Raw genomic sequence first — 57671 nt, forward strand, 5'->3', positions numbered from 1 at the left:
TAACGCAACCTTGCCCTCCAGCGAGAAGCTGCTTTGGATGCTCATCGTTTAGTTCCCCCCGTAAATGCCGGCCGGCATGGTCAGCTTCAAATGCGAGATATCCCCGGCCAACTGCCGGTAATATTGACTTAAGCCCACAACATCCGCACCTACGCTGATGAAGTTGTAGCCAAGATCGACCAGCTGGTCCCAATTGCCCACACCGCCTACCGTTCCCGCGAATTTGCCTTTGGCTGCCGTTACTTTTGCTATGCGCCGGCGCGTTTCCAGCAGCTTCGGATGATCGAATTGACCCGGCGCCCCGATGCCTTGACTGAAGTCGTCGGGACCGAAGAAGATCATATCGAGCCCGGGCAGCGCGACAATGTCCTCCAGCTCGTCAAGCGGCTCGGGATCTCGATCTGCAGGATGTTGAACCGCTGCTCGTTGGCTTGCGCTAAATACTCAAGGAAGTCGATGTTGCAGAACGCCCCGTCCGCATTGCCTCCATCCACCGGCCGGCGGCCGAGAGGGTGAAACTTCATGCTGCGCACGACCGCCCTTGCATCGTTCAAGCTCATAATGTGCGGCACCATAATGCCGGTTGCGTCCATCTCGAGCGGTCTTACCAGAACGCTAACATTTCCATACCACATTCAAACAAAAGCTCATGAACACCCGGGTGGAAGTGGCCAAAGACTTGCTCCGAACGGGCAGGCTATCCATTGAACGGATCGCCGCCGATGTCGGCTATTCGTCGACGCAGTACTTTTGTCATCTGTTTCAACAAAAGACCGGTATGACCCCTTCGGAATACCGCCTCGTCGAACAATCGGAAATACCGGGTCTTGCGACACCCCATGCAACAATGACCGCCGCTCCATCACCTCCTTAATTTGCAGAACGCACTGACCGAGTCATGCGTTGTTTCCACCTGCAATCCTTTAACACAAGTGTATCGAGGAACGCCAAGGGCAACAACAAGATGAACGGACATCTTTTTGTGCATATTGTCTTTAAAAAGGAATGAAGTTGGGCATTTTGCGTTATACTGGGAGCCCTCGTGGATTTGATTCTGGTCGTATCGGCGGTCGGTACTGCAACGAAGATGTTTCCAATTTTAAGAAAATTTGATTCTCCAGGTAGCTCAGGAATCCTTTCAAATAAGAACTAATGTTTGGTATAATCATATCAAACGTATGTTCGGGAGTGAGTATTCGTGGCTAAGCAGGAGTCTATCAGCCTGATTCAATTTCAAAAGAAGTTTAAAGCCGAAGCAGACTGCCATCGGCATTTGTTTAAGATGAAGTGGCCCGAAGGATATTGCTGTCCAAAGTGCAAGCACACAAAAGCTTACGAAATCAAAACTCGAAAACTGCCTCTGTATCTTTGAGTAATACACCTAATCCTCCGCCAGTCTTCGATCTCTTTTTGAAACATTAAAATACGATACTGCCGGTCGCACTCGTTTATAAAAGGACGATCATAATATTTTAAGTTCCGTTCCAATGCTTTATTTAACAAAATTATGTGTCGATCAATCTCATCGATTAAATCATTACCCATATACTGTCCACCTTTTTCACCCTAATTTCTCTCTTAGTTCATCCTTGATCTGCTGTATTATTGAGGCTAACTCAAATACATGATAATGATTGTCCGAAAGAAGACCTTCCTTGATTAACCTTACCGGCTCCAGTGCGCCATTTCGTGTATATTGGACAATCCGATCCACCGTCAAATGACAAACAGAGTATTTGATCAATGCCTTATGAAAACTTATGTATCCGTCACTTATTTCCTCAACATGTCTGCCGCGGCAGCTATTCATTAGGATTGTTACTTCATCGCGATCCAATTTATCTACTCCGGAAGAAGTTAATTTGTAGGTTTTCAAAAAGCCCGCATCGATAAGCCGCTGAATTGTGCCGCGCTGAATACCAAGAATGAGTGCCGCTTCCTTTCTGGAAATAAGTCTTTGTTTTTGAAGTAGTAAGTCGTTGAGTGTTTGCTTTTCAATCAGATATCCTTTTAACGATCCCCGTTCTTTAGAGATCAATTGGATTTTACAGTCATCACTCAACTTGTGTACGAAGTCATAACTCATTCCGATGGTATTTCTGATCTCATCCTTCCGCACGTATAATCTTTTCTCGATCAACTCTGGATGATCCTTGAATACAAATGCTCTCCGGGCTAGTATGTTTTACCAACTTCCTCTTTAATTCATTGATCACCGGATCCGCTGACGGAATATCAAAACCGTAATCCTCAAAACTTTGCTGATAAGCTACTGCAGACATGCTGGTCAACCTTGACGCATGACCTGAAGCCGGGAAAGCTCTAGTAGGCTGGTTGTTCGTTGGTTGTGGTGCAAAATTCTAAAATCCATGATAACATGATAAAAAATTAAGTCGTAGGATGGGGCAATTACGTTGGAAAAGGAAGTAGATTTGTTTAAATGGAAGCAATATGAATCAGAGGTAATCTTGTTAACTGTAAGATGGTATTTGAAATATAGTCTAAGTTATCGTGATTTAGTAGAGATGATGAAAGAACGGAGTCTTGATATAGCCCATACAACCATTATGCGATGGGTTCATCAGTTTGGACCGGAATTAGACAAGCGTATTCGTCGATATTTAAAACCGACTAACGATTCCTTTCGAACGGATGAGACCTACGTTAAAGTCAAGGACAATGGAAATATCTTTATAGGGCAGTGGATTCAAGAGGAAATACGATTGATTTCATGCTGTCTGAAAATCGAGATACACCCGCGGTTAAGCGATTTTTCTTGAAAGCAATAACCTCACCACACAATCAATCGCCGCGCGTGATTACCGTCGATAAAAACCCAGCTTATCCTACCGCAGTTCAACAATTGAAGGACGAGAAGGCTATAAAACAAGAAGCATTGCTACGACAACAGAAATATCTTAACAATGTTATTGAACAAGATCATCGATTTATAAAGAAAGTCATTAAACCAATGTTGGGCTTCAAGTCTTTTGAAACTGCAGAACACACCATCGTGGGAATCGAAGTCATGCATATGATAAGGAAGGGCAGGTCGAATGCAATCATTCGTCTGCCCTCTCTGCAGTTGAATTAATCAATAAATTGTTTGGATTGACAGCATAATCAAACCACAAAACTGCGAGTATCTTTAATCAGTTTTTAATTGTTGCACCAAAACCCTTCGTCGGTCAGACTGCTAGCTGATATACATCGCATACACCCGCGGCCGATCTTCCGCCGTACGGACAAGCTTCACTTGCACGCGCACCGTCTGCCCGGCGAGCTCGGACAGGTCGCGCCCGGACCATTCGACGCGGCAATCCAAACCGGTCACGTTGCCGAATACCTTGCCGTCTGAGAAGCCGGCAATCGGCCGGAACCGTTCGTCCAGCAAATCGACGGTCAGTCCCTCTACGCCGTCAGCGTTGAGGACGAGTGCGGGCGTATCCGCTGGCAGCGCAAGCGGCGCCGAACAGATCGTGCCTTCGCTCATGCCAGGCGTAAGCCCGAATGCCCCCCAGCGGTCGCGCGGCAATGTAGCCAGGGCAACTTCCCCCGAGTAGTATTTGAGCACTTCGTCCGCCGCAAACCCGCCGACGTTACGCCAGCGGCCATGGTAGATGCGGGTTTCGTCGCCCACATTCAAAATGCCGTTCGCCTGGCATAGAATCGTTTTGAAGTTGTAGCCGGGAACGGGCGTGACCAAGGAATCGTTGCGCCGCAGGAAGCGGTGCCCCTTGACCGGCTCGCGGAAATGGATGCCGTCATTGGAGACGACGAGGCCGAAGTCGCAGGAGATTTCGGCGAATCCTTCGCCGTAATTGGCGTTGTGCCACAGCCCGTAAAGCCCGACGCACACGTTGCCGAAGCTGGCCGCACCGACGCCGAGGTGCACCTGATCATAAATGCCGTTCCGACCCCGCAAGCTGCGATCTTCCGGTTCGGCAAGAGCGAACGATACGGCCATCATATCCGGCCAGTGATCGAAATCCTGCGTCGTGCGGACCACCCCGGTTCTGCCGCATGGCGTCCCCCCTTCGGCGGCGTGGCCGAGACGGCCGTGACCGGTTCCGACCACATGGGAATGAAGCACATAATGACCATTGTGTTTGATGAACGAAGAAGGCTCTACGAACTGGTTGCAGAACGGAATTCCGGTCATCGTCCAATGCAAACCGTCCGGCGATACCGCCAGCGCCACCGATGTCACCGTCCCGTATTCCTCGATCGGCGGAACGGTCTGGTCCGGGAAATATTGATACGTCATCTTATAACGGCGGTCCGGATCGGGGTCATCGTCATCCCTGATCACAATCGCTCCGCTGACAACCGTGTGCGGCAGCGCAATAGCGTTGTTGTCACGGCTGCCTTTAAAGAGCACTTGCCCAAGCGCCGGTTTGGTCCACGTGATCCCATCGTCACTTTCCGCATAACAGAGCGGTCCTTGATAGCTCGGCTTGTCGTCGCCGTGAAACCACTTCGGCACTCTTGCTATCTGCTGCATCTTCTGCAGCGGCCAGTCCGGATTTTTCCCCCAATGGCAGGCGTAATACCACATGCGGAATTTATTGTTTTCATACAGTACCGTCCCATAGAAGTGCGCCGCATGGTCGTCCGGCGCGCCGCTGCCGAGCGGACTTGGCCTTAACACAGGCTCGGGACGAACGGTTGGTTTGTTGAGGTAAAGTCCAACATTCTTCTTAAACGGCAATGAAACATCATCGATAGCCAGAAGCGTTTGTTTCTTATTGCGATTCGTTTTTCCTGTCATTGGGAAAACCTCCTCATTTTCGCGGTTATTTGTTTGCTGTTTCTGCTCCCTGTGTTTGTTCGGTCCGCCTCTTCATCTTGCGATTATTCCTCCGCCTGGGTCGCAGGACGCAGCTCGTCGGAAGCGGGAGCGGCCCCGAGCCTCTTCCGGTTTAAGGCGAGTTCCTTGTACTCCTTGGGCGTCACCCCCGTGTAGCTTTTGAATACTTTGGCAAAATAACTGGCGCTGTTGAACCCGACTTTGCTATGAATCGCGGAAATGACGCTTTGGGCGTCGTCAAGCAGCAATTTGGCTTGCTCGATCCGATGCTGATTTAAATACTCGACGAATGTCGTATTGCGATGCTGCTTGACGAGATGACAGGTGTACGGCTTTGTAAGCTGCAAGTGTTCCGATACGTCGACGAGCGATATGGGCTGATCGTAATGGGCCAGCACGTAATCTTCCATCTTTTTGATATGCTGTTTGTCGTCCTTTAGAAACTTATAATTGCTTTTGAAATCCCGAAACCGCTCATAGAAGAAATTTTTCGCCACCGTCGTGTTCATCATGCTGTTATCAACCAGCAATTCGTTGATCTCATTGAGGAATGCAACGCTTTCCCCGCCATAGAGTCGAATCGTTAAAGTGACAATCGAATACAGATTGAGGCGGTACTGCATGATGCTCAAATCGTCGCGGAACAGCTGGGACAATAAAGCCGAATAGTGTGTCTCGTTCTGTTGGCGAACCGCCAGCTCCAGTTCGATGAAGGCGTCTTCGCTTTCCAATTCCCCCTTTTCATCGATTTGCAAATTCGCATACGAATACAGGTTGGTCATCTTCGCATGGATGCGTCCCATATTGCAGGCGTACATCGCCTCCGCATACGATTTATTAATGTCGCGGATGTCGGCATACAAGGTGCCGACGCTGACGACGATTTCATCTTGGCCTATTCGATCATCCGATTTGAGTGCGCGGCCCAGTTCGGCGATAAACGCATCCAAATCGGCATGCGGCAGCTTGAAAAAGCAAATGTAATGGTTCGGCGACTCCTCATAAAGTGTAGTATCAAAGGCAGTGGCTACACGCTGTTCGTAAAAAGCGGGAAACGACGATTCCGAACCCGCTTTTGGGTACAGACGAATGATGCACACGACCAAGTTCCCCCGGTATTCCTGCAAATAATGGTCGATATCGGCAGGAGAGACGTAGTGGCCTTTAACCAAATTATAGGTCAAGGCGCGAATCAACAGCCGCTTGCTGCTCAGCAAAGACGTTTCCAGCATCGTGTTTTTATCGAACATCTGGTCAAGCGAGTGGATAATGTAGTCAAACTCGCTGCTCGTATTCTTTTTATCGAGATTGACCGTCCACCATAATTTATCAATGACAACGCGTATCGGCTTATACAACTGGCGCGAACTGACGGAAGCGAGCGTAATCGTGATGACAGCCAGCGCCGCAAATAGCAGCAGCATATTGTTTTTCAGCCGATTCGCATGCTTGAACAACTGCTCGACATTCACTTCGCCGATCAAATACCATTGAAGGCTATCGAGCGAATAAGCATTCACAACCTTCCCGTCGTCGTTTTGCCTGCTTCCGGCTTTAATCGTTTGCATCGTGTCGTCCGGAACCGGCTGGCCAATTTTCCCCGCATCTTTATGAAACAGGATGCGCCCTGCCGTGTCGACCATATAGTAATTGTATATATCGCGATTGACGTTCAATTGCTGCAAAAAGTTGTTGTACAATTTCTCGATATCGACATTGAAGATCAAATAGTTCTGGCTATCGTAAGGATAAGGCAAACGAATCAGGATCGAAACGATATATTGCTTCTTCACGGAACGATCGACAACCCGCGTGCCGATGTCGGATAGCTCGTAGTCATGAGGGTTTGCAGCAACCCCTTCTTGAATCCAGGCATACATCGGATCGTCCCATTCGCGTATCGTCCCGTAATCGGAGTTCAGCAAGTAATTTTCCGCGCTGGCGTAAAAATAAACCGATTCGAAATAATCGTTGCTCATCTTCAATGTCGTCAACCGTTTCAGCATTTTGACGCGATCCACCATGGAGGACATCAAGGCTGCGTTATCGCTGGACAATTGTTCATTCATCACGCTAGACATCATCTGATTCAACGTCTTGTCGAGCAAAATGCCGGTTCTCGTCAATTCGTTGCTGTTCTGATTCAAGATCATGGCCGTCGTTTGTTTCACATAGACCGATAAGGTAAACATGCTGGCAAACGAGAACGGAAGAAAGGAGACGAACAGTACAAGGATGATCAGTTTATAAAAGTAGGTCCTCGTCCCAAGCTTCATCTGCGGTAAAAACATGGCGTTCCCCCTCACCCATATTTCTAACCCAGTATAGCACCTCTCTCTCTCTGCTCTATCCCTTCAGCGAACCGACCATAATGCCTTTGACTAAATATTTCTGGATAAACGGATACACGCAAATAATCGGGATCGAAACGATCATCACCGCCGCCGCCTTCACGCTTTCCTGCGGCAAATTAATCATCAACGCGATGTCGGCCCCGTTTCCCGCGAGCGCTTTGATATCGAGAGAAACGATCATCTCCTTTAAAATAAGCTGGAGCGGCCATTTGTTCTGGTCCGTGATATAGATCGCCGCAGGAAACCAGCTGTTCCAAAACGAAACGGCGTAGAAGAGGCCGATCGTCGCCACGGCCGGACGCGACATCGGGAGCATGATCCGGAAGAAGATGCCGACATGCGACGCCCCGTCGATGAATGCCGATTCCTCCAGCTCCTTCGGGATTTCCATGAAAAAATTGCGCATCAAGAACATGTAAAACGGCGCGATCAGAGCGGGAAGAAACAATGCCGCCAGCGAATCCTTGAGCCCCAAAGCGGTAATGAGAATATAGGACGGCAGCAGCCCGCCATGAAAAAACATCGTAATCAGGACAAAAACCGTAAAATAATTGCGGTAAGGCAAATATTTCTTGGAAAGCCCGTAGGCAAACCCGCAAGTGAACAACAGGCAGAGAAAGGTGCCGGCAACCGTAACGAATACGCTGACGGCCAATCCTTTGTAAATATAAACATTGTCAACGAGCAAATATTTGTAGGCGTCTAAATTAATCTGCTGCGGAAACAACGTATATCCATGCAATAAGATGTCTTCGTTGGATCGCAACGAATGGCTGATCAGAATGAGAAACGGAAGGAGAAAGGAAATACTTATCAAGATCATGAAAGCGATGTTGATCATGCCAAACAGTTTCCCCTTCACCACAACCCCTCCTTCCCCAGTTTGCGTACCACATAATTGCAGATTAATAGGAGGATCAGGCCAAGCACGTTTTTGAACATGCCGATCGCAGCCGCGTACGAATAACGAAGCGTCAATAATCCTTCCCGGTAAACATACGTGTCGATAATATCCGATACTTCATATACCCGCGGGTTATAGAGCATCAACACCTGTTCGAACCCGGCGCTCATAATCGAGCCGACCTGGAGGATGAACAAGATGGCAATAATATTCATGATCGACGGCAGGCTAATATAAAGCATTTGTTGCCAGCGGTTGGCGCCATCCATTCGAGCCACTTCGTAAAGCTCGGGATTAATGCCGGCCAAAGCGGCCAAATAAACGATCGTGCCCCATCCTAAGCTGGCCCATATTTCGCTGATCACGAGAATGCTGCGGAAATAGGTGCGGCTTTCCAGAAACGAAATCGGCTCTCCCCCCCAAGCGACGATCAGGTGATTCAGCAAACCCGACGTAGGCGAGAGGATCGCCATCAGCATTCCCGCTATTATGACCCACGATAAAAAATGCGGCAAGTACGAAATCGTCTGCACAATCTTCTTGAACTTCCCGTTCGCGAGCTCATTCAATAATAAAGCGAAAATGATCGGCGCCGGGAAACCGAATATCAGCTTGTATATGCTGATCAGAATGGTGTTCATGAAGATGCGTGAAAAGTAATACGAATGGATGAAATCGTCAAAATGCTTCAAGCCGACCCAATCGGCATGAACGAAAATCGATTGCGCGCCTTTGATCGGGTTGAATTCCTGAAAGGCAATGATCATGCCATACATCGGAACGTAATGGAACAGAAAAAAATAAATGACGCCTGGAAACATCAGCACATACAAAAGTTTATGCTTTCGGAGGTTATTCCACCGTGTGAACGACAATGTTACGCACCCCGTACTCATTGAGAATTCACGCTCTTTGCCCTATGCGAGAACAAAGTGCGCACACCGTTATTTTCTCGCGACTTGGCTGTATTGGAGATTTTTATCCTCAATCAAATCTTTGCCGCCGATATCCAGCCACGTTTTCATCAGCTCATCCCATTTGTCGACCGGTGTTTCGCCCGTAATGATTCTCGTCTTCTGCTCGTTGAGATACGTATCCAGGTTCGTCAATTTGGTAAACGACTTGAATGTGCTGATGTCATATGTGACATTCATGTCGACTCCCTCAAAATGCGGGAATTCGTTCAGTTTGTTGATGTATTTCGTATACGTTTTGTGCGTCCAGGTGTTAAGTGGCAATGTATTCGTCTTGTACGCTTTATCGAACATGTAGTATTTGGCATAGTAGCTCGCCAATTTGTCATCGGTCTTGCTCGGGCCGATGAAATCGATCGTGCCATCGGGGTTGAGCGTGTAGCTCTCTCCTTGAATCCCGTAGTAAATGGTTCGCCGTCCTTCGGGCGTGGCGTGGTAAGCCAACACTTTGAGCGCGGCCTCCTGGCTTTTGCTCGCCTTGTTGATGCCCACTACTTTGGTCAGTACCGATCGGGTGAACAGTTGATTGCTGCCTGTGCCCTGCAGCAATATCGGCTCGTAGTTCGCCTCCGGCACCTGTTGCATCAATTTCTCATAGCCGCTCAAAATATTTGAGTACCACCCGGCGAAGGATCCCACTTTATTTTGCGCGACGATTTCTTGTCCCTGTTCGTTTTTGGCCGTCAGGAAGTCCCGCCATATATAGCCTTTCTTATACCACTCGGCGAGCTTCGCAAGCAATTGCTTATACGCCGGATCGAGCTCCGGAGGCGTCAGCTTTCGATCCGCATTCAAATACCACGCCATCCCCGACTTGAGGAAATAAGGCGCGAAGGTGTTATCCAGCCCGAGCAGATCTCTCGCGAATAGCCCGATCGTGTCTTTCTTCCCGTTTTGGTCCGGATCTTTGTTGATAAAGGCGTCCAACACGCTTTCGTAGTCGGCGATCGTTTTGGGCGGCTGCATGTTAAGCGTTTTCAACCAATCGGTGCGCAGCTGTATGACAAATCCGGAGCCGACGTTGTTTTCGTTGGGAATGCCGATGATTTTGCCATCCACCGTCACCTGCGGCCACAGCTCCGGATTGATGTTGTTCTTCAAATCGGGGGCAACTTTATCGATCAAATCATTTAACGGGATTATCGCCCCGCTTTTGTACAGCTCGATCGCTGCGTTGACGGACAGACCGGTAATGATGTCCACCTTTTCCTTTGAAGAAAGCATCAAATTGACTTTGTTGTTCAACTGATCGCCGGGTACGAACAACATCTCGACATCGGCACCCGTCGCCGCCTGGATCACGTCGTGCACCTTATGCTCCATCGGCGTATTTTTTTGAAAACCTAAGTTTTCGCGGATGACAATCACTTTCTCCGCTTTCTTCTCTGCTGTTTTATTGTCCGTGCTCGCCGCCGCTGTACCGGCAGGGGAACTTTTGGCAGCCTCTTTGCCGGTGGTGCTGCATCCGACAATAGCCATAACTAATACAAGCAAACTCACAGTAGCCATCAAACTTCTCATCTTTCTTACTCCTCCTCAATGATGAATCGTACGAAAGCTATAATGCGAACATACAACATGATCTCACATTTACAACACCCCCTCTCTTTGCTTAGCTCACGTGGTTAATTGTTTGCCGGGAACCGAATTGAATTCCCCGCTGTCGGGAATGAACGGGTATTTGCTTTTGATTCGATCGGTCAACGCGATGCCAAGTCCGGGCAGCTGCGGGGGCAAAATGTTGCCATTCGCCATCCGGAACGATTCCCCCATCAGATCGCTGTGCAAGCCTCCGAAGTCAGGAGGAATTTCCAGAATCAACGTATTGCTGCTGGCGAATCCGCAGTGAATGTTTTGCAGTAGGGAACCGCCCGCGCCCCATGCGTGGGTAGCGTTCTGCTTCCCTTGCGCAGCGAGCATGGCCGATACTTTCATAAATTCGCCAAGTCCCCCTGTAAAAGAAGCGTCCGGCTGACCGATGTCGAAGCATTGTCTGTCTGTAAACGCTTTCCACTCGCTGCAGCCTGTGAGGCATTCTCCCCCGGCGATCGCGATGGACGTACTGGCGCACAATTCGCTATAAGAGGCCATATCGGTCCCTCCTGCATACACCGGTCGATGACAGAAGCGGCCTCTTCGAGAAACAAATCAAACGGGTTCGTCCCTCTACTGACCGCCAGATAAAACCCGTCTATGCCATCGTCACCTTCCTGCGAGCGTGCTCCGTGACACGGCAAGTCGAAGCTGATCGCATAATGACCCTGTGCAACAAATTGCTCAGCCGGAATGCAAAATGGCCGTTTGGTTAGCGATGTTTCCCAATCCATGGCGAACGTTACAAGCAGCAGCGGATTTTCATTTGCCGCAGGCTTGGCGGGACTCAGCAAATGGTAAGGCAATGTTCGCCCCCCGATCCGTACCGAATGAGCGGAAATCTGCTCTGCATTCATCGGAGCATCCCCTCACTCATGTTCCTTCCTGTTTGCAATTGTGCCACCCCTTCGCGCTTTTCTCTTTTCATTATGGGTATCCCTTAGGGCCAATTCAATCACACAATATTCAGAAAACGTCGCAATATTTTCATAAACGCATCCGATAGTCGCCCCAATTCCGCCGCGGTAGTCGATTTTGCCTCAATGGAACAATGACAAAAAGACGGCTCTGTTCGAATCAAAAGCGAAAGAGCCGTTCTTGCCCGGACCGTCGGTCATTCAACTTTTTACCTTTTGACGTGGGCGTCAGGAGCCTTATCCGATACGAGATTCAAGACGATGTTGTGCTCAAGCAGCGCTCCACCAAATGGAGCAGGCCCCTCTTTTCCAAGAATCCCTTTACGGGAATATTCAGGTGACAACCAATAACGAAGGAGAAAGGGGATTATATGAATCAGGAGGTAACCGCATTTATCGAAAGCATCGCTCAGCCTTGGCAGGTCGAGGTTTGCAACCGACTCCGCCAGATGGTCCATCAATCCATACCGGACGGCGAAGAACGCATGCAATATCGTAAACCGCATTTCCTGAAAAACGGGAAGTACGCTGCGGTAATCACGCCTTCCAAGGACGCGGTAAGCTTTATGATCTTTACTAACGGTGCCGATCTTGAATTGCCGAAGGGTCTGTTCGAAGGCCCTCCCGAAAGAAAATGGATCAAAATTCGCGACGGGCAATCGACGGATTATGAAATGTTGGCCAAGCTTCTGTGGAACTTACGGAGCGCTTAAGTCGCTGCTAGCCTTACATCTTCGATCGCTTCCGGCTCCCAATGGAAACCGTCCGGCTTTACAATGCTGGGGAGCAGCACCATTTAGATGGCCGTGTATGCGTCCGGTAGCATCGTGTTCAGCAGTGCCTCCACAGGAATAGCGAAATTCGGGAGAGTCGTCATCCCACTCGCCATTGTGCGGTGTGCCTCGCTGATCTCTTCCCGGAGATTGCGATCGAATGCTTTACTCGACGCGTCGACGGAAAGCGTTTCGGAAATGAGGTTATAGGTTTCTTGAGGCATGATGCTGACAACAACATTTTGTTTTTGGACATTTGAATGAGCTCCTTTCGCCCCGCCGTCTCCGGTCGGGGCGCATAATGTAATGGCCCCTCCGGAGAGGAATATGGACGAAACCTATGCCCGCTCAGCGTTGATGGTCCCCGTTTGTGCAGCTTCCACGAAATGATCGGTGATCCAGTCAAACCATTCGGAATCGGACATACTCATGGCTATGATCGAAGCGCCGTTTGCGCGATACTCTTTGATCTCCCCCGAACTCTTGGCCCGAAGAAGATAGAACCTTTTGGGATCAAACATGATGGACAACTTATCCGCCCAACAGAGTTTGCTTGGCAACTCAGAAGGACTTGTCGCTTAACGATATGTTCCTCGCGCTGTGCAAGCTTTGCAACGAGCACGAGCGTCACCTGATGGACAACATGGCCGTCGCCAGATTCGAGCCAGCCAACCAGCCAGCCGCCATGCTTTGCGTGGAGCCGATTGGTGAAAAGCTTTAACTGACGATGTGCGTATACCATTTGGGTGTCAGCATATGCGTATATACCATTTTGTAGCGCCGATTTCCTGGATGCCTCTGGACAATGGAACATAGGGTCCATTCGGGGCAATACTCTCACCTCTAATCAAGTGCCGTCTTATTCGCCTTGCAGCTGTGCGGGCGACAATTCGTTCAGCAGCGGCTTGCCATCGACGAATCGCTGCACATTGCCGTTGAAGATCGACCAGATGCGCGACAAAAAATGCGTGCTTTGCGACGATCCCGATATATGGGGCGTCATGATCACATTCGGGAACTCCCACAGCGGATGTTCGGGCGGCATCGGGTAATGGTAATGCGTGTCGAGCGCCGCGCCGGCGATCCAGTTCTCGCGCAGCGCGCGCAGCAGCGCATCCTCGCGAATGATCGGCCCCCGTGACGGGTTGAGCACATAAGCGGTAGCAGGAAGCTCCCGCAGCTCCCGTTCGCCGATCATCCCTTCCGTATGCTTCGTCAGCGGCACCGCCACGATCAGGAAGTCCAGCTCCCGCAGAAACTCCGCGCGCTGGTCGGCCGTGAACACATGATCCGGCAGCACCCCCTGCGGGTCGCCGACCCCGGGAACGCAATAAATAAGCTGTCGTTCCTTAACGCCCTCCCGCACGAACACTTGGACGTGCATGCCCATCGCCTTGGCGAGCCGCGCCGTTTCCCGTCCGATTCCGCCGTAGCCCCAAATTCCCACCTTGGAGCCGCGGATTTCCGTTTGAAACCGCGCCGCCCGGTCCCATATTTTATGCTCCTGGTTATGGTACATCCCTTTCATATCCCGCTTCAGCTGGAACATCATTGCGATATTCCATTCGGCGATCGGCACGTCGAACACACCTTGCGCGTTGCATGCTTGCACGCCTCGCTCGGCAAGTCCGATGTTGACGAGCTGGGTATAGCCCGTCGAGCTGATCTGGATCAGCCGCAGCGAGGCGCAATCTTCCAAATTCGCGGGAGGGAAGGTGCAGAATACGATATGTTGGTCCCGCAGCAGTTCCGCCGGCAGCGGTCCCGGCTGGTCGCGAGGCGCGATGCAGGTGACGTGCACGCCGCTTATGCGCCGCAGCTCCTCGAGCCGCTGCTCGTCTACCGGCATATCGATCAATACGTTAACCATCGGACTCCTCTTCCTCTTCGTCTTATTTCACCAGATAAACGGCGTATACCCTGGGATCGACCCGATCCTTTCGCTCCAGCTTCACGCGCATCCGAACCGTTTGCCCGGCCAGCTTGCGCAGTTGATGGGCCGGCCATTCGACGATTTGATGCAAGCCGTCTCCGGATACGGTGCCGGCATGTTCCCCGGAAAACTCCGGAATCGTACGGAACTGCTCGTCGGTAAACTCGACCCGAATGCCTTCGGCTCCGTCGGCATTGATTGCAATCGAGATGTCTCCGTCGGGAAACGCGATCGGTACGGACAGCAGCGAGCCTTCGTTACGGTCCGGGTTTAAGCCGAGTGCCCCCCAACGGTCGCGCGGCAAGATGGCCAGCCCGATTTCACCGGAATAGTCGTCCGTACTCCCTTCGGGGGCCCATGCATTGCGCCATCTCCCGTGATAAATGCGCGTCTCGTCGCCGACATTGAGAATGCCGTTCGACTGGCACAACACCGTTTTGATCGATTTGCCCGGTACGGGGGTGGCGGGAGATTCCATCGTGCTCATATACACGTGGCCCTTCACCGGTTCGCGAAACTTCAATCCGTCGTTGCTGATCAACAAGCCGAAATCGCACGACGTCTCGCTAAATGGAACTTGCTGGTGATGCCACAGCCCATACAACCCGACCGCGACATTGTCATACACGATGGGCGCCGTACCCAGATGAACTTGATCGTAAGAGAAAGATTTTCCTCTTTGGGCCGGATCTTGCGGCTCCGGGAGCCAGAACGAATCCGCGCTTTCCTTCATCCAATGGTCGAAGTCGGTCGAAATCCACGCAAATCCTTGTCTGCCCGTATCGGCGCCGCCATCGCTTTTGCGAAATCCCCATAAGCAATGGCCGTTCAATACGTAAAGACCGTTGTATTTATAAAACCCGGCGTGCTCGATAAATTGCGGAATCATTCCTCGCGGTCCTGCCGTCCAATGAATGCCATCCGGACTTGTCGCAATCCGCGCGGTTTGACGACCGCCGGTAAACTCCGTGTTGTAAATATGCGTGTATACCATTTTGTAGCGCCGGTTCGGATCGGGATCGTCCATGTCTTTTATGATCGTTGGCGAATGGACGAACCCATCCGGCAAATCGATCCCGTTGTTGTTCCGGTTTCCTTTGTAAAGCATCTGCCCCAAATTCGGCTTCACCCAGTCGATGCCGTTTTCGCTTTCCGCGTAACAGACGGGCCCCGACATAATGCCTCCGAGCGAGACGTTTGTTTTTTTTCGGTGCTGCTCCAAATCTTCGGCAGGCATATCCGGATTGATGCCGAGCGACATCCCGAGGTACCACATCCGGTATTTCCCTTCGTCGTACAAGACCGTGCCGTAGAAGTGCGCGGCTAACGCATCGGGGGCATCCGCCTGTTCCGATCGGGTCAGCACCGGCTGTTTGATAATCTCGGGCTTGCTCAAGTAATGGCAAACGTTGCTTTTCAGCGGAAAGTAATAATCGTCGATCGCGAATAAAACCGGTTGCTTGGAAGTGACGCCAATCGTTTTGAATTGAAACATGTCTGAACCTCCTTTTTTTGTTAGATCAATACTTTGACAAGGATTTTTTTGACGGATTAACCGTTTCAAGCTGGATGCTGGGCATATGCACATCGTGCGGAGCGAACAACGCGAAGTGTCCTTCCCTTAGCGTGAAAAAATCGCCTGATGCCGAAAACAACGCATAATCTCCATCTCGATCGTAGGGGCGAGTTTCTTCTGCCTGATCGATCGGAATATAACCGAGCCTCTCGCTGCCTTCCGCCATGTATTGAACGTCGATATATTGTCGATGTGCCTCCCAGAGTCCTTTCTCCTTCGGCTTCGTTTCGTAATGCTGCACGAGCGCATAAACGTTATCGCCTTCGATTGGATATTTGCCTGGTTGCAAATCTTTGCCCTGATTCGTTTCAAGAAATTGCGCCGCCAGCTTCAATCTGGCGCTCACACTGGAATATTGGCTGATATGCGACAACGAATCTGTAATCATGCCGGTTCTCCCCCTTATTGTTGACTTATTTCACAAGGTAAACAGCGTATACTCTGGGATCGACCTGATCCTTTTTCTCCAGCTTCACACGCATCCGAACCGTTTGCCCGGCCAGCTTGTGCAGTTGGTCGTCCGGCCATTTGACGGTTTGATTCAAGCCATCCCCGGATACGATACCGCCATGTTCTCCTGAAAACTCCGGAATCGTACGGAAATGCTCGTCGGTAAACTCGACCCGAATGCCTTCGGCTCCGTCGGCATTGATCGCAATCGAGAAGTCTCCGTCGGGGAATGTGATCGGTACGGACAGCAGCGAGCCTTCATTACGGTCCGGATTTAATCCGAGCGCCCCCCAACGGTCGCGCGGCAAGATGGCCAGTCCGATTTCGCCGGAATAGTCGTCGGTTACCCCTTCTGGAACCCAGGCATTCCGCCATCTCCCGTGATAAATGCGCGTCTCGTCGCCGACATTGAGAATGCCGTTCGACTGGCACAACACCGTTTTGATCGATTTGCCCGGTACGGGGGTGGCGGGAGATTCCTTCGCGCTCATATACACGTGGCCCTTCACCGGTTCGCGAAACTTCAATCCGTCGTTGCTAATCAACAAGCCGAAATCGCACGAAATCTCGCTAAACGGTTGCTGGTGATGCCACAACCCGTACAAGCCGACTGCCACATTGTCATGCACGATTGGCGCCGTGCCCAGATGAACTTGGTCGTAAGCTAAACGCGTCCCTCTTTGGGCCGGATCCCGCGGTTCCGGGAGCCAGAAAGAATCCGCGCTTTCCTTCAACCAATTGTCAAAGTCGGTCGAAATCCAAACCGTACCTTGCCTTCCTGTATTAGCGCCGCCTTCGCTTTTGCGGAAGTCTTTTAAGCAATGGCCGTTCAAGACATAAAGACCGTTATGTTTGTAAAATGAAGCATGTTCGATAAATTCGGGAATCATCCCTCTCGGCCCCGCCGTCCAATGAATGCCATCCGGACTTGTCGCAACTCTTGCGGTTTGGTGTCCGCCGGAAAATTCTGTATTGTAAATATGCGTGTATACCATTTTGTAGCGCCGGTTCGGATCGGGATCGTCCATGTCTTTTATGATCGTTGGCGAATGGACGAACCCATCCGGCAAATCGATCCCGTTGTTGTTCCGGTTTCCTTTGTAAAGCATCTGCCCCAAATTTGGCTTCACCCAGTCGATGCCGTTTTCGCTTTCCGCGTAACAGACGGGCCCCGACATAATGCCTCCGAGCGAGACGTTTGTTTTTTTCCGGTGCTGCTCCAAATCTTCGGCAGGCATATCCGGATTGATGCCGAGCGACATCCCGAGGTACCACATCCGGTATTTCCCTTCGTCGTACAAGACCGTGCCGTAGAAGTGCGCGGCTAACGCATCGGGGGCATCCGCCTGTTCCGATCGGGTCAGCACCGGCTGTTTGATAATCTCGGGCTTGCTCAAATAATGGCAAACGTTGCTTTTCAGCGGAAAGTAATGATCGTCGATCGCGAATAAAACCGGTTGCTTGGATGTGGCGCCAATCGTTTTGAATTGAAACATGTCTTAGAAACCGCCTTTCATCGTTTATCAAGTTTTGCAAAAAGAATCGAGCAGCCTACGTGTCACACGAAATATTTTCCGTCTGCTGGCCGACGTCCGGTCGGAAATTGAAACGCCCTCGGTAGGCTCCTATACAAAAGTACTCAGCTTGTTTGCCCAGATCATCATAGAGGTTGTGAGGGGTTCAACTGGAGCGCCAGTCGAATCGAAATTACACGATGCCTCACAAAGACAAGTATGATCAATGGTCCCATCTTATCGATCATTTCCTCTCCAAATTCCAACAAGATTTGACACTTGAGCAGCTAGCTGCTTTGCTGAACTTGAGTACGAAGCAAACGCAGCGGATGCTCAAAAAACATTTCCATACCACATTCAAACAAAAGCTCATGAACACCCGGGTGGAAGTGGCCAAAGACTTGCTCCGAACGGGCAGGCTATCCATTGAACGGATCGCCGCCGATGTCGGCTATTCGTCGACGCAGTACTTTTGTCATCTGTTTCAACAAAAGACCGGTATGACCCCTTCGGAATACCGCCTCGTCGAACAATCGGAAATACCAGGTCTTGCGACACCCCATGCAACAATGACCGCCGCTCCATCACCTCCTTAATTTGCAGAACGCACTGACCGAGTCATGCGTTGTTTCCACCTGCAATCCTTTAACACAAGTGTATCGAGGAATGCCAAGGGCAACAACAAGATGAACGGACATCTTTTTGTGCATATTGTCTTTAAAAAGGAATGAAGTTGGGCATTTTGCGTTATACTGGGAGCCCTCATGGATTTGATTCTGGTCGTATCGGCGGTCGGTACTGCAACGAAGATGTTTCCAATTTTAAGAAAATTTGATTCTCCAGGTAGCTCAGGAATCCCTTCAAATAAGAACTAATACTAGACGAAGGTTTTTTCGGAGCGCCCACAGAAGGCGGGAAACGCGGGCGCGGAACGGAACAATCTCCCGTACTGGTAGCCTTATCGTTAGACAAGAAGGGGTGCCCGAAATACCTGAAAATGCAAGTCATACCTGATGTCAAAGGTACGACGCTCGTTGATTTTGCTCAAAAATACATAGAAGAAGGATCTACAATCGCCAGCGATCGCTATCGCTCCTATAAAGCCTTAGCAAAGGAAGGCTTTCAGCATGTAGCGAAGAAGTATGACTTAGCTGAAAATCCGGATCACCTGAAGTGGCTTCACACCGTCATCTCCAATGCGAAAGCTTTTATTGGTGGAACCTTTCACGGTTTAGAATCCCAAGCATCTTCAAGCCAATCTCGACGAGTTTTGTTACCGATATAACCCCCGTGAAATTAAAAACGAATTGTTCAACCGACTCGTACAATGCTGTATCTTGTCAACGACGATTACCTACCCTGAGCTAGTTGGATAATCAAATATCTTTTTTGTTAAGTGTTAAAATTTTTGATGAATCTGGGCTCTTCTTCTGCTTATTCCGGGGGGGGGGGGGGAACAATGCTCTTGTATCTTGTCCACTCTCGACTATCTCTTACACGATCCCATTTTCCACCTTATGGATTCCGCGAGCTCGGCATTTGCAGTCTCCCCTCTCCTCAGAAGAAGAGAAGTCTTAATGAGTTATGGAACAATTCCACTCTTGAGAGCTAATCTATATATAACTAGTCAAGCTTTCACCGTTAATAATTTTATTTTCCATCACCTTTTTCTTCTACGATAACTAATAATAAAAGGCAGACGATTAACTTTTATCGTCTGCCTGGTTGCTTTTTATTCAAAAACATGAATGAATATAATATCCTAATAATTTATGAAAAAAACCGTCTAACAAATTATGGAATAATTCTAATTAATTTTGGAATTTCACACATTGTGTCCGTTCTTCTCCGCCCTTCCGTTGTGTCTGGATCCCTTGGCGCTATTTGCATTTCAGAAGCCATGATACCCGCTTTCTTAACCGAATGAATACGATAGATCAGTGTATCCAACCCATCCACATCTAAATGTGGAATAAGTTCAGCTAAAGTGAGCAGCATCATGTCGCGATACAACTTTGTCTTCGTAATCGATTCATCTTGAATCAACATGAGGGCTTGTTCAACTAACTCACCTCTCGGGACTCCTTTGTAGGAAACCTCTGACTGCATACACGCCTGATTCCCCATTAATCGTACCTATAGTGCCTTATAAATCATAGAACAGCGGTTTTAACCCGCGGCCGGCCATTAAATCGTCCAAACCCTTTGCTTGATCCTCTCTCCACGCTGCCAAGGTAAGCTTAATTACACGGGGTTGGAGTTCGGTTCTTGCTCGCTCGATACACCGAATGACGGATTAGTATTGGGCAAGCTCCGGCAGTGTTTTGTGCAAGTAACTGTGGTGCGTGTTCAAGATATGATCAATCAATTCGCTGAAGGATTGTTCCATCCAGTTCACACCTTCGTTGCCCGCTGAACAAGTTTCTACTGAATGATTCATATCTATTGTTCCTCCCCTGTATTATTACCGATTCTCCGGTGCGCTGTGAAACGGATGCTTGCTAACCTGAATAGATGCTGTCGGGCATCCATGTTCCGCTTCGTCCAAATCGTCAAGCCATTCTTTTGCAACCTCGGCAATCCCAAGGTTATGGTCATGAGGCAAAATATTTTCTGCGAGACCTTCATCATCGTAGCCAAATATATCTGGTGCCGCAGTACCACAAGCTCCACACGCGATGCAGGTGTCTTTATCCACGTAAGTGTATGCTGCCATTTGGATCACCTCCCCTCAAATTTTTCTCATCTTCACTTTACCACCTGATAAGAAAAGAAACCTTGATTTGCAACAATCGAACGTGACATTCCTCACATTCAAAACACAATTCCATTACCTCAAAAAGAGTCGGCCGATTGAAACCAGCTCGACTCCGGGAAGCACGTGCATAGGAATCTATGCGCCCCGTAAGCTGCAGAACAACCCAAGATTCCTACACTGCCTTATCATACCGTAACCATCGCCAACCGATATTCCTTCATAAGGGTATCGATGATCTTCCGTACTGACAATATTTCTTTGATCTCATGCACTCTTGCACCTGCAAACACCAACCCGTTCTGAACATCACCATTAAGGGATTTAATCAAGTGCTCCAATGTGCAGAACCGATACGAGCATATTTTGAGACAATCATGGCATTTCTCTATTTTTATTTTGTTGTCTTCGTTGATTATTATTTCTGTAAGTTTATTTTTGATCGCTCTTCCTTGCAATCCGACTGTTGTTTTAACCAGAATAGTATCCCCTTGCCCGGCATCCACATATTTCTGTTTGAATGCCTGGGAAGCATCACATTCGTGACTAGCCACGAAACGTGTTCCCATTTGAACCCCAGAAGCTCCCATCTTGATGGCCTTGGCGACGTCTTCTCCCGTCCAAATACCACCTGCAGCAATAACCGGGATATTCACAGCCTCAACTACCTCAGGCAAGATCTCAAACAATGGTCTGTCCGTGCCCAGATGGCCCCCCGCTTCATGACCTTCTACAACGACAGCTGCGGCTCCCAGCCTCAGAGAGCTTGGCTAACTTTGCTGACGAAACTATGGATATCACCGGGGTTGCATATTCTTTTCCCCACGCATACATATCTCTGGAAATGCCAGCACCGGATATTATAAAGTCCACCTTTTCTTCCAAAGCCGCCTTCATTTTTTCAGCGAAATCCTTCATGGCAAACAACACGTTCACGCCAAAATATCCATTCCCCTTCGACAATTCCCTAGTTCTCCGGATATGTGATCTCAGCTCGTCAATCGATATTCCCGTGCCCGAAATTGTTCCTATACCACCTGCATTCACAATGGCTGAGGCAAGTCCGCTTAAGGATATTCCTACACCCATTCCTCCCTGGATGATGGGGACTATTGATTTCATATGCCCGATTTGCAATATTGGCAGCTCCAAAGCTATACCTCTTTTCGTATAAATGAAATATAGCTTTAAAAATATCACAATCCCAATTTTGTCGATATGACAAGCCTCACACCCATACTTAATAATTGATACCGCTCATTGAGCCATTGATCATGCAATAAATAAAGGTGTGAGACAAATCACATCATCACATTCTTCACTTTGTTATACTGATCTCAACGTATATGGGGGTGATCGAATGGAAACAGTCCATGAACTACCAGCAGCTTGTCATGTCCGGAACTCCTCTTGCTTCACTAGTAGAAATCTGGAGAAGTTGACGCAAAATATGTTTTCCCAGGAATACAACATGGGTACAACCGTTTTCCTTGAAGGTGACTATGCCGATAACTTGTATTACATCCATTCGGGAAGAGTAAAAGTAACGAAGTTTTCCGAAGAAGGCAAAGAATATATTATGTCCCTTTTCCATACGGGGGATTTTTTCGGACAGCTAGATCCTTTTCACGAATCCAAACACAGCTTTACCGCTCTAACCATTGAAAAATGCGAAATCAGTATCATTCATAAGAGCGATCTGGAAATTTTGTTGTGGCAATACGGAGAATTGGCCATAGAATTCATGAATTGGATGGGATACATGCATCGGGTAACCCAGACGAAATTTCGCGATATCATGATGTATGGAAAGCCTGGAGCTCTATGCTCCACTCTGATCCGGCTGTCCAATTCATATGGATCGACCGACGAGAACGGGATTCATATCTCACTAAGACTGACGAATTCTGAATTGGCAGATTTCATAGGTTGTTCGCGCGAAACCGTAAACCGGATGCTGAGCGATTTGAGAAACGCGGGTGCGATCTTAATGAATGACGGAATCATTACCATCACGAACTTGAACTATTTGCAAGGTGTTTGCAAATGTGAGATGTGCCCGAAGGAATTGTGCCGAATATAATCGGTTCAATTCCGGTCCTTCCATTGAGCGAGAACCTGCCTCATTTTCATTCTCGCTTCAGCAATGACATCTTCAATGTCCTGCTTGGACGGTTGATCCAGATGAATACCCACAAGTATGGCAACTGTACGGTCAAGCGCACAGACTGCCATCTTTGCGAGCTCGGCGGCTAACTCACCTTCGCGGTGGCCAGGCAGCGTAATAACTTCAGCACGAACGATCTGATCGTCCGACATATAAGCCGTTGCCGTCGCACCAATGTGAGCTGTTCCACCAGTAACCAGGAACACCAAGTCCTGCCCCATGGTAAAGGATCGGATTTCAATCGTATCCGACCCTTTCGATTCATTCATTTTCGACATCATTATGCTTCCCCCCGTTATCTATACACTCTGGTAACATGTCCGCCACAGCCGCATTCATCGATATATCGAATGTTCTGCACGGTGATGTTATCCTCCAGTAATCGACGGGTCAAATTCGAAATAAACCCCTGTTCCGGATTCCCTAGATTCCCGGGAGTGACCAAATTGACATAAAATCCGGGGGTAGTGCTTCTAACAGCTTCGATCGCCGTTTCGAGAAGTTCATCGTAATTTTGTTCGAAATAGGAATCCTCTAAGTTCATCGACCAGTCGTTTGTCTTCATTACTTGAACCTTATGCTCCATTGTTCCGCACCTCATTTCCTAATTTCCGTTAAAAAGGAGCCAATATCTAATTTGGCTCCTTTCTTTGTGTGGTTAACCAGCATTAGCAAGGCGGGTAAACATGATGTTATTCTCAAGATGAATATGTTGGAACAAATCAGACTCGAGCTCCACTAGCTTTTGAAAGGTTAGTGTATATGTTCGACATGCCCAGCCTGGCAAATCATAGTCATGTGTTACGGCTCTCATTTCTCGAAGTATATCGCCTACTTTACTATGATCAGCTTCAAGCTCGTCTATTGTATCTATGACTTGATTCAACAGGGCTTGAGATGGATTTTCATCATATTGCTTAATGAGAGGGAAGACAACCTCTTCCTCAATGATTATATGCTGTTCGAGCTCCATCTTCATTTGATGAAAGAGCCTATGCAGCTTCGAAAGCATATCCCCTTGTGCAGGTCCGTGAACACGAAGAATTTTGGTGGCAAATTCACTTAGCAACGGAAGTTCTTTTTGCAGATAAGCATGATGGGTGTTCAAAACATAATTGATGAGCTCCGTATTAGAAGATTCACGCCAATCCACATCTCGATCAGAGCTTATTCTCTTCGCCTCCAGATACATCTCATTGAGTACTTCTAGGAATGGTCCTTCATTCGTATTCTGCTCGCGAAGAACGGATAGCAAGGACCGATTCCCACCGCAGCAAAAGTCAATATTGTACTCCTTGAACAGATTGCTCGCACCCGGAAAAGTCGATACGATCTCCCCGATTTTCTCTGAACCATCAAACCTGCATTCCATAGAAACTACCTCCTTAAGTTTACACATCACAAATCTTTTGCAAGCTCTCGCTCTACATCAAGTATAGTTTCAAATCTCTCACCTTGTTGTGATACAAATCACGCTTCCACAGCAATCGATTTGATATAATCCATCATCTGTTCGGCAGCCTTTTTCCCCTGATGAATGCAGTCTGGAATCCCGACTCCTTGATAGCCTGCGCCACAAAGCAGTATTCCCGGTCTATGGTGAGTCAGTTCTTCCCTTATCATCCTTAACTGCTCCACGTGTCCAACCGGATATTGCGGCATCGATTGTTGCAATCTAGTGATCTCGTGGAATATAGGTTCCGCTGATATGCCCATTGTTTCTTGCAAATCCTTGCGTACTTGGGAGAGCAGCTGCTGGTCCGTTAATTGGACCCATTCCTGCGATCCGGCTCGGCCTACATAGGTTCGCAACAGCACTTTTCCTCGGGGTGCCGTATGCAGCCATTTCGACGATGTCCAGGTGCAAGCTGTAATGGTACGTCCCTCGCTACGAGGTACAACGAATCCAGAGCCGTCTAACGGGAGTTTGATATCCTCCTGCTTATAGGCTAGAACAATATTGGCAACCGAAACATAAGGAATTTGCTCCAGCCACTTTAATGCGGGAAGATCCGGGAATAGCTTGGCCGTATGGTAGGTTGGCTGAGCAAGGATCACACCGTCCGCATGAAGCCCCACTCCATTATCAAGACTTAACCTATATCCTTGCTCCCCCCTTGTAATTCCAGTAACGCCTTGCCCCGTGATAATCTCCAAGGACTTTAACGCTTCCTTCAAGCTGTCAACTAATGTAACCAACCCGCGCTTGTATGTCAGGAACATACTTTTTCTAGCAATCTCCGGCAGCCCTTCAAGATGAGTCCTTGTTTTTCCGGACAACATGCCTAGTATTAGGCTGCGGTGCTTTTGTTCCATTTCGTGAAATTGCGGAAACGTTGCTTTAAGACTTAAGCGTTGTGTATCCCCGGCATAAATACCTGCTAACAGAGGTTCCGTTATATTCTCAAGAACCTCTTTACCCAATCGACGTTTAATAAAACCGCCCAAGGATTCATCCGTAACTTCCTTCTTTCTAGGCAGGATTAAATCGAAGGCTGCGCGGATTTTTCCGACCGGGGATATTAATCCTGTTCTCATAAAAGGTGTCACTTCAGTAGGGATGCCCAGAACAAGTCCCAATGGCATTCTGTGAAGCCGCCCTTTGTGCAATATATAGTTGGTTTTCGCCCGAGGATTCGTGGCCGTTAGTTCATCCTCGAGGCCAAGCTCCCGTGTCAAGGTTAGTACAGGCAGCTTCCGAGCCATGAATGAGTCGGGTCCTTTTTCAATAATAAAACCATCGCGATGGAGGGTGCGTATTTTCCCCCCAAGCTCATTGCTTTTCTCTATGATCGTAATATCAACCGGTATACGCTGCTCCTCAAAAAACTTTTTCGTGTAAAATGCAGCGCTTAATCCAGCAATTCCTCCACCCACGATTGTAATCCTTTTGCGCAGATCTCCCATAAGACACCTCCAATCAATAGAATAACCCAAAAAAAATTCCTTGATTGTGATTCAAATCACAAGTACCTCTATTTGGTTATTTTATAATGTAGATGTGCCTGATAAACATTCTCAAGGAGGAATAAAAGGATGAATTCATTTGCTGCAACGGTGAACGCGACGGAGTATCCCCCACATTTAAAGCATAAGGTTATTTTTGAGACGTTTAACGGTTTGAAGCCTTCGGAGGCAATGTTGCTTATTAATGATCATGACCCTCAACCGTTACGTTTTCAGTTCCAATCTATGCATGCAGGTTCATTCACATGGGAATATGTAGAGCAAGGTCCGAATGTCTTCAAGGTGAAAATCGGAAAATTATAAGAATATGCTTTCGAGGTACATTTACTTCGCAAATGTTGAGAAAGGAGTCGAATATGGCATTCATTGAAATTGTGGACGAAAAGACGATTAAAATATCCGTAGATCTGGATGATGCAACGTTTATGATTCAAGAAGCTTCAAACGATTTGAAAACCTATGCCGGTGAAATTATTACCATTTACGAAAAAATGCCGGAATTCGAGTATACGTATTTCTGTTTTTATGCCTATGACAGCGCTGCGTTATTCGAGAAAATGCTCGAGATCGATCCCAAAAACTATACTTCCTTCTCCTTGGATGCTCCTGATTCGTTCTTCTATGCTCTTTACGGTGGAATGGCCGGGTTATATAAGGAAGCCCTAAAAACGTTGCACTAAGAGAAGGAATGGGAAGGAGGACTGACCGTGGGGCATGTTACACGAATGGTTGAATTGGATGTTCGACCGCATTTACGCAAAAAGCTTGAACCGTTCCAGCTCATTATGGATACTGTGAAGACATTAACCAAAGCAGATACTTTCCTCTTGCACGCAACCTTTAAACCTACACCTTTACTGGGATTAATGAAAACAAAAGGGTATGTTTATGAGGTAGAGCAGTTAGAGTCCGATCACTGGACCGTTACGTTCAAACACAAAAGTCAGAAGAAGCTTGAGGAAAAATCATTATTAGAGGGTCCCGCAGTTCACGATGAGACTGAATTCAACAATCAGAAGAGTGGGCATACCTATGAGCTGGATAACCGAGGATTGGAACCGCCTCAGCCGATGATCCGAACATTGAAAAAACTGGAGAAAGCAGAGCCTGGTGATACGGTAATCATTCACAATGACCGGGTACCTATGTTCCTCATCGAGGAGCTGAACGCATTGGGTTATAGCTATGAAGTTACCGATCAGCTAGATGGTTCAGCTCGAGTTGCGATCCACAAGAAGTAAAGGGGGCATGCCCTATGTTCCGGCTGCCGTTTCTATTTATTATCACAGGGATTGTCAGCTTCGTGCTGTTTCAGTCCCTGACCTTATTCGATCTTGCCAGTTGGATCGGCGATCATCCTAGAAATCCAGTAGGATGGTCCCGAATCCATCTACTTGTGCTAGGTTGGGCCACCATGATTGCGATGGGTGCCGTTTATCAGCTCATTAATGTGGTCCTTCAGTCGAAAATTTACAGTGAAAAGCTTGGTTTCTTCCATTATGGCTTCTTCACTGTCGGAACGTTCGGCTTGCTAATCGGTTTCCAAGCTGCGCGTGTGGCCTGGATCGCCTGTTTCGCCACGTTAGCATTCATCGGCATACTCCTGTTTGCATGGAATATAGCTGTGACCTTGCTTCGCGCATCGCAATGGAACGCAATTACGATTAGCGCGGCTTGTGCAGTTGGTTATCTAACCCTAACTGGGTTGACTGGAATGGCTATGGGACTTAATTTCCGCTTCAATCAGTGGGGCAGCTTCCATGAACAGTTGTTCGGCGCGCATATTTGGTTCGGTATGATGGGCTGGTTCGGATTGCTGATTACAGGATTCAGCTATAAAATGATGCCTATGTTTTATTTATCCCACCAATTTCCCACTACTATGCAAAAAGTTACACTTGTTTTATGGAATGCAGGCGTGTGGGCGGGAGCCTTATCCTTCCTATTTGATTGGTCCTTGTCGTTGAAAGGATTCGGGCTATTGTTAATCGTGCTGGCATTCGCAGCTTATAACATCCATCTCTCTCAAATTTATAAACATCGGCATAAGCCAAAGCCCGGTACGGGTATTGTGTGGGCAGTGATGTCCGCAAGAGCCCTTATGATTGCTGGTATTGCTGCTCTACTGGTGTTTATCTTTATACCTGATCAGATGTTTCAATCGAACATCATTGTCCTGCTAGGATGGGCTTATTTATGGGGCTGGGTTGCTATCACGATATTGGGGTATTTATCCAAAATTGCCCCGTTCTTATGGTGGACACACAAGTATGGGCCCCAAGTCGGAAAAACAAAAATCCCTACAATGGCACAGCTAATCGATGATCGCAAAGTTAATATCGGGTTAGCGGTAATTAGTGTTTCGCTAGTTGTTGTGTTAATAGGAATAGGTCTACATCTACCCTTGCTTATCTCGATCGGCGGCTGCGCATTATCGTTAGGCTCCCTGGGTTATATCAGCTTAATTGGCAGAGTATTCACGCGATAAGCAATAAAAGGAGGAGATAAAAGCTTATGGATATAATAAGGGAAACGTTAAAACAGGTCTACGACCCCGAGCTCGGTGTCAATATCGTTGATTTGGGTCTTGTCTATGAAATCAGTATGGAAGAAGGGAATGTTAACATACGAATGACGCTAACGACACCTGGATGTCCCATGCATGATACGATTGTCGGAGGCGTAGAGAGAGCGTTGAAGGAATTGCCTGAAGTTCACACGGTTAAGGTTGACGTCGTCTGGTCCCCCCCATGGTCACCGGAGCAAATGACCGACGAAGCCAAGGAGTATTTGGGATACTTCTAGAGACTGTATCTAATCCTTCAAAACAGATATACTTGTTCTGAGGGATTTTCTCTTACATATGAAGGGAGTTAAACTATGGCTGAGAATATCGAAATTTTGCGGCTGGTTCCTATCTTTCGAGAGTTGACGAACGAGGAGCTGGAGCGAGTCTGGGGCATCTCCATTCAGAGATTTCAGCGGAAGAGAACCATCATCTTCACGGAAGGCAGTGACAAGGAAGCTGTGTTCTTCATTCAGGATGGACTCGTCAAGACTTTCAAAACAGACGAAAATGGGAATGAGCATATCGTTTCCTTCCTCAAAACCGGGGATATGTTCCCACATACCGGCTTCTTCAATTCTAACCCCTATCCAGCTACAGCCGAAGCTATCGTGGACACCCGCTTACTTGCGATACCAGTCCGCTCGTTTGATCAACTTTTAACAGATACACCGATGATCGCTATTAAAGTAATGAGGGTAATGAGTGAAAAAATCAAGGAGCTTCAAGAAAAGTTGCAGCAATTAACGGGGCATGATGTGCAGGACAGAGGGTTGTCATTCCTCTTAAAGCTAGCGGAGAACTATGGAACGGCCAAAGACGGCCACATTCATATTCATTTACCGATGACCCACCAGGAGTTCGCCAATGTGATCGGAACAACCAGGGAAACTGTGAATCGTTTAATTAACCAGCTCCGTAAGGAAGATATCCTGGAGCCCCATCGTGACGGCTTTATTATCCGTGATTTTGAAGCTTTGAAAAACTGGTCGCACAAGTAATTGGGGGATTCCATTACTTGTGCCCCCAGCCCCCCCTCATCCCAAGCAGACCTATTCCAACGGCCATTCCGATGCTTGCTGCCCATAACCATTCCTGCGCATATGCCACCGCACCTGCCCCCGTCCAATCGAATAAACCTTGCACAAACAAAACCAACTCGTTCACAACAAAGAAAATCAGGAAAAGTCCGTATCCGAATTGGGAAGCCCAACTCTTCTCACTCAACCAGCCTTGCTGAAGAAAAAGGGACAAGCTTAAAAAGCTGACAAATCCGAGCAACGTAAGATGCAAATACCCTACCACGATACTTCTAGATTCGTATATAAGGACGTCTAGCTTCGGTATAAGAACGCCAAGTTCCATAGTAGTTTTTACGAGTACGGTACCAATCGATAGTTCAAGCAGCCTTCTCGACCAGCCTTGAAAGACTTGCCTTACACCACCTCGCACACGATACAGAACCCTACATAACACTATAATTGCGACCCATTGCAGTATGCCGGCAACAGCTGCTATCCCATGCCAGATCCCATTCATTTCGATCCATAGCACAGATAAAAGAAAGGCAGGCAGCAGGGACCACGCATACAATCTTAACTGAAGCTTCATCAACTTCGCATCGTATGAGATGCCCCTTGTCTCCAAAATACGCAGTAATACAGCAAGAAGTCCAAGCAGAAACCATCCGTTATACTGAAAATGCAAGTAGAAGTAGATGGCTGCATCATACAGTGGAGTTTCTTTCCAGTGATTAGCACTTAACAATGCCAAGCTCCAAGGCCCCAAGGAAGATAGTACAAGACAGACCAGGCTGCCTTTGGCAAAGAGAACGGAAACTGATCTTCCTTGAGCTTCAATTGCCCTTTGGTTCAGCCTCCCCCAGACCAGAACGGCAAACCAATACGAGAGAAAGAGCTGGATCGTGGAGAATGCGATTGAAAATAATGCATATCCCTGCAGACTAAAGGAAATGAACATTCCAATAACAGTAATCTGGGTCAACCAAAACAGAACCTTGACATGCAGCCGTTGTCGTTCCGTTTCCTTAAAGAAGTGAGCAAGAAATAACAGGAACAATGCCATATAGCCCCAGCCTAACAGCGCCAAATGAGAATGGGCATGGAGAATGTTCTCATAATCGATCACGGGAAAAGGAAAGAGTGCCATACTCCTCATCAGGACGCCTGCAGCAGCTGTGACAAATAAATAAATAACGGTAAGTCGAATCCAACCCGTTGGCATAGCTCTCGCCCTCCTTACCTTTTATTAGCTTGATATAAAGAAGAATGCTGCCATGACAGATCAGCAGCATCTCCTTTAACAGGCTTATTTTTGAATCATTTTGCCCGTAGGGATCGATGACGCGGGACTGGATATGAATGATTTTCCAGTCTTTAATCCGATCACAAACCAGACAAGTCCAACAATCCCCGCGGCAAAAATCGTATCCCCGACAGCACGGAACCAAACTAAATTTTGCATTACGCTCTGATGGAGGAATTCAGCGGAGCGCGCATACCACATCCCATGCTCCATGCTCGCCAGCGTCTGTAGAATACCGACTGGCAGCAAGCTCGTTACTCCCATCGTGAGAAGACCGATATTCATGGACCAGAAGGAGAAGCGAAGCAATTTGGTCTTCCATGGCTTCTCTCCCGATAAACCGCGCAGACAGAACATCATTAACCCGATCCCAAGCATGCCATATACCCCGAAGAGAGCGGTGTGCGCGTGCAGCGGTGTTGTATTGAGTCCCTGCATATAATACAGTGCAATTGGCGGGTTAATCAGGAAGCCGAATACCCCGGCGCCAAGCAGGTTCCAGAACGATACCGCCACAAAAAAGTAAATGGGCCATTTGTAGCGTTCTACCCATGCCTTGGCACGCCCGTATCTCAAATTCTCATACGCTTCGAATCCGATCAATAGCAGCGGTACAACCTCCAGTGCGCTGAAGGACGCCCCGAACGCCAATACGCCTATAGGAGTTCCTGCGAAATACAGATGGTGGAACGTTCCGATGATCCCCCCGAACAGGAAGATGATCGTTGAGAATAGGACGGATGCTGTTGCCGTGGCCGTACGAATCAAGCCCATTCGCGAGAACAAGAACGCAATGACAACAGCGGCAAATACTTCGAAGAATCCTTCAACCCATAGATGGACCACCCACCAACGCCAATACGTCGATATCGACAGGTGCGTATTTTGTCCCCACATCAAACCCGGCATGTAAAACACTGGGATGGCAACTGAAGCGATCAGGAACAACACTAGTAAATGACGACTCTCGCTTTTCTTCTTGATCGCAGGCCAGATTGCTCTCGCCATAAGAAAGAACCATAAGAACAGCCCCACAGCAAGGAAGATTTGCCAAGCTCTCCCCAGATCAACATATTCAAACCCTTGATGCCCAAAATAAAAGTTATGCGATAAACTTCCAATATAGCCTTTCACAGCGGCCCATTCCCCAACCATGGACCCCACCACAATGATCAGCAGGCAAATAAACAAGAAATTTACTCCAAAGCGCTGATATTTCGGCTCATGTCCAGATATTGCCGGGCCGATGTATAGTCCTGTGGCAAGCCAAGCTGTTGCAATCCAGAAAATGGCCAGCTGCTGATGCCAGGTTCTAGTAACGGAATAGGGGAACCAGTCCGCGAGCGGAATGCCATAGAACCCATTGCCCTCTACCGCATAGTGCGCAGTGAGTGCGCCAAGCCCGACTTGAACGACAATGAGGGCAGTGACGATCCAGAAATATTTCAATGTAGCTTTCATGGATGGCGTCGCTTTAATGGCAAGGAGAGGATCTTTCTCTGGAGACGATTCTTCCTCATGCGCCTCTTTTCCTCTTTGTACCGCAAAGTACCACGCTAACGCCCCTACCCCGGCTATCAATAATATGACACTCACGATCGACCACATCACCGCCGAGCTTGTCGGCACGTTATCGATCAGTGGCTCTCCAGGCCAATTATTCGTATAAGTGATATCCGATCCTAGACGGTTCGTCGAAGTGGACCACGATGTCCAGAAGAAGAAAGCGGATATTTTGCGGCGATCCTCAGCGCTTGCAATTGTATCGGCAGGAACCGCAATTTGCTCGCGATATTCCGCCATGCTTGGATCATTTCCGAATACCTTGTCATAATGACCGCTTACCGCCTGGATCGCTCCCGCTCTTACGTTAGAGATCACAATTGCGTTCTTTTCCTTGTTAAAAGTATTGGTTCGGATCTCCTTTTTCAGCAAAGCCTGTAATTCCGCTTGCTTTTCCACGGGCAGTTGATCGTAGGAGGCCTTGTATTTCTCTCCTGCCCATTTGTCCAGAATCCAGACCAGTTCGCGGTGCAGCCAATCCGCCGACCAGTCCGGCGCTACATAGGAGCCATGGCCCCATATACTGCCGACCTCCTGACCGCCCATGCGCTGCCAAATATTTTGACCTTCCTGAATATCTTGACCTGTGTACACGACTTGCCCTGATTCAGTGACGACCCGATCAGGAATGGGCGGCTTTTCCTGATAAATCTCACCACCGTAGTACAGCAGAATGGCAAATGAAGCGAGAAAGACGAATGCTAATGAAATCCACAATTTTTTATACGACATACGTTTCATCCCCTAATGTTAATTTCGCTGTGCTAATTCGGTACCTTGGAACGCTTTAGGCACATAAGCACAGTAAGGATCACTTTCCAGATAATCACCTGTAATGGCATAGGCTCTTGCCCTCGAACCGCCGCATATCTCCTTAAACTCACAAACCCCACATTTCCCCTTCAGCAACGACTTGTCTCGCAGTTGCTTCATAACCGGGGAATTCTGATATATTTCTACGAGAGGCTGCTCCCGGACGTTACCGCAAATTACGGGCAAGAATCCACTTGGATATACATCCCCGGTGTGGCTTATAAAGACAAACCCATCACCGTCATTTACACCTTTTGGTGCCCGTCCGAGCAGATCTGTGCGTTTCATTTCAGTCGAAGCGATGTTCTGACCTAAACGCTGTTTCTCTTGGAGAAATACTCTCCGGTAATGCGGCGCTTCCGTTGCTTTGACTCCATAGGGCATTTTCTGCTGGATTTGACATAACCATTTCATGACCTCTTCATGCTGTTCGGGCGTTATCATATCCTTCTCCATCCCGCGTCCCGTAGGCACGAGGAAGAATGTACTCCAGAGTACGGCCCCCATCTCCTTGACCTTCTCGGCAATGGCTTCAAGATCGTTAAGGTTATACTTCGAGACCGTTGTATTCACCTGAACAGGAATGTGTAGCTCCTTTAAATGCTCGATGCCCCTCATCGTAAGATCAAAGGATCCCTTTGTACCGCGAAAATGATCATGGATCTCTGCACAAGACCCATCCAGACTAAACGCCCAACGCGATAATCCAACCTCCTTTGCCTTCTGAATCGCTTCACGTGTGACCTTCGGAGTAGCACTGGGTGTCATAGAAACAGGAAGGTTGTTCTCTTCTATTGCATATTTGACTAATTCGAATAAATCGGGTCGCATCAAAGGATCTCCACCGGTTAAGACGAATAACGGATTATCCATCTTGGCGATTTCATCAATCAGCTTCTTGCCCTCTTCGTAAGATAGCTGACGTGGATCTGCCTTGTACTGTGCTTCAGCCCTGCAGTGCAGACATTTCAAAGCGCAGGCTCGGGTAACCTCCCAAATGACGATGAACGGGTTTACGTGATAATCTCTTTCTTGTGTACCAGATATCATACATGTCCTCCTCTCTTCATAACTGAAAAACTACATCCATCTTAATGAAGATAGAAAGCACATACTGTGAGGCGCATCACACCCATAGAGAAACATTCTCAATAACTATCAATTGTTACGAAATGTTGACACCGTCATAAACGTGTTCCAAATCACATTTGCCCCTTTGCTGTAGTCGTATCATAAGGGTGTAAACAATAACCGAATACGGAAAAATCGATTCCCCGCTAGCAGGGAAGGCAAGCATTCCGAATCAGACTTCACTGATGGGGATGCGTTATTTTTCCTGTCGGTTGTGAATTATTTCACACAAAAAGGAGCGATGATTCGTATGTCAAAACTGAAAAAAAGCGCATGTTTATTGGCCACTCTGACCATTCTTCTTGCAGGTTGCAGCTCGACTGCCCCTATAAATGAGAACTCAAAGGCCGATCTGACCCCAGTTGTTCAAAAAATCAACCAGCCTCCAGTGGAGCCGATTGTCACAAGAGACGGAAAAAAAGTAAATATCGAAATGACCGCACAGGTAACCGATGTAGAAATTTCGTCCGGCGTATTCTACAACGCCTGGACATTCAACGGTACTGTTCCGGGTCCAGTCCTTCGTGTTCAAGAAGGTGATACCATTACCTTCACGCTGAAAAATATCGACCCGGCCATTCCGCACTCGATGGATTTCCATGCTGTCCATGCTGCGCCAAGCAAGAAATTTATAGACGTTATGCCGAATGAGCAAGGCACGTTCACCTATCCGGCCAACAATCCAGGTGTATTCATGTATCACTGCGGAACAAAGCCGGTGCTAGCGCATATCGCGAACGGTATGTATGGAGTAATCATTGTCGAACCGGCGAACGGCTATCCGACAGATTCGGAGATTGACCAACAATATACACTTGTGCAAAGCGAATGGTACAAAGAAAATGATCTTGAAGCGTTCCTGAATGAAGAACCTGAATATGTCGTCTTTAACGGGGATGATTTCACCCTGAAAGAGAAGCCATTACTTGCGAAGGTCGGAGACAAAGTGCGCCTCTATATCAACAATGTGGGCCCAAATGAAATCAGCTCATTCCACGTCGTGGGAACTCTGATGGACCGGGTATATGTAGACGGCAACCCTAAAAACGTGCTGTACGGACTACAAACCGTGATGCTCCCGGCAAGCGGCGGTGCTGTTGTAGAATTTACCGTAACAGAGGAAGGCGACTATCCGATTGTTACCCACCAGTTCGATCATGCTTCCAAAGGAGCCGTTGCCATCCTGCGGGTAACCAAAGATGGTAAGGATACTGGAGAGCATTCTATGGGTCATTAGCAACTGGAATCAATCCCAAGTGAATTGAAAAAGCGGCTGTGTATGGAATTACTCCTGCACAGCCGCTTCCAGTTAGTCAACTGACGCCTTCTTAGGTGTATTGAAGCTCTTGATTCTGCTGTTCCTTTTCCTCCAGTTCACCCATTGGTCCGAAAAATTCATAGTGAATATTCTCACTCGGAACGCCCCATTTCTTCAAAGCACTGTTTATGGCCTTCATAAAGGGGAATGGACCACAGAAATAAAAATCTGCTGTTTTCGACGGCACGATCGACTGAAGCCAGCCCAAATCAATATAACCTTCTTTATCGAAATTATGCTTTACGCGATCTTCTTCAGTTGGTGATTCATAGCATATATATTGGTTCACATTTATATTCTCAAGCGCCTTTTGGGCTACTTCTTCATGAAGCGCATGATACCTGCTGTTTATCGCAGCATGCACGAATGTCACCTGTCGTTCAGGCTGTAGTTCAATGACCGTGTTTAACATGCTTACCATTGGGGTGATCCCAACGCCTCCACTCAACAATACAACTGGAATGTGTTTATCCGTATCCAACACAAAATCTCCAGCTGGTGCGCTTACTTGAATCCTATCCCCCTCTTGAATATGCTGATGCAAGAAACTGGATACGCAGCCTTGAGGTTTATCTTGAAGTTCGTCCTCTCGCTTCACACTGATTCGATAGTAATCTTTCCCAGGCGCATCCGATAAGCTATATTGACGCAGTTGTGTATACTCACCGTTGTTTTCAATTTTTAGTGTGATATATTGGCCAGCTTTATACATTGAAATGGCTTTTCCGTCCTCCGGTTTGAGATAAAATGATGTTATGACCTCACTCTCTTTCACCTTTTTAAAGACGACGAAGTTCCTGAATCCTTCCCAGCCCCCATCTTGTTGTTCAGCTTTGTTATACATTTCTTTTTCTACGCTGATAAATACATCGGCAATTACACCGTACGCCTCACTCCACGCCTGAATAATCTCGTCAGTAGCCGCATCGCCCAATACTTCTTTGATGGCAAGCAATAAATTTTCCCCGACAATAGGATAATGCTCTGCTTTAATTCCCAGGCTTCTATGCTTGTGGGCAATTTGTTGTACTACTGGTAATATGGCCTCCAGTCTGTCAATATGGGCCGCTGCCGCATAAATACTATTGGACAGAGCCGCCTGCTGTTTACCTTGCTTCTGATTAGCGTGGTTAAATATATGGAGCAATTCGGGGTGGCTCTCGAACAGCCTTTCATAAAACCGGGTCGTAATGGCCGTACCATGAGTTTGAAGCACGGGAACCGTAGACTTAATAATTTCAATCGTTTTGTGACTTAGCATGTAGTATTTCTCTCCCTTTTATATGTCTTTAACAACTTTAATGGTATTCTAACCTCACACCTCGATCTGTGATTAAGATCACACTAAAAGTGACGATATAAAGAAGGAATATTTTCTCACAACAGTAAAGGGATTATAGCTGAAGAGGCACAAGTCATTTCCTCCAGGAAATGCTTGTGCCTCTTCGCTATGATTAGAGTTGTTTATTATTAGGAATAGTCAGTACAATTTCCGTTCCCTGCCCGAGCTCCGAATGAATGATTAATTGCCCGCCTATCACACGGGTACGCTCCTCCATACTGAATAAACCAACCCCTTTGGTACTCGTATCCCGCAGAAATCCTTTACCCTTATCCTGAATCCGCACCTCGATCTGGTCTTGACTATCATAGAGTTTAATCTGAGCTTCATCTACGTCTGCATATTTGCCAATGTTGGTTAGTGCTTCCTGTATGGTCCGATATATCGTCGTTTCTACTTGAGCACTCAGCCTGCGGCGCAGATTCGTATCGATCTTAACCTGGATCCCATAATGCTCGGTATAATTCTCAATATAAGTTCGAATAGCAGGTACTACACCCAGGTCATCCAGTACAGAAGGCCGAAGCTCCCATGCGAGACTACGGACATCCTCAATGATGTTCGAAACATGAGTCCGGATATTGCTGAGCTCGGGGTGGACTTCCAGATTGATCAGCCGATCCATCTGTATGAGCAGCGAGAACAAGCTCTGTCCGATCCCGTCGTGCAGCTCGCGCGAGAACCGCCTCCGCTCTTCTTCTTGAATATTCATGACCTGCTTCATCATTTGTTTGAGCTCTTCCTCTACCCGCTTAAGCTCAGTCACTTCATTGCGAATAGCCAAATATTGATACGGGTTCCCTTCCTCGTCGAGAAAAGGCACAATTGTTGTATTCACCCAATAATAGCTGCCGTCTTTCGCACGATTCTTGATATCTCCTCGCCACACCTTGCCTGAAGATATCGTACTCCACAAATCCTTCATGAAAGCTTTGCTATGGTGACCCGAATTAATGATTCGGTGGTCTTTTCCCATGAGTTCTTCACGGTTATACTTGGATATTTGGCAAAACTTATCGTTTATATATAGAATCAGGCCCTTCCGGTCTGTTACGGCCACGATCGAAGACTCATCCAGGGCGAATTTAAGATCAGCCAGTTGGATCTGTGTATGCTCCCAACGAGGGTTATTCAAAATTCAACAGCCCCTTTTTCATCGCATATTTAACGAGATCCGGTCTTGTCTTCAGCCCTAGCTTCTCCATCACATTGGCCTTATGGGACTCCACCGTCTTTACACTGATGATGAGCTGGTCGGCTATTTCTTTGTTGCTATATCCTTTTGCGACAAAAGAGACAACCTCTTTTTCCCTCTCCGATAACGGTTCGAGTGAACTGCCGCTCTCACCCGTGTGCGCACGATCCATATATTCTCGCATTAGCCGCTTGGTCGCCGTTGGATACAAATAAGCATTTCCAGCAGCTACTAATCGGATCGCGGTTAATAATTCTTCATGGGGAGCACTTTTAAGGATGTACCCGGATGCCCCCGCGTGGATACCTTGGAATAAATATTCATCATCATCATGCATCGTCAAAATCAGAACGCTAGTATTAGGCAAAAGCTGCTTTAATTCCTTTGTAGCAGAAAGACCGTCTTTGCCATGAGGCATGCTAAGATCCATCAACACGACATCAGGCTGAAGCTGCTGAGCCATAAGAATCGCTTCATTTCCTTCCGATGCCTCTCCGATCACACTTAAATCTTCCTTGTCGTTCAACAGCATCTTAAGCCCGGATCGTACCATTGCATGATCATCAACAATACATATCTTTATCATGTTCTTCCTCCAATTGGACCTTCTTATCCTTCTATAATATCAAATTAAAAAGAATCCCACATAATGAGATTCATAATTGTTGAATTTTGGAATTGTCTGCCTCCATCAGAAGAGCAAGTTCTTTGGCGCACTCTTGAAGGTAGCTCAGATCGTTTGCTGTATAACTATAGGCTTGACGTGTTCCAATAATCAGCACGCCACAATAATCGTTTGTTGCAAGAATGGGAATAGCTGCCGCTGCTTGAAGGCCTTCTGCTAGCATCAGAGGACAGTCGATCTTCAGTTCGTTACTTCCGGCCGACCTGAGATCTTGGGTTATGCACCGGCCGAAGACTAGAGCCAAGCCCGGCAACCCTTTGCCTCGTTTCACAAGCATTTGCTTATAACGATGATTCATATTCCCGCTCACATAATGCCATCTGTACGTCCGTCCGTCCTTGTCAGGGAGAGCTAGAGCTGCAAAGTCACTGTGTGAAAAATGCATGATATGATGAATCTGATTGCTTATCGCCTCAGTCGTCGAATCCCTCACAGTCTCCCCCCCCCCCAGGTTATCGCTTTATTTATATTGTAAAGCTTCCGAGGTTCGTTTGTATGTCGGGGAATTCCCTGAAAAGGGATCAGGGTACTTCAGTGGAAACGATCAGATTATGTAATGGAACAGGGGATTTCCCCTAGATCGCTGTGACATTTCTCACACCCGAATCGGGGATTTCCCTCTGCAAAGATGGGGGGTTCCTCTGATACCTTTTCACGCAGGTAAAAGTTATGATAAGGATATAAGCACGATCGGGGAGATGAGTGGGATGGCCATTAAATATGAACAACCAAAGCTTGCAGAAGGAAAAGTTGAGGACGGAATTTCCGCTTTTTTCACGCCAGATAATCTTGAGAAGCTTAAGGGTATCATGTATACCAAAACGGTGAAGGCTGAGTCCTATTTGTTCTGGGACGGTGATCCGGCGGATTATCTTTATTACGTCAAAAAGGGTCGAGTTAAATTAACGAAAACAACCAATAGCGGGAATAAAATTACGCTTTATACCCATTATACTGGCGATATGTTCGGACAAATCAACGCCTTCCAACAAGCCACGCAGACCTTCAACGCAGAAGTCTTAGAAGATTCCGAATTTGGCATTATCCAACAGAAAGACTTGGAAATACTGCTCTGGCAACACGGGGACCTCGCCATTGAGTTCATGAAATGGATGGGAATGACCCATCGGATGACTCAAACTAAATTTCGCGATCTACTGCTCTACGGGAAATCGGGCGCCTTATGTTCGCTGCTGATCCGTCTGTCTAATTCTTACGGGGTTCCATGCGGAGACGGGATTAAACTCAACAAGACGATCACCAATTCGGAAATGGCAGAGATGATAGGCGCTACACGGGAAAGTGTAAATCGGATGCTCAGTGATATGCGCAAGGAAGAAGCAATCCTCATCCACAACGGAACGATTTTGATTAAGGACATGAATTATTTGCGTAATATTTGTAAATGTGAAAGCTGTCCGAAGGAATTATGCCGGGTGTAGAAAAACATGGATGAAGGTTAATCTGTGGTACAATAAGGATATTAAAATGCGAATCCTTGGAGGTGGTTGTCACCATGAGCAACAGCACCAAGCCGAAATCGAAGCCCATTATTAAAGAACATCCATCCTACTACGACATCATTCCAGAAAGGTATGAGATCATTAACGGTATACGTTACGATCTCTCGCCGTCCCCCAAATTTGTACATCAGAAAATTGTAGCTAATCTGTACCTGGGCTTGCATGCGACTTGCCATCTCGACGGGGAAATCATATTTGCTCCGATGGACGTGCACTTTGATGAGGATAACCTTGCTCAGCCCGATCTCATCTACATCGCGAACGAGAATCGTTCCATCATTCGCGACGGCTTCGTGTACGGCGCTCCCGATCTGGTTATCGAAGTACTGTCCAAGAGCACCGGAGGCAAGGACAAAACCGTGAAGAAAGCCATGTTCGAGCGTTTCGGCGTGAAAGAGTATTGGCTCTTCGATCCTGCTTACCGAACTGTTGATCAGTTCATGCTTATAGATGGAGAATACCGTCTGATTGCCACGCTCACAGAGCCACATAAGCTAACATCCCCGCTTTTTCCATGTGTTTCAATCGATCTGAATGCGATTTTTCCGCTTGAGGATCTGGGTGAAACTGTAACTTGAACGGCCCCGTCCTGCGTCTTTCTGTATGCTGCGAAACGTTCCTACTCTTTTAATCACCAACAAAAAGACCGCCAGGAAAATGACTATCCATGGCGATCTTTTTTGTTGTTAATATTTTAAAGTCCCATCGTATTGGCTAGCGACTTGCGATAGTCGGCGATATCTTTGTCTATTACCGAGCGTACTTGGGCGATTTTCCAACGGATATGTTCAGGATCTGTCATATAGTCCATGCTTGGTTCCCAACCAAGACGAGAATCGGCTTCCACAAGCGGAATCGTCGCCTCAGCATTCGCAATCTCTTGCTCGGCTAGTTCGGTCAATTCGTCAAGAATAGCATTTCCCCGCTGCGGGTTCGGTTCTGTAAATAACCGTTGCTTGAGCAGCCACCACTGCTTCAAATGGATGACCGTCTGCACGGTATGTACGATGAAGCGGTTCATGCCCAGCAATCGATCGGCCTCTGCTCGTTTTCGCTCGGGTGTCAGCTCTATTGCTTGCTCCAGGCTTAGATTGCCTTGATTCCAGCGGGCGAGCATTTGCTCCAGACTGCGGATTTCCACTTCAAAACGGGATATACCTAGCGATTGGTGTACACTGTCTGCAGGCTCGTAGTTTGTAAGAGCTATCCTACTACCGAACATCGCATGCCAGGAAGACGGAATTTGCAGATCCTGCTCGAACATCCTCTTTTTGAACACCATCGGATAAGAAGGGCCAACCCGAAAAGGTCCATACTGGTCTTCGTTCGTAGGGATATAGTGGCGAATGCCTTCACTCCAATGTTCCCAAGCCTCCAGCACGTGAGGAACAGCCTCCTCGCTGTAATCCCGGCGCGCGACCGCTTCGTAGGATTGTTGTATCGGTGGACTCGGCTGCCAATACGTCCATTTGGTCAAATCGCTGACAAAAGATGGCCACCAGCCGAAATGATGAGAATCCATCAAACCCGACAGTCCCCAATCCTCATTGGCCTTAAGCAAGGCTGCGTGCCTTCTCGCCCACTGGAAAGGAATCGGTTCATATGGTATGACACCGATATCCCAAGTGAGTCCACCTGTATTAGCCATCGTATACAGCTTCAATCCGCGTTCACGAGCAACCTGAGCTTCACTGCTAAAGTATTGACCTGGTCCTACGAAAGAGGCCGTATAGTCCACACATATATGGGTCACATGCTCATGTTGGATCGGTTCGAACATCTCAAAGGTTACCTGCAACGTAATGTCTTCAGGAATGCTCCGAATCAGCTTAAGTCGGTCTTCTTCCGGTGCCCAGCCCCAGTTATAGGTCCAAAACACGATTTCGGCTTCTGCATTGTGTTTCCTTATTACTTTCTTCAGCATATTGAGCCACTGCGGATAGTCCGTGCAAGGCCACCAGCCCGGACTTGGCTTCGTCTGAGGCTGATCCTTCGGCCATTCCAACCGAAGCATGCCCGTCGTATTCGGGTCTTTGCTCGGAAATTCACAAGATTCCCCTACTAGAATGACACCTTTGAATCGCGGGCACGCTTTTAGCACTTTGCCGTAAGTATTGTCATAATAGGATTCAGCATCTGGTTCATCAGGGTGTTTGCGGCTAACCAAATAGCTGTACATGTACACATCCAGTCCGTGCAGCTCCGCCCGATCTACCAAATGATTGAAATCCAAATATCCGTAAGGAGTTTTGTCTACATCCTCGACGAATATAAGGATCGCATCGATGCCTGAATGCGCCATAGCATTCAAATGCGCGTCAGGGAAGTGATCAAGCCCCCAGCCAGAATGGACCATTCGCGGGGAAAATATCGGCTTGCGAATCGTTTCCCCCACCTCAAGAAATGGCGCCTCCCTTAAATTCATCAAGTCTTCGAGAAAATAGCTTCCTTGCCCTACACCCCTTGCATCGTATCCGCATACAACGATTCGGCTCTTCTCGACCGTAATCCGGTAGCTGCGGGGATCGGTCAGGGAAGCCCCCTGCTCCGGAAGCTCTTCCCGAGTAGCGAGAACGATAATATTGTTGGATTGAGACATAACCTCTCGCAGAGTAGACGTTCTTTTCAACCGAACGGAGATACCCATACTGACGAACAAATAATCCTGCAAATCCTTAGCCACATGCATGACGGCTGCGTCTGATGATTGGCTGCACACAATGTGCCAGTTATCATCGAATTCCATTTCACTGTCAGTAGGCTGAAGTGCTGAATCACGGCGGTCAGGCTTATGTACGACTTCCAAACGTTTACGGAATTCATATTTTTGTTCCATTTTGTGATTCCTCCGTATAAATTATATATAATTAATTAAGATTATATACAAAATAACCTGCTATGTCCATAATGATATATAAATAGGGATACGAATATGTATTATTTTATTAGTACATATAGTTTAAAGGTATTAGGTTAATATTTGTCGAATTAAACACACTAGGGCGGTGGCTATAAGAATGATGAATAATGAGTATGTTTCAATCATGTTAAGCCACAAAGTGACCATATCGAATAAATGGTTGGGGGAAGTTCGTGATATTTATCCCGATTTGCCTCTTGACTCAGATGAAATTATTAATAATTATTTAGATTATGTAATGAATTTAGAAATCTCTGCGGACGACCATCCCATTTTTAATTCTATACCCAAATGGTCCAAAATTTCTTTGGATCGGTATAATTATATTGAATACATTTTGATTACTACAAATATTTGGAGAAAAATTATTCTTGAAACTGTCGAAATGGTAGCCATAGATAATGAGATTACCACCTATCAACTTATAAAAAAATACATATTTAGGATGGACCTATTTGAGAAGAATGCTCGTGAAAATTATTGGAACTTAACTCGAAATGTTATATTGGAAAAAGATAAGCAAATTAACGAGTTACATAGTGAACGCTTGACTCTGATTGGCAAAATGGCAGCCAGTATGGCCCATGAGATCAGAAATCCTCTTACCTCCATTCAGGGATTTTTAAAACTTATTAAACAAAATGTTTCACCACAAACGGACTCAAAGATTGCTGGTTATTTTAAAATTATTGATGATGAATTTGAGAGTATTAACATGCAGATTACGGGTTTTCTCAGTTTTTCTAGAAATCGAGAACATGATGAATCGTTCGATAACATCTCTTTAATACAAATTATCAACTCTGTTCTATCCATGCTAAATCCGCGATTAATAGAAGAAGATGTAATGTTTATTAAAAAATTTAAAGCAGATAAAATGATCAGGGTACAAAAAATGGGCATACAACAAGTAATCTCCAATTTATTAAACAATGCAGTTGATGCGTTACTTGATGTTTACCACAGGAAGGAAATTACATTATCTATTAAAGAGGATGATGATAATGCTTATCTGTATATTTCTAACAATGGCCCAATGATCCTTGACGAGATAAAAGATTTATTATTCACACCATTTGTAACCAATAAATCATCTGGGACTGGGCTAGGATTAACGATATGCAAACAAATTATGCAAAAAAATGATGGTGATATAACTTTTGAAACTAATGAAAAAGTAACTACTTTTATTTTGTCTTTTAAAAAAGCTCTACATTGAATATGGAGCGAAAACCACTGGGGAGTGAGGACACACGTCTTATCTTCTTTTTTTATGGAATGAAATTTCTATTCTCGTCAAAAAAGGCCGCTCAGAATGAGCGGCCTCTTCCTATGACAACCAAATACTAAACCATAATTTTACAAATATCGTTCGTGAATTCAACCGGATCTTGCAGCGGCAGGCCTTCGATCAGAAGAGCCTGATTGTATAATAACGTCGTGTACAAGCTTAGCTTGTCCTTATCATTCGCATAAGCATCCTTCAACGATTGAAACACCGGATGATTCACATTGATCTCGAGCACCTTGTCCGCTTGCACATCCTGGTTATTCGGCATCGATTTCAATATTTTCTCCATCTCAATCGTTAGTTCGCCCTCTGAAGAGAAACATACAGGATGTGACTTCAAGCGTTTGGACGCTTTTACCTTTTTCACTTTATCCGATAAAAGACTGTTCATGTGCTCAAATAGCTCTTTGTTATCCTTCTCTTCAGAACTATCTTGATCCTCTTTGTCTTCTGCTTCTAACCCTAAGTCCCCGCTGGATACAGACTTGAATTCTTTCTCCTTGTAGGTCATGAGCATCTTGATGGCGAACTCATCGATTTCATCGGTAAAGTATAAAATCTCATAGCCTTTCTCAGAGACCATCTCGGTCTGCGGCAGCTTTTCAATTCTTTCATTCGATTGCCCGGATGCATAATAGATGTACTTCTGATCTTCTGGCATTCTCGATACATACTCATCCAGGGTGACCAGCTTTTTCTCGGTAGAGGAGTAGAACATGATCAAGTCCTGCAATTCCTCTTTATGCATGCCATATTCATTATAAATCCCAAATTTCAATTGTCTGCCGAAGGCTTTGAAAAATTGCTCATACTTGTCTCTTTCATCCTTCAACAGGCCTTGCAGCTGACTTTTGATTTTACTCTTGATGTTCTTGGCGATCAGTTTCAATTGTCGATCATGCTGCAGCATCTCTCTGGAAATGTTAAGCGACAGATCCTCCGAATCCACCATACCTTTGACGAAGCTGTAATAGTCGGGAAGAAGATCGGAGCACTTATTCATAATCAAGACACCATTGGAATATAACTCTAAGCCCTTCTCGTATTCCTTTGAATAGTAGTCAAAAGGAATATTCTCAGGTATAAAGAGGATGGCGTTGTAGCTCACAGCACCATCGACATTAATATGGATATGCTTGAGCGGCTTATCGAATCCGTAACGCTTCTCCATATAAAATTTCTCATAATCTTCAGAGGTCAGCTCGCTCTTATTCTTTTTCCAGATCGGAACCATGCTGTTAACGGTCTGCTCTTCCTGATAATCCTCGAACTCATTGTCGCTGCCCTCTTTAGGTCTTTTTCCGGCAATCTCCATTTTGATCGGATATCGGATGAAATCAGAGTATTTTTTGATAATGGCTTTCAAACGATACTCTTCAATCCACTCATCATAGGAGTCATCCTCGGTGTTCTCTTTGATCTTAAGTATAATCTCGGTACCGTATGAATCCTTCTCAACCGGCTCAATCATGTACCCGTCTGCCCCAGTAGATTCCCACTTATATGCGCCATCGCCGCCTACAGCCTTGCTTATAACTGTAACCACATCAGCAACCATGAAGGCCGAGTAGAATCCAACACCGAACTGACCGATTATATCGTGTCCGTCCTTTGATTCATTCTCCTTCTTGAACGCCAAAGAGCCGCTCTTCGCAATAACGCCAAGATTCTCCTCCAGCTCTTCTCGGGTCATTCCAATACCGGTATCGCGGATCGTCAACGTCCGACTTTCCTTGTCGGCAACCACTTTTATATAATAGCTATCCTTGTCAAAAACCAAATTCTCATCCGTTAGTGCTTTATAGTAGATCTTGTCAATTGCATCACTGGCATTGGAGATCAACTCTCTTAGGAATATTTCTTTTTGTGTGTAAATAGAGTTAATCATCATTTCTAATAATCTTTTGGACTCTGCCTTGAACTCTGTTTTGGCCATTCCTATCGCTCTCCTTAAAAAGATTCAAATAAGGTATAGGGTATAAAAAAATAATGATTAGCACTCTAACCCATCGAGTGCCAATCATTATTATATAACATTCCTTTTTTTTCGTAAACCACAACTCCATTGAAAAACGGTCAAACTGTACAAACAAGCTTATGAAATGCCCATTATGGTTTTACGTCATAGAGCTTGTAGAGATCATCCAGCATCAAGTTCGCTGCTTTCACTCCTCCAGCGGTATTCCAGGTAGCATCATTAACTTTGATCAGCTTATTATTCTTAACGACCTTAAGGTTCTTCCACAAGGGGTCATTCATCCACTCCTGCTCTTGCTTCTCGCCCTTGCCGTCCCCGATTTCATAAGTGAAGTAGAATATCTTATCCGCAGCGTCAAGCTCCGTCAACCGTTCTTTGGTAATATCCTCGAACGACTTCTCATCGCTCTTCGGGTCCGAACGCGGAAAGCCGATTTGCTTGAGAATCACACCGGAAAACATATCACCATAATAAAATCTTGTTTTCCCGCCCATAAAGCGAACAACAGCTACCTTCTCCGCCTTCAACTTATCACCGGCTTTTAGCTTGAAATCATCGATGCGCTTGTCGAAATCGGCAATAACCTTATCGCCTTCCGCTTTTTTGTTCAATGTGTCAGCATAAAGCGCAAAGTTGCTCTTCCACTCCCCGCGGAGCGTCTCCGAGAAAACAGTTGGCGCTATGGCCTTAAGCTGCTCATATATTTTCTCCTGACGCAGCTTGTTCCCGATAATGAGATCAGGCTTCACAGATGCAATGAGCTCAAGATTAGGTTGCCCTTCTACTCCTAGAGGCTTAACGCCTTCGAGGTCTTTCTTAAGATGCTCGTACCAAGGGCTTCCGTAGAAAGATTCTACTGCTGCCACCGGTTTAATACCAAGTGCTAGTACGGCTTCGGTCGCTTCGTTCGTTAGAGTAACCACTCGTACGGGATGAGCCGGAACCTCTGATTCCCCCATTATATGAGTAATTTTACGCGGACCCTCGTTATTAGCAGCAGCACCGCCAGCGCCAGTCTTGGACTGAGAATCGGAATTCCCTCCACAGGCCGTCAGGAAAAGAGTGAATGCTAGAATCACGGCTAATAACGCTGCCGGTTTCGATCGCAGTGAATGAATCGAACGTAACATGATGTAAATTGCCCCCCAATATTTGAATGCTTATGTTGATAATGATTATCATTGACATCCATATACTACTTGACACTTAACTCAATGTCAATTGTTTTTTTGATAATGATTCTCAGAGTCATTGACAGCTGAAAATCATTCTCATACAATGAATTAGAAGTATTAAGCAGCACAATTCTACCATACTAATCATCATATACAAGGTTAGTTCAGACAGGGAGCGGCTAACTATTCATGACCTCAATTAAACCATATCGTTCCTATAAAGCTATTGGTCTCCTCACAGCCTTCATTCTACTTGGGATCGCTATGGCTTGCAGCGTCCTATTCGGTCTTCATACTTACTCATGGGATCAGGTTATCACGGCTTATACTCACTATGAGGGATCCAACGAACATATTATTATTCAGACCGTCCGCGTGCCCAGATCGCTTATCGCGGCACTCGTCGGCGGCAGTCTTGCTGTTGCCGGAGCTTTAATGCAGGCTATTACCCGCAACCCTCTTGCTTCTCCCAGTATATTCGGCGTCAATGCCGGAGCTGCCTTTGCCCTTGTAATTGCGGTGTCTTTGTTCGACATTTCAGGTTTGACTTCATTAACATGGGTCGCATTCCTTGGTGCAGCAGTTAGTGCCTGTCTGGTCTACTTCCTCGGCTCAATCGGCCGCGACGGAATGACCCCCATCAAAATCACTCTGGCTGGTTCCGCGCTCACCGCTTTTTTTGCGGCGCTGACACAGGGGATCCTATTGTCGAGCGGCAAAGCGTTCGATCAGGTGCTGTTCTGGCTTGTCGGCTCTGTAGCGGGACGTACCATGGAAATGTTCCAAGCGGTATTCCCATATATGTTGGTGGCGCTTATTGGAGCACTCGTCCTTTCCCCTCATATTAATGTACTGGACATGGGAGAGGATGTAGCCAAAGGTCTTGGTCAGAGGACGGTTCTCATAAAAGCAGTTGCCGCGATCGTCATCGTCATTCTCGCAGGAGGCTCCGTAGCTGTTGCCGGTCCTGTTGTGTTTATCGGGATTATTATCCCGCACATCGCGCGAGCCTTAGTAGGTACGGATCATCGTTGGTTGCTCCCGTATTGCGCCGTTCTAGGGGCGTTGCTTCTAGTCAGCGCGGATATCGGTGCCCGTTTCATAGCAATGCCCAAAGAGGTCCATGTCGGAGTTACAACAGCGCTGCTGGGCGTTCCCTTCTTTGTTTACATTGCGCGCAAAGGGGGACAGCTAGGATGAATGACCGAAGCCGGTATGTAACGACCCGCAATAAAGTGTATTCTTTCCTCATTCATAAAAGGGCGGTAGCCTCCTCCATCCTGCTTCTTGCCGTCTTATTAGCTCTTATGATCGTCAGCACCGGCATTGGCAGCCTTTATATTTCACCGGTTGAGGTATTTCGCTCTATCTTCGGATTTGGCGGGGATTCAAGTGAATTGATTGTGCGTTCACTCCGTCTTCCGCGTATCATCATCTCAGTCTTGATAGGCGCTGCGTTGGCAGTGTCCGGCGCAATCTTGCAAGGTGTTGTCCGCAACCCCTTGGCTTCTCCAGATACCGTGGGCACAACGGGAGGTGCTACACTCGGAGCTGTATCCTTTTTCTTCTTCTTCTCGGACAAGCTAAGTATTCATTGGCTGCCATTAGCGGCTATTATTGGAGCTTTTGGAGCTACGCTGCTTGTGTATGTGTTGTCCTGGAAGCAAGGTGTCGCCCCACTGCGGCTTGTGCTCGTCGGCATCGGCTTCACGGCCGCCATGAGCTCGCTTTCGTACATGATGATGATATCCGGCCCAATCGTTCTAGCCAATCAATCTTTAACATTCATGACAGGCAGCGTATATGGGACATCAATGGAAAAGACGGTACTGCCGCTGCTCCCTTGGATCGTTATTCTTCTTCCTCTCGTGCTTGTTCTATCCCGCCATATTAATATTCAAGAGTTGGGCGATGATGTGGCACGCGGAGTCGGCAGCGCTGTACAGCTTCAGCGATTTCTACTATTGCTTTTGAGCGTTGCTCTGGCAGGGGCTGGGGTTGCCTTCGGCGGAGCGATTGGCTTTATTGGCTTGCTAGCGCCGCATATCGCCCGCAAAATCGTCGGACCGACTTTCGGAGCCTTGGTCCCGGCGGCCGCATTGGTTGGCGCGATTGTCCTTCTATTGGCAGATCTAGCCGGTCGTTCCTTATTTCCACCGCATGATATTCCAGCGGGCGTATTTACAGCCGCGATCGGCGCACCTTTTTTCATATATTTGTTATACCGTTCTCGAAATACCTGAGGACATTCCGAGTTCCTAATGACAAGAAGGAGTTAACTCTTATGACAGAACGTACAGCACTGGAAGCCAAATCGCTACAGCTCTCCTACGGGGATTACTCGATATTCGAGAGTCTCAACTTGCACATCCCGAAGGGGAGGATTACGGTATTCATCGGGGCTAACGGCTGCGGTAAATCTACACTCCTCCGCTCGTTCGCCCGACTGCTTAAGCCGAGATCTGGCAGTATCCTGCTGGATGGCGAAGAGCTGGCCAAGCTGCCGACGAAGGAAATAGCCAAACAGATGGCGATATTGCCCCAAGGCCCTTCCTCTCCGGCAGGCTTAACCGTGCTGCAGCTCGTCAAACAAGGTCGTTATCCGTATCAAAGCTGGCTGCAGCAATGGTCGACTGAGGATGAGCACAAGGTGCGCTCCGCTTTGGAGCTTACCCACATGCAAGCCTACGCAGAACGCGCCGTGGACAGCCTGTCGGGAGGACAAAGACAAAGAGCCTGGATCGCCATGACTCTAGCTCAGGATACAGACACGATACTGCTCGATGAACCAACGACCTATCTGGATATGACTCATCAAATTGAGGTGCTTGATCTGCTGTTCGAGCTCAATGAGCACGAGCAGCGAACAATCGTCATGGTATTGCACGATATGAATTTGGCGTGCCGGTATGCGCATCATATTGTGGCCATAAAGAATGGCGCCGTATATGGGGAAGGGCGCCCTGAGGACATCATGAACGAGGGATTGATTGCGGACGTCTTCGATATGAAGTGCCGTGTTGCGCTTGATCCGATCTTCGGAACACCGATGTGTATTCCCTATGGGAAAGGCAGAATGCTTACGCCCTTGCAGGAGACAAGTGAAGGACCCGATAAACGTCAGGTAGAAATGGTTTGAGCGGCAGTCACCGGCAACAGGTGTATAAGTAATTCCGGGTACTGCCGCGTATTACCATCTCGGTTCACAACCTCGTAATTCCATTGCTCCGGTTTGATTTGGGTTTATCGTTCCACGACTACCATAGCATAGCCATCAACCTTGGGTAAGGGGATACGGACATAACCATTCGCCTGCTCATGGGAGAGCGCTTCTTTCCCAGGTGCCAAATAAACCGCTTTTACGTTGTCTCCTCTAAGATATACAACTCCGTCCACCAGCGTTTGCCGATCTTCGATCACATTAAACTTTCCTCTCGGCTCCGGATGCGTCAGCTTGATATGAATCATGCTCCTTTGATCCTTCTCCGTTACAGTGACACGCGCAGTTGACGGAATATTGTCGCAGCGTACAATCGGCTCAGACAATAGCTGCTCGAGGCAGTATTTCACCATAGATTTGTGGCCAGGTACGGCATACTCTATATAAGAAGTGAAAATATTAAAGCAGAACTGATAGATTTGACCCGATTTCACCACAGCCGGACGACCGGCATAACGATCCGGCGGAGTGTAGAAGCTGCCGTGAAATCCATCCCACTTCCGATTGGAATACGGCTGGTAGTAATCCGCGATCGCGCTTGCGCCTTCCTTAAGCTGCAGCAGAATCGCTTGATTGTAGATCCCGCATAACATATCCGGCACTTCTCCGTCTGTAGGCTCCAGCATTTTGAAATAAGAGCAGTTCCAAGGATCGGCTCCTTCGTAATCCATATTCCATGCGTCTAATGCGAATGCTGTTCCTTCCGGATTCAGCCCGGAGCGGCCAGAGCTGATAATTCCCCTGCCACTGGCTAGATACGCTTCGAGCTTGGGCTGCAGTGTCGGTGTCACCGCTACGTCATCGGGCATTATAATGACCTTGTACCTCGATAAATCGTGATTCTCATTGATGATATCATAAGTATATTTCATCTCACCGAGCATCCGCACGGCACCTTTGTGACACGAATCTGTTTTACCGCCTGGGAGTGTGAGTATACCAATGTCCGCAACCGCTGTGGCATAATCCGTCCATGGCTCGTATTTCTCCAACTCTTCGTGTATCTCCCCTATGACTTTGTATACAGCCGGATCCAACCCGTCCCTCGGGTGCATATGATCGCCGATCATTGTAGGCATTGCATTGCTGAGCGCGTCCCAGCAATCGTTCAACAAGGAAGTTTTACTCTTCAGACCGCCGAAATCGCCCCAGTTCACATTAAATCGCCCCGTCATATAGAAGACTTGCTGACCGAGATTACGACTATAGGCAGCTTGAACCGGGAAGCGGTCATACGACCAACTGCTCGGCAAGCACTCGATCTCTACATGCGTACGCAGTCCTTCCGTCTCGCTATAGTCAGGCCCGTTCAAATAGAGGAATTTGTCGTTACCAACAATGCCTTTCACTTCCCGGCAGAAATGGAGCACGTTTCTTTTGGCAAAAGCCAGCACGTCTGCATCATCCAGCGGGTTCATTCCTTCCGACTGCATGGCCTCACAGCATTCATTGCCATAACACGGACTAACAACGAGGTTATCGAGAAAAACGCCATCGACTGGATACTTGCTCACAACCTCCTTGATCATCCCGAGCATGTAATCGTGATAGCCAGAGTGCAAACACATGTGACGGAAAAAGTTAGCCGTTCGATCGCCGTATATGACTTGCCCTTCTTTGTTGACGGTCGCCCATTCTCTGCGCTTACGCGCCATTTCGTGGTCTAGCACGACACTGAAATAGGCAGTTACAGCAATCCCATGCTTGTGGCATTCCTCCACGATTTGCCCGAACATATCGAAATGCAAGTGAGGATGCATGACACCGATTTCTGTCGGATAGTAGGCCATCCCGATATTACATTTAGCGAAGACATTAATATATTCTACTTTGGCATCCTTGAGTGTCTGTGCGAACTGTTTGGCGTCAAAATTGGCTGCAAAATCAGGGATGTCAGGCATGGTATGAAAATCCAGATGAACGGCTCGCTTAATCAATCTCAAGGTCATGTATACACTCTCCTACTTCATTTTAATAAAAGAATTAGTGTCCATCACATGGGAAAAACACTCACCGGTCTCTATGAACTCCTATGCATTTTTACCAAATACCACTCCGCCATCGATGTATAAAGGTGACCCCATCATGAACTTGCTATCATCGGATGCGAGGAATAAAGCTGCCTGGGCTACATCCGCTGGACGTCCCAGCTCGCCGCTTAATTGACGCAACTTCAAGGCGGAAATAGCCGCTTCAGGATCATCGTAGGATTCGTTCAAGTAGTTCTCCACAAAAGGAGTCAGAATCGTACCCGGCAAGAGAGCATTCACACGAATGTTGTAGGGCGCATAGTCCACTTGCATCGACTTGGTGAGAGCAAGGACAGCTCCCTTGGTCGCTGCATAAGAAGCGCGTCTTGCCAGACCAATCTCGGCAACGCACGATGACATATTAATGACGGACCCCGAGCTTTGCTTCATCATGTGCGGGAGCACATACTTGCTAGGCAAATAGACTCCTTTTATATTGATTGACATTATACGATCCCACACGTCCGGCTCGAGCTCGTGCAGGGCACCAACTCCGCTGATTCCGGCATTATTGAATAGCACATCAATGCGGCCGTACTTGCCGATCACTTCCTGTACAAGCAGGGAGACTTCCTCCGGATTCGTAACATCTGCACGAATGAAGTCCGCCTGCCCTCCTGCCGTACGGATTCGCTCCACCGTCTCGGTGCCTTTGTCGTTATCGACGTCGTTTACAATAACCACTGCCCCTTCCTGCGCGAACAGGAGGGCAGAGCTTTGGCCGATTCCAGAGCCTGAGCCCGTGATGATACATATTTTGTTTGATAATCGCATGTTCATTACCTCGATTTACCAGTTTCATTATTAGTTGAAAGTATAATTTCCTTGCCTTCCGCCGCCGAGCGAACAATCGCTTCTGCGATTTCAATGCCGTGGATAGCATCGGTGAATGATGTATGAATAGGATCCGTACCTGTAGCGATACAACCGCAAATATATTGAAGCTGTTCACGGAGAGCCCCTTCCGCATACCCGCTCCTGACACGATGAATATAAAGATCAGGCGTGTGCCTACCCTCGGAATCCCACAGCTCAAGACCTGTTCCCCGATTGTCGAACTGGGCATTCCCTTTACTCCCGATCACCTCGATACCGTCATTCATGACGATACCCGCTTCATCCGGAGTCATCCAATTACTGTGCAGAAAGGCAATCGCCCCGTTATGAAATTCCAGACAGCCCCATAGAATATCAGGTGTATCCGCACCTGTAACCCATTTGCCGTAAGCCCTGACGCTTTTTACCCGACTCTCCGTATACCACAGTGCCAAATCAATATCATGCACGGCTGATAAATAAGCGGAATGTGTGCGGCTGTAAGTAGCAAACATGCCCTTCGTCCGTGCTCGCTTGAAATACATGCTCTGTGGGACACCCAAATCCCCTCTCTGAATGGCTGCTTGAATCTCAGCATAGCGGGGCTCAAAACGCAGAATGTGTCCCGGAATCACATGGCGGCCATTGCGTACAGCTGCTTCAAGCATCAACTTGGCTTCCTCGGACTGAATCGATACCGGCTTCTCTACAAGAATGTGCTTTCCTGCATTGAGCCCCTGCAAGACGATCTGCAAGCGGTTCTCCTCGGAGGTTACTACACTGACCAAGTCGACATCCTCCCGACCCAGAAGCTCCGAGCTGTCCGAATACCGATGATAAACCTGGAACCGATCGCCAACTTCTTGGAGGATATGTTCCCGCGTATCGCATATCGCTACGATTTGCACATTGGGGATCGAACGGTAGGCTTCCAAATGGCATTGACCCCATCCGCCTAATCCGATCACAGCTACTCTGATTGTGTCCATTCCTGCATGCACCCTTTCATACTTGAACGCTCTGCTTCAAAGCAGCCAACAATCGTTCGATGTCATCCGAATCGTTGAACAAATGCACAGAAGCGCGAATCCGCTTGTCGCCGCCCCACACATAGATCCCGGCTTCCTCCAAGCTTGATGCTACCTGATCTCCTTGCTCACACAGCCAACTGATGTTCCCGGCGCGATGCTCAGGCTCACGAGGTGTCATAACCTCATAGCCCGCTTGGGTCAACCTTTCTATTAAATATCCGCCAAGCTCGAGAATATGAGACTCGACTCGTTCAATTCCCGTTTCAAGCAGCAACCCAGTGGAGAAATTCATCGTATAAATAGCCGGGTAGTTCGGAAACCCTAGCTCGAACCTGCGCGCATCATCATAATATTGGAAGGAAGAGTATCTCTCGTCATGGAATAGTTCCTTCACACTGCGCCACCCTACTGAGACCGGCATGATTGGACCAATCCGGGAAGGGTTAACCGCCAGAATGCCTAGGCCGTGCACAGACATCAGCCATTTGTAGGAGCTGCACACGATCACATCAGCTGACTGCATATCGACGGGAACCGCACCAAGCGACTGTGTGACATCCAGCAACAATAGAGCATTGGTTCCTTGAAGCCGCTCATAGAGTAACCGATAGTCCAATCTTGCCCCGCTAACATAACTCACATGGCTGGACAGGACTAGTCTCGTATTGGCATCAACCTGGTCCATTACATCATCTACAGAAATTTGCCAATCGCGATGTTGGACAAGCCGCACCTCCACCCCCTGATCCTGCAACAGCAGAAACGGGAAAATACCCGACGGAAACTCCAAAGCATTTATGACCACATTGTCTCCCGCTTGGAGCCGCAGTGCCTGGACCATTATAGTTATCGCTTCTGAAGCATTGGAGACCAGGGCAATATCCTGAACGCGTCCATTCAACAGCCGTGCAAGGTTGCTTCGCAAAGATTGTTCGATTTCCGTGTTCTTTGCACGTCCGATCGGCCCTTCTTCGCGGTTGCGCATATAGGTTTCAAGCGCCTGTGCGCTGCCCTCAAGAGGAGGTGTCTCTGCACCGTTGTATAACCAAGTGCATTGCTCCAATCCTCGGAATGAAGCTTTTGGCAGTAATGATTGAATGTTCAATATTTAAACCTCCCTATTAGTTCCTTATCCTGCTTGATTCTTACAAATTAGGCGGCAAATCCAGACGCTCGAAGCATCGGTGCGCTTGGGTAATATGCTCCCCTGCTCGGTTCATCACAAACGCTCCATGTCCGGGATACAAGCGATCGACTTGAAGCTCGTGAAGCTTGGCGATGCTGCTCGCATAATCCTGAATGCTGCAATCCCAACAGTTCTGAACATAGATTCGTCCATTCGCAAAGATCGCATCTCCAGAAAATAGAGAGCGCGCTCCACCTTCCTCCATCACAAAACTGACGTGTCCACGTGCGTGTCCTGGTGTCTCCAGTACGTGCAGCTCCAAATCTCCAAGCGTAATCCGATCCCCGTCACGCATATGTCCTGCAACCGGGCAAGCCGGATATTGAAACTCGATGTCATAGACCCCGGCCCGCTTGGCTGCGTTCACGCTCGTTTTGTCCATATCTCCCTGCTCTAACCAAGCAGCGGCTTCCGAAGCTACATAAACTTTTAACCCGTATTCCTTGTGAAAATAATAAGCTCCAGCCGCGTGATCGCCATGAATATGGGTCAGCAGCAATCGGGTCACCTTTGCCATCGGGATTCCACACGCTTCCATTCGTGCAACGATTAGCTCAGGTGCTATCCCGCTGCCTGCATCAATCATCGCGTACTCCCCACCGCCGTCGATTACATACACATTGCAATCTCGGGAATGGCTGAGTTCGCAGCTATAAGCTCCACTGCCTACCAAATAAACACGATCCGCTATCTTCATGTAAGATTAACCTCCTTCCTCTGGCTGACCGAAGCACAAGGCCAACTCATAGTAGAATTGCGCTGCCTGCACCACTTCCTGCACGGATACCCATTCCTCCCTGGAGTGAGCTTGAGCAATAGACCCAGGTCCGAAGACAATCGTAGGAATACCAATTTTATACAGCTTGCTCGCATCACTGCTGTAGGACACGCCTACCGGCACCTGGGAGAGTCCTAACTTGCTAGCTGCGGTTTGGGCATATGGAACAATAAGTGCATCTGGCTGCGTATTAAGCGCTCCATCCAGCAGAAGCTCACGAATGGAATATTTAATAAATAATTGCTTCTCCTCAGAAAAGGCTCCTAGTCTACTTTCGAACTGTTCCAGCACCTGGCTCGGATCTTCCCCTGGGATAATACGACGGTCGATCTCGATTTCACAGCGCTCCGGAACAATATTGATCTGCGTCCCGCCTTGAATCGTACCGACCACAATTGTCGGCGAACCGCATAGCGGATGGCTGGCACGATCCAGTTCCGGCTCTAACTCCTCCTCAATAAATTGGATGACACGCATCATCTGTTTAATGGCACTGTTGCCTTCCTTAGGCATCGAGCTATGCGCCGCCTTGCCGTGTGTCGTTACCGCGAATCTAGCACAGCCTTTATGGGCAATCACGATCTCCAGATTAGTCGGTTCACCGACTACAGCTCCGGCAAACGGCATATTCAAGCCCATGAATGCTCTGAGACCACGGAATTCATATTCTTCGTCAACTGCTGCACAAAGTACGATATCTGCAGACAGCCGCTCTGGATGCTTGGCGCACTCTTTGATCATCCACAACATTCCGGCCAAGGACCCTTTCGCATCGCAGGCTCCTCTTGCATATAGACGACCCTCACGGTAGATGGGAGTTGTCGGATCGATCATGGAACCGAGGGACACGGTATCCATATGCGTCTCGAATAGCAGAGTGCAATCAGGATGGCCGGTTCGAAGTTCAATCAGCACATTATCGCGACCAGGCAAAACATTCTGGCGTGTAACCTTGACGTCCGTACCCTGAAAATAGCGCTCAATATATTCACTTACCCCATGCTCCCCGCATGCTTCCCCTCCGTAATGGGGATTCACACTTTGGATACGCACCAGATCGTCTAATATCCGGACGGACGGATGTTGATTTGGATCCTG

Annotated in this window: 56 protein-coding genes and 3 pseudogenes (1 of these 59 running past the window's edge); 20 read left to right on the plus strand and 39 right to left on the minus strand. The window is 47.6% G+C overall.

Annotated elements, in window-relative coordinates:
- Positions 1-48 precede the first annotated feature (48 nt).
- Both AC58QD_RS06930 and AC58QD_RS06935 read right to left on the minus strand, forming a co-directional pair.
- Positions 49-342 (minus strand): aldolase/citrate lyase family protein, encoded by a 294-nt coding sequence (locus tag AC58QD_RS06930; protein ID WP_497331427.1) that lies wholly within the window; start codon positions 340-342, stop codon positions 49-51.
- Complete coding sequence (locus AC58QD_RS06935; protein WP_497331429.1) at positions 339-635, minus strand: hypothetical protein; 297 nt, start codon at positions 633-635, stop codon at positions 339-341. Before AC58QD_RS06935 ends, AC58QD_RS06930 begins: the two co-directional genes overlap by 4 nt.
- Before the next feature lie 14 nt (positions 636-649).
- Here AC58QD_RS06935 and AC58QD_RS06940 point away from each other — a divergent pair, with 14 nt between their 5' ends.
- Together AC58QD_RS06940 and AC58QD_RS06945 are read left to right on the plus strand one after the other, a co-directional pair.
- Positions 650-874, plus strand: a complete 225-nt coding sequence (locus AC58QD_RS06940) for a helix-turn-helix transcriptional regulator (RefSeq protein ID WP_497331431.1) — start codon at positions 650-652, stop codon at positions 872-874.
- 324 nt (positions 875-1198) lie between these two features.
- Positions 1199-1372, plus strand: coding sequence for a transposase family protein (locus AC58QD_RS06945; RefSeq protein WP_497331433.1), 174 nt, complete (start codon positions 1199-1201; stop codon positions 1370-1372).
- Positions 1373-1561: 189 nt separating this feature from the next.
- Here AC58QD_RS06945 and AC58QD_RS06950 read toward each other — a convergent pair whose 3' ends face one another.
- Entirely contained in the window at positions 1562-2140 is a 579-nt protein-coding gene (locus AC58QD_RS06950; protein ID WP_497331435.1) for a hypothetical protein, read from the minus strand.
- A 274-nt stretch (positions 2141-2414) separates the two neighbouring features.
- Between AC58QD_RS06950 and AC58QD_RS06955 the strand changes: the two are divergent.
- Positions 2415-3123 (plus strand): annotated as a pseudogene (locus tag AC58QD_RS06955) (IS6 family transposase).
- Positions 3124-3196: 73 nt separating this feature from the next.
- Here the strand turns inward: AC58QD_RS06955 and AC58QD_RS06960 are convergent.
- The 7 genes from AC58QD_RS06960 to AC58QD_RS06990 all read right to left on the minus strand — a co-directional run bounded on the left by AC58QD_RS06960 (position 3197) and on the right by AC58QD_RS06990 (position 11492).
- Positions 3197-4771, minus strand: a complete 1575-nt coding sequence (locus AC58QD_RS06960; protein ID WP_497331437.1) for a hypothetical protein — start codon at positions 4769-4771, stop codon at positions 3197-3199.
- Positions 4772-4854: 83 nt separating this feature from the next.
- The gene (locus AC58QD_RS06965; protein WP_497331439.1) at positions 4855-7101 is read right to left on the minus strand and encodes a helix-turn-helix domain-containing protein; all 2247 of its coding nucleotides are present in this window, start codon (positions 7099-7101) and stop codon (positions 4855-4857) included.
- 55 nt (positions 7102-7156) lie between these two features.
- The gene (locus AC58QD_RS06970) at positions 7157-8026 is read right to left on the minus strand and encodes a carbohydrate ABC transporter permease (RefSeq protein WP_497331441.1); all 870 of its coding nucleotides are present in this window, start codon (positions 8024-8026) and stop codon (positions 7157-7159) included.
- Entirely contained in the window at positions 8023-8964 is a 942-nt protein-coding gene (locus AC58QD_RS06975; RefSeq protein ID WP_497331443.1) for an ABC transporter permease, read from the minus strand. The genes AC58QD_RS06970 and AC58QD_RS06975 overlap by 4 nt, the downstream gene beginning before the upstream one ends.
- Positions 8965-9012: 48 nt before the next feature.
- The gene (locus AC58QD_RS06980) at positions 9013-10563 is read right to left on the minus strand and encodes an extracellular solute-binding protein (protein ID WP_497331445.1); all 1551 of its coding nucleotides are present in this window, start codon (positions 10561-10563) and stop codon (positions 9013-9015) included.
- Between the two features lie 96 nt (positions 10564-10659).
- Complete coding sequence (locus AC58QD_RS06985) at positions 10660-11091, minus strand: enolase C-terminal domain-like protein (RefSeq protein ID WP_497332158.1); 432 nt, start codon at positions 11089-11091, stop codon at positions 10660-10662.
- Positions 10974-11492 (minus strand): hypothetical protein, encoded by a 519-nt coding sequence (locus AC58QD_RS06990; protein WP_497332188.1) that lies wholly within the window; start codon positions 11490-11492, stop codon positions 10974-10976. Before AC58QD_RS06990 ends, AC58QD_RS06985 begins: the two co-directional genes overlap by 118 nt.
- A 431-nt stretch (positions 11493-11923) precedes the next feature.
- Here AC58QD_RS06990 and AC58QD_RS06995 point away from each other — a divergent pair, with 431 nt between their 5' ends.
- Positions 11924-12265: a DUF1801 domain-containing protein gene (locus AC58QD_RS06995; RefSeq protein WP_497331447.1), complete on the plus strand. Its 342-nt coding sequence runs from the start codon at positions 11924-11926 to the stop codon at positions 12263-12265.
- A gap of 398 nt (positions 12266-12663) precedes the next feature.
- On the opposite strand, the gene AC58QD_RS07000 is transcribed toward AC58QD_RS06995, so the two are convergent.
- The 5 genes from AC58QD_RS07000 to AC58QD_RS07020 all read right to left on the minus strand — a co-directional run bounded on the left by AC58QD_RS07000 (position 12664) and on the right by AC58QD_RS07020 (position 17780).
- Positions 12664-12855 carry a hypothetical protein gene (locus tag AC58QD_RS07000; RefSeq protein ID WP_497331449.1) on the minus strand — a complete coding sequence of 64 codons (192 nt, stop codon included), beginning with the start codon at positions 12853-12855 and terminating at the stop codon, positions 12664-12666.
- A gap of 329 nt (positions 12856-13184) precedes the next feature.
- Positions 13185-14195, minus strand: coding sequence for a D-2-hydroxyacid dehydrogenase (locus AC58QD_RS07005; RefSeq protein WP_497331451.1), 1011 nt, complete (start codon positions 14193-14195; stop codon positions 13185-13187).
- Between the two features lie 22 nt (positions 14196-14217).
- Positions 14218-15753, minus strand: coding sequence for a hypothetical protein (locus AC58QD_RS07010; RefSeq protein ID WP_497331453.1), 1536 nt, complete (start codon positions 15751-15753; stop codon positions 14218-14220).
- 25 nt (positions 15754-15778) lie between these two features.
- Positions 15779-16222 (minus strand): NanQ anomerase/TabA/YiaL family protein, encoded by a 444-nt coding sequence (locus AC58QD_RS07015; protein ID WP_497331455.1) that lies wholly within the window; start codon positions 16220-16222, stop codon positions 15779-15781.
- Between the two features lie 25 nt (positions 16223-16247).
- Positions 16248-17780 (minus strand): hypothetical protein, encoded by a 1533-nt coding sequence (locus AC58QD_RS07020; protein ID WP_497331457.1) that lies wholly within the window; start codon positions 17778-17780, stop codon positions 16248-16250.
- A gap of 218 nt (positions 17781-17998) precedes the next feature.
- Here AC58QD_RS07020 and AC58QD_RS07025 point away from each other — a divergent pair, with 218 nt between their 5' ends.
- A complete protein-coding gene (locus AC58QD_RS07025) occupies positions 17999-18394 on the plus strand; it encodes a helix-turn-helix transcriptional regulator (RefSeq protein ID WP_497331459.1) in 396 nt (131 codons plus the stop codon).
- 281 nt (positions 18395-18675) lie between these two features.
- Positions 18676-19174 (plus strand): annotated as a pseudogene (locus tag AC58QD_RS07030) (IS1595 family transposase); the annotation flags it as partial.
- A 418-nt stretch (positions 19175-19592) separates the two neighbouring features.
- Here the strand turns inward: AC58QD_RS07030 and AC58QD_RS07035 are convergent.
- From AC58QD_RS07035 to AC58QD_RS07050, 4 genes and pseudogenes are all read right to left on the minus strand, one after another.
- Positions 19593-19907 carry a hypothetical protein gene (locus AC58QD_RS07035; RefSeq protein WP_497331461.1) on the minus strand — a complete coding sequence of 105 codons (315 nt, stop codon included), beginning with the start codon at positions 19905-19907 and terminating at the stop codon, positions 19593-19595.
- 187 nt (positions 19908-20094) lie between these two features.
- On the minus strand, positions 20095-20238 hold the full coding sequence (locus tag AC58QD_RS07040) for a hypothetical protein (RefSeq protein ID WP_497331463.1): 144 nt from the start codon (positions 20236-20238) through the stop codon (positions 20095-20097).
- A gap of 24 nt (positions 20239-20262) precedes the next feature.
- Positions 20263-20514: a ferredoxin gene (locus tag AC58QD_RS07045; protein ID WP_497331465.1), complete on the minus strand. Its 252-nt coding sequence runs from the start codon at positions 20512-20514 to the stop codon at positions 20263-20265.
- Positions 20515-20741: 227 nt separating this feature from the next.
- Positions 20742-21675: pseudogene (locus tag AC58QD_RS07050) on the minus strand (NAD(P)H-dependent flavin oxidoreductase).
- Positions 21676-21913: 238 nt separating this feature from the next.
- On the opposite strand from AC58QD_RS07050, the gene AC58QD_RS07055 reads away from it, so the two are divergent.
- Positions 21914-22636 carry a Crp/Fnr family transcriptional regulator gene (locus tag AC58QD_RS07055; RefSeq protein WP_497331466.1) on the plus strand — a complete coding sequence of 241 codons (723 nt, stop codon included), beginning with the start codon at positions 21914-21916 and terminating at the stop codon, positions 22634-22636.
- Positions 22637-22641: 5 nt separating this feature from the next.
- On the opposite strand, the gene lpdD is transcribed toward AC58QD_RS07055, so the two are convergent.
- The 4 genes from lpdD to hemY form a co-directional block, all read right to left on the minus strand.
- Positions 22642-23001, minus strand: coding sequence for a prenylated flavin chaperone LpdD (lpdD, locus tag AC58QD_RS07060; RefSeq protein ID WP_497331468.1), 360 nt, complete (start codon positions 22999-23001; stop codon positions 22642-22644).
- A gap of 14 nt (positions 23002-23015) precedes the next feature.
- Entirely contained in the window at positions 23016-23306 is a 291-nt protein-coding gene (locus AC58QD_RS07065) for a CGCGG family putative rSAM-modified RiPP protein (RefSeq protein ID WP_497331470.1), read from the minus strand.
- Between the two features lie 72 nt (positions 23307-23378).
- Positions 23379-24092: an iron-sulfur cluster repair di-iron protein gene (gene ric, locus AC58QD_RS07070; protein WP_497331472.1), complete on the minus strand. Its 714-nt coding sequence runs from the start codon at positions 24090-24092 to the stop codon at positions 23379-23381.
- Positions 24093-24190: 98 nt separating this feature from the next.
- Positions 24191-25627 carry a protoporphyrinogen oxidase gene (hemY, locus tag AC58QD_RS07075; RefSeq protein ID WP_497331474.1) on the minus strand — a complete coding sequence of 479 codons (1437 nt, stop codon included), beginning with the start codon at positions 25625-25627 and terminating at the stop codon, positions 24191-24193.
- A 129-nt stretch (positions 25628-25756) separates the two neighbouring features.
- Here hemY and AC58QD_RS07080 point away from each other — a divergent pair, with 129 nt between their 5' ends.
- The 6 genes from AC58QD_RS07080 to AC58QD_RS07105 all read left to right on the plus strand — a co-directional run bounded on the left by AC58QD_RS07080 (position 25757) and on the right by AC58QD_RS07105 (position 29254).
- Complete coding sequence (locus tag AC58QD_RS07080) at positions 25757-25990, plus strand: DUF2249 domain-containing protein (protein ID WP_497331476.1); 234 nt, start codon at positions 25757-25759, stop codon at positions 25988-25990.
- A gap of 53 nt (positions 25991-26043) precedes the next feature.
- Complete coding sequence (locus tag AC58QD_RS07085) at positions 26044-26367, plus strand: hypothetical protein (RefSeq protein ID WP_497331478.1); 324 nt, start codon at positions 26044-26046, stop codon at positions 26365-26367.
- Between the two features lie 27 nt (positions 26368-26394).
- The gene (locus AC58QD_RS07090; protein WP_497331479.1) at positions 26395-26928 is read left to right on the plus strand and encodes a DUF2249 domain-containing protein; all 534 of its coding nucleotides are present in this window, start codon (positions 26395-26397) and stop codon (positions 26926-26928) included.
- A 14-nt stretch (positions 26929-26942) separates the two neighbouring features.
- Positions 26943-28175, plus strand: coding sequence for a hypothetical protein (locus tag AC58QD_RS07095; protein WP_497331481.1), 1233 nt, complete (start codon positions 26943-26945; stop codon positions 28173-28175).
- A gap of 26 nt (positions 28176-28201) precedes the next feature.
- Positions 28202-28492, plus strand: a complete 291-nt coding sequence (locus AC58QD_RS07100) for a metal-sulfur cluster assembly factor (RefSeq protein WP_497331483.1) — start codon at positions 28202-28204, stop codon at positions 28490-28492.
- 75 nt (positions 28493-28567) lie between these two features.
- A complete protein-coding gene (locus AC58QD_RS07105) occupies positions 28568-29254 on the plus strand; it encodes a Crp/Fnr family transcriptional regulator (protein WP_497331485.1) in 687 nt (228 codons plus the stop codon).
- Positions 29255-29267: 13 nt separating this feature from the next.
- Here the strand turns inward: AC58QD_RS07105 and AC58QD_RS07110 are convergent, their stop codons facing one another.
- The 3 genes from AC58QD_RS07110 to AC58QD_RS07120 all read right to left on the minus strand — a co-directional run bounded on the left by AC58QD_RS07110 (position 29268) and on the right by AC58QD_RS07120 (position 34004).
- The gene (locus tag AC58QD_RS07110; protein WP_497331487.1) at positions 29268-30497 is read right to left on the minus strand and encodes a hypothetical protein; all 1230 of its coding nucleotides are present in this window, start codon (positions 30495-30497) and stop codon (positions 29268-29270) included.
- Positions 30498-30581: 84 nt separating this feature from the next.
- On the minus strand, positions 30582-32873 hold the full coding sequence (locus AC58QD_RS07115; RefSeq protein ID WP_497331489.1) for a nitric-oxide reductase large subunit: 2292 nt from the start codon (positions 32871-32873) through the stop codon (positions 30582-30584).
- Between the two features lie 18 nt (positions 32874-32891).
- Positions 32892-34004 carry a TIGR04053 family radical SAM/SPASM domain-containing protein gene (locus AC58QD_RS07120; RefSeq protein ID WP_497331491.1) on the minus strand — a complete coding sequence of 371 codons (1113 nt, stop codon included), beginning with the start codon at positions 34002-34004 and terminating at the stop codon, positions 32892-32894.
- A gap of 331 nt (positions 34005-34335) precedes the next feature.
- On the opposite strand from AC58QD_RS07120, the gene AC58QD_RS07125 reads away from it, so the two are divergent.
- Complete coding sequence (locus AC58QD_RS07125; RefSeq protein ID WP_497331493.1) at positions 34336-35322, plus strand: multicopper oxidase domain-containing protein; 987 nt, start codon at positions 34336-34338, stop codon at positions 35320-35322.
- Between the two features lie 91 nt (positions 35323-35413).
- Here the strand turns inward: AC58QD_RS07125 and hmpA are convergent, their stop codons facing one another.
- The 4 genes from hmpA to AC58QD_RS07145 all read right to left on the minus strand — a co-directional run bounded on the left by hmpA (position 35414) and on the right by AC58QD_RS07145 (position 39058).
- Positions 35414-36664: an NO-inducible flavohemoprotein gene (gene hmpA / locus AC58QD_RS07130; RefSeq protein ID WP_497331495.1), complete on the minus strand. Its 1251-nt coding sequence runs from the start codon at positions 36662-36664 to the stop codon at positions 35414-35416.
- 193 nt (positions 36665-36857) lie between these two features.
- Entirely contained in the window at positions 36858-37880 is a 1023-nt protein-coding gene (locus AC58QD_RS07135) for a PAS domain-containing sensor histidine kinase (protein WP_497331497.1), read from the minus strand.
- Positions 37873-38526, minus strand: a complete 654-nt coding sequence (locus tag AC58QD_RS07140; RefSeq protein ID WP_497331499.1) for a response regulator transcription factor — start codon at positions 38524-38526, stop codon at positions 37873-37875. Before AC58QD_RS07140 ends, AC58QD_RS07135 begins: the two co-directional genes overlap by 8 nt.
- A gap of 70 nt (positions 38527-38596) precedes the next feature.
- Positions 38597-39058: a GAF domain-containing protein gene (locus AC58QD_RS07145; RefSeq protein WP_497331501.1), complete on the minus strand. Its 462-nt coding sequence runs from the start codon at positions 39056-39058 to the stop codon at positions 38597-38599.
- 274 nt (positions 39059-39332) lie between these two features.
- Between AC58QD_RS07145 and AC58QD_RS07150 the strand changes: the two genes are divergently transcribed.
- Positions 39333-40067 (plus strand): Crp/Fnr family transcriptional regulator, encoded by a 735-nt coding sequence (locus AC58QD_RS07150; protein ID WP_497331503.1) that lies wholly within the window; start codon positions 39333-39335, stop codon positions 40065-40067.
- A gap of 74 nt (positions 40068-40141) precedes the next feature.
- Positions 40142-40726, plus strand: a complete 585-nt coding sequence (locus AC58QD_RS07155) for a Uma2 family endonuclease (RefSeq protein ID WP_497331505.1) — start codon at positions 40142-40144, stop codon at positions 40724-40726.
- A gap of 116 nt (positions 40727-40842) precedes the next feature.
- Here AC58QD_RS07155 and AC58QD_RS07160 read toward each other — a convergent pair whose 3' ends face one another.
- Entirely contained in the window at positions 40843-42984 is a 2142-nt protein-coding gene (locus AC58QD_RS07160; protein ID WP_497331507.1) for a hypothetical protein, read from the minus strand.
- Between the two features lie 181 nt (positions 42985-43165).
- Between AC58QD_RS07160 and AC58QD_RS07165 the strand changes: the two genes are divergently transcribed.
- The gene (locus tag AC58QD_RS07165) at positions 43166-44287 is read left to right on the plus strand and encodes a sensor histidine kinase (protein WP_497331509.1); all 1122 of its coding nucleotides are present in this window, start codon (positions 43166-43168) and stop codon (positions 44285-44287) included.
- Between the two features lie 127 nt (positions 44288-44414).
- On the opposite strand, the gene htpG is transcribed toward AC58QD_RS07165, so the two are convergent.
- Positions 44415-46295 carry a molecular chaperone HtpG gene (gene htpG, locus AC58QD_RS07170; protein WP_497331511.1) on the minus strand — a complete coding sequence of 627 codons (1881 nt, stop codon included), beginning with the start codon at positions 46293-46295 and terminating at the stop codon, positions 44415-44417.
- 173 nt (positions 46296-46468) lie between these two features.
- Complete coding sequence (locus tag AC58QD_RS07175) at positions 46469-47467, minus strand: ABC transporter substrate-binding protein (RefSeq protein WP_497331513.1); 999 nt, start codon at positions 47465-47467, stop codon at positions 46469-46471.
- Positions 47468-47701: 234 nt separating this feature from the next.
- Here AC58QD_RS07175 and AC58QD_RS07180 point away from each other — a divergent pair, with 234 nt between their 5' ends.
- The 3 genes from AC58QD_RS07180 to AC58QD_RS07190 are packed head-to-tail and all read left to right on the plus strand — an operon-like array spanning position 47702 to position 50651.
- The gene (locus tag AC58QD_RS07180; protein WP_497331516.1) at positions 47702-48712 is read left to right on the plus strand and encodes a FecCD family ABC transporter permease; all 1011 of its coding nucleotides are present in this window, start codon (positions 47702-47704) and stop codon (positions 48710-48712) included.
- Positions 48709-49755, plus strand: coding sequence for a FecCD family ABC transporter permease (locus AC58QD_RS07185; protein ID WP_497331518.1), 1047 nt, complete (start codon positions 48709-48711; stop codon positions 49753-49755). Before AC58QD_RS07180 ends, AC58QD_RS07185 begins: the two co-directional genes overlap by 4 nt.
- A gap of 41 nt (positions 49756-49796) precedes the next feature.
- On the plus strand, positions 49797-50651 hold the full coding sequence (locus tag AC58QD_RS07190) for an ABC transporter ATP-binding protein (protein WP_497331520.1): 855 nt from the start codon (positions 49797-49799) through the stop codon (positions 50649-50651).
- A gap of 104 nt (positions 50652-50755) precedes the next feature.
- On the opposite strand, the gene AC58QD_RS07195 is transcribed toward AC58QD_RS07190, so the two are convergent.
- From AC58QD_RS07195 to AC58QD_RS07220, 6 genes are all read right to left on the minus strand, one after another.
- A complete protein-coding gene (locus AC58QD_RS07195) occupies positions 50756-52681 on the minus strand; it encodes an alpha-L-fucosidase (protein ID WP_497331522.1) in 1926 nt (641 codons plus the stop codon).
- Between the two features lie 81 nt (positions 52682-52762).
- Entirely contained in the window at positions 52763-53536 is a 774-nt protein-coding gene (locus tag AC58QD_RS07200; protein ID WP_497331524.1) for an SDR family NAD(P)-dependent oxidoreductase, read from the minus strand.
- Positions 53537-53541: 5 nt separating this feature from the next.
- Positions 53542-54567, minus strand: a complete 1026-nt coding sequence (locus AC58QD_RS07205) for a Gfo/Idh/MocA family protein (RefSeq protein WP_497331526.1) — start codon at positions 54565-54567, stop codon at positions 53542-53544.
- A gap of 16 nt (positions 54568-54583) precedes the next feature.
- A complete protein-coding gene (locus tag AC58QD_RS07210; RefSeq protein ID WP_497331528.1) occupies positions 54584-55714 on the minus strand; it encodes an aminotransferase class V-fold PLP-dependent enzyme in 1131 nt (376 codons plus the stop codon).
- Positions 55715-55754: 40 nt separating this feature from the next.
- A complete protein-coding gene (locus tag AC58QD_RS07215; RefSeq protein WP_497331530.1) occupies positions 55755-56492 on the minus strand; it encodes an MBL fold metallo-hydrolase in 738 nt (245 codons plus the stop codon).
- Positions 56493-56498: 6 nt separating this feature from the next.
- On the minus strand, positions 56499-57671 hold the 3' portion of the coding sequence (locus tag AC58QD_RS07220) for a M20 family metallopeptidase (protein WP_497331532.1). 36 nt of this gene lie beyond the right edge of the window; only the last 1173 of its 1209 coding nucleotides appear in the window; its start codon lies beyond the right edge, outside the window; its stop codon occupies positions 56499-56501.

It is taken from the genome of Paenibacillus sp. J2R1T-4, assembly GCF_059692235.1.

Coding starts and splice junctions, on each gene's coding strand:
- AC58QD_RS07105 (WP_497331485.1), top strand. CDS start 28,568: ATGGCTGAGAATATCGAAATTTTGCGGCTGGTTCCTATCTTTCGAGAG.
- AC58QD_RS06975 (WP_497331443.1), bottom strand. CDS start 8,964: ATGAGTACGGGGTGCGTAACATTGTCGTTCACACGGTGGAATAACCTC.
- AC58QD_RS07205 (WP_497331526.1), bottom strand. CDS start 54,567: ATGGACACAATCAGAGTAGCTGTGATCGGATTAGGCGGATGGGGTCAA.
- AC58QD_RS06940 (WP_497331431.1), top strand. CDS start 650: ATGAACACCCGGGTGGAAGTGGCCAAAGACTTGCTCCGAACGGGCAGG.
- AC58QD_RS07155 (WP_497331505.1), top strand. CDS start 40,142: ATGAGCAACAGCACCAAGCCGAAATCGAAGCCCATTATTAAAGAACAT.
- AC58QD_RS07140 (WP_497331499.1), bottom strand. CDS start 38,526: ATGATAAAGATATGTATTGTTGATGATCATGCAATGGTACGATCCGGG.
- AC58QD_RS07025 (WP_497331459.1), top strand. CDS start 17,999: ATGCCTCACAAAGACAAGTATGATCAATGGTCCCATCTTATCGATCAT.
- AC58QD_RS07215 (WP_497331530.1), bottom strand. CDS start 56,492: ATGAAGATAGCGGATCGTGTTTATTTGGTAGGCAGTGGAGCTTATAGC.
- AC58QD_RS07020 (WP_497331457.1), bottom strand. CDS start 17,780: ATGTTTCAATTCAAAACGATTGGCGCCACATCCAAGCAACCGGTTTTA.
- AC58QD_RS07165 (WP_497331509.1), top strand. CDS start 43,166: ATGATGAATAATGAGTATGTTTCAATCATGTTAAGCCACAAAGTGACC.
- AC58QD_RS07005 (WP_497331451.1), bottom strand. CDS start 14,195: ATGGTTAACGTATTGATCGATATGCCGGTAGACGAGCAGCGGCTCGAG.
- AC58QD_RS07085 (WP_497331478.1), top strand. CDS start 26,044: ATGGCATTCATTGAAATTGTGGACGAAAAGACGATTAAAATATCCGTA.
- AC58QD_RS07015 (WP_497331455.1), bottom strand. CDS start 16,222: ATGATTACAGATTCGTTGTCGCATATCAGCCAATATTCCAGTGTGAGC.
- AC58QD_RS06980 (WP_497331445.1), bottom strand. CDS start 10,563: ATGAGAAGTTTGATGGCTACTGTGAGTTTGCTTGTATTAGTTATGGCT.
- AC58QD_RS07185 (WP_497331518.1), top strand. CDS start 48,709: ATGAATGACCGAAGCCGGTATGTAACGACCCGCAATAAAGTGTATTCT.
- AC58QD_RS07065 (WP_497331470.1), bottom strand. CDS start 23,306: ATGGAGCATAAGGTTCAAGTAATGAAGACAAACGACTGGTCGATGAAC.
- AC58QD_RS06930 (WP_497331427.1), bottom strand. CDS start 342: ATGATCTTCTTCGGTCCCGACGACTTCAGTCAAGGCATCGGGGCGCCG.
- AC58QD_RS07175 (WP_497331513.1), bottom strand. CDS start 47,467: ATGTTACGTTCGATTCATTCACTGCGATCGAAACCGGCAGCGTTATTA.
- AC58QD_RS06960 (WP_497331437.1), bottom strand. CDS start 4,771: ATGACAGGAAAAACGAATCGCAATAAGAAACAAACGCTTCTGGCTATC.
- AC58QD_RS07010 (WP_497331453.1), bottom strand. CDS start 15,753: ATGTTTCAATTCAAAACGATTGGCGTCACTTCCAAGCAACCGGTTTTA.
- AC58QD_RS07100 (WP_497331483.1), top strand. CDS start 28,202: ATGGATATAATAAGGGAAACGTTAAAACAGGTCTACGACCCCGAGCTC.
- AC58QD_RS07080 (WP_497331476.1), top strand. CDS start 25,757: ATGAATTCATTTGCTGCAACGGTGAACGCGACGGAGTATCCCCCACAT.
- hmpA (WP_497331495.1), bottom strand. CDS start 36,664: ATGCTAAGTCACAAAACGATTGAAATTATTAAGTCTACGGTTCCCGTG.
- AC58QD_RS07035 (WP_497331461.1), bottom strand. CDS start 19,907: ATGCAGTCAGAGGTTTCCTACAAAGGAGTCCCGAGAGGTGAGTTAGTT.
- hemY (WP_497331474.1), bottom strand. CDS start 25,627: ATGGGAGATCTGCGCAAAAGGATTACAATCGTGGGTGGAGGAATTGCT.
- AC58QD_RS07180 (WP_497331516.1), top strand. CDS start 47,702: ATGACCTCAATTAAACCATATCGTTCCTATAAAGCTATTGGTCTCCTC.
- AC58QD_RS07125 (WP_497331493.1), top strand. CDS start 34,336: ATGTCAAAACTGAAAAAAAGCGCATGTTTATTGGCCACTCTGACCATT.
- AC58QD_RS07045 (WP_497331465.1), bottom strand. CDS start 20,514: ATGGCAGCATACACTTACGTGGATAAAGACACCTGCATCGCGTGTGGA.
- AC58QD_RS06990 (WP_497332188.1), bottom strand. CDS start 11,492: ATGAATGCAGAGCAGATTTCCGCTCATTCGGTACGGATCGGGGGGCGA.
- AC58QD_RS07095 (WP_497331481.1), top strand. CDS start 26,943: ATGTTCCGGCTGCCGTTTCTATTTATTATCACAGGGATTGTCAGCTTC.
- AC58QD_RS06965 (WP_497331439.1), bottom strand. CDS start 7,101: ATGTTTTTACCGCAGATGAAGCTTGGGACGAGGACCTACTTTTATAAA.
- AC58QD_RS07120 (WP_497331491.1), bottom strand. CDS start 34,004: ATGATATCTGGTACACAAGAAAGAGATTATCACGTAAACCCGTTCATC.
- AC58QD_RS07160 (WP_497331507.1), bottom strand. CDS start 42,984: ATGGAACAAAAATATGAATTCCGTAAACGTTTGGAAGTCGTACATAAG.
- AC58QD_RS06935 (WP_497331429.1), bottom strand. CDS start 635: ATGTGGTATGGAAATGTTAGCGTTCTGGTAAGACCGCTCGAGATGGAC.
- lpdD (WP_497331468.1), bottom strand. CDS start 23,001: ATGATGTCGAAAATGAATGAATCGAAAGGGTCGGATACGATTGAAATC.
- AC58QD_RS06995 (WP_497331447.1), top strand. CDS start 11,924: ATGAATCAGGAGGTAACCGCATTTATCGAAAGCATCGCTCAGCCTTGG.
- AC58QD_RS07195 (WP_497331522.1), bottom strand. CDS start 52,681: ATGACCTTGAGATTGATTAAGCGAGCCGTTCATCTGGATTTTCATACC.
- AC58QD_RS07200 (WP_497331524.1), bottom strand. CDS start 53,536: ATGCGATTATCAAACAAAATATGTATCATCACGGGCTCAGGCTCTGGA.
- htpG (WP_497331511.1), bottom strand. CDS start 46,295: ATGGCCAAAACAGAGTTCAAGGCAGAGTCCAAAAGATTATTAGAAATG.
- ric (WP_497331472.1), bottom strand. CDS start 24,092: ATGGAATGCAGGTTTGATGGTTCAGAGAAAATCGGGGAGATCGTATCG.
- AC58QD_RS07115 (WP_497331489.1), bottom strand. CDS start 32,873: ATGTCGTATAAAAAATTGTGGATTTCATTAGCATTCGTCTTTCTCGCT.
- AC58QD_RS07150 (WP_497331503.1), top strand. CDS start 39,333: ATGGCCATTAAATATGAACAACCAAAGCTTGCAGAAGGAAAAGTTGAG.
- AC58QD_RS07040 (WP_497331463.1), bottom strand. CDS start 20,238: ATGAATCATTCAGTAGAAACTTGTTCAGCGGGCAACGAAGGTGTGAAC.
- AC58QD_RS07110 (WP_497331487.1), bottom strand. CDS start 30,497: ATGCCAACGGGTTGGATTCGACTTACCGTTATTTATTTATTTGTCACA.
- AC58QD_RS07055 (WP_497331466.1), top strand. CDS start 21,914: ATGGAAACAGTCCATGAACTACCAGCAGCTTGTCATGTCCGGAACTCC.
- AC58QD_RS07190 (WP_497331520.1), top strand. CDS start 49,797: ATGACAGAACGTACAGCACTGGAAGCCAAATCGCTACAGCTCTCCTAC.